47 protein-coding genes and 1 pseudogene (2 of these 48 cut by a window edge) are annotated in these 57,671 nt (G+C 50.7%); 29 read left to right on the plus strand and 19 right to left on the minus strand.

Annotated features, from left to right (window positions below; genetic code table 11):
* A protein-coding gene (locus AC27K1_RS17680) for a metalloregulator ArsR/SmtB family transcription factor (protein ID WP_487152119.1) crosses the window boundary here: on the minus strand, nucleotides 1-143 show its beginning. The gene continues 190 nt to the left of window position 1, outside the view; 143 of the gene's 333 nt are visible here — the first part of the coding sequence; it begins with the start codon at nucleotides 141-143; its stop codon lies off the left edge, out of view.
* A 164-nt stretch (nucleotides 144-307) separates the two neighbouring features.
* Between AC27K1_RS17680 and AC27K1_RS17685 the strand changes: the two genes are divergently transcribed.
* From AC27K1_RS17685 to radD, 3 genes are all read left to right on the plus strand, one after another.
* On the plus strand, nucleotides 308-625 hold the full coding sequence (locus AC27K1_RS17685) for an ArsR/SmtB family transcription factor (protein ID WP_487152120.1): 318 nt from the start codon (nucleotides 308-310) through the stop codon (nucleotides 623-625).
* A gap of 81 nt (nucleotides 626-706) precedes the next feature.
* Entirely contained in the window at nucleotides 707-1,738 is a 1,032-nt protein-coding gene (gene arsB, locus AC27K1_RS17690; RefSeq protein WP_487152121.1) for an ACR3 family arsenite efflux transporter, read from the plus strand.
* A gap of 233 nt (nucleotides 1,739-1,971) precedes the next feature.
* Nucleotides 1,972-3,831, plus strand: coding sequence for a DNA repair helicase RadD (radD, locus tag AC27K1_RS17695; protein ID WP_487152122.1), 1,860 nt, complete (start codon nucleotides 1,972-1,974; stop codon nucleotides 3,829-3,831).
* Nucleotides 3,832-3,841: 10 nt separating this feature from the next.
* Here the strand turns inward: radD and AC27K1_RS17700 are convergent, their stop codons facing one another.
* Together AC27K1_RS17700 and AC27K1_RS17705 are read right to left on the minus strand one after the other, a co-directional pair.
* The gene (locus tag AC27K1_RS17700) at nucleotides 3,842-5,026 is read right to left on the minus strand and encodes a protein kinase domain-containing protein (protein WP_487152123.1); all 1,185 of its coding nucleotides are present in this window, start codon (nucleotides 5,024-5,026) and stop codon (nucleotides 3,842-3,844) included.
* 137 nt (nucleotides 5,027-5,163) lie between these two features.
* Entirely contained in the window at nucleotides 5,164-5,742 is a 579-nt protein-coding gene (locus AC27K1_RS17705) for an arylesterase (protein WP_487152124.1), read from the minus strand.
* A gap of 64 nt (nucleotides 5,743-5,806) precedes the next feature.
* Here AC27K1_RS17705 and AC27K1_RS17710 point away from each other — a divergent pair, with 64 nt between their 5' ends.
* Nucleotides 5,807-6,505, plus strand: coding sequence for an ABC transporter ATP-binding protein (locus AC27K1_RS17710; protein ID WP_487152125.1), 699 nt, complete (start codon nucleotides 5,807-5,809; stop codon nucleotides 6,503-6,505).
* The gene (locus AC27K1_RS17715; protein WP_487152126.1) at nucleotides 6,502-9,003 is read left to right on the plus strand and encodes an ABC transporter permease; all 2,502 of its coding nucleotides are present in this window, start codon (nucleotides 6,502-6,504) and stop codon (nucleotides 9,001-9,003) included. The genes AC27K1_RS17710 and AC27K1_RS17715 overlap by 4 nt, the downstream gene beginning before the upstream one ends.
* Nucleotides 9,004-9,050: 47 nt before the next feature.
* On the opposite strand, the gene AC27K1_RS17720 is transcribed toward AC27K1_RS17715, so the two are convergent.
* Nucleotides 9,051-10,523, minus strand: a complete 1,473-nt coding sequence (locus AC27K1_RS17720) for a M20 family peptidase (protein WP_487152127.1) — start codon at nucleotides 10,521-10,523, stop codon at nucleotides 9,051-9,053.
* A 499-nt stretch (nucleotides 10,524-11,022) separates the two neighbouring features.
* On the opposite strand from AC27K1_RS17720, the gene AC27K1_RS17725 reads away from it, so the two are divergent.
* A complete protein-coding gene (locus AC27K1_RS17725) occupies nucleotides 11,023-11,703 on the plus strand; it encodes a zinc metallopeptidase (protein ID WP_487152128.1) in 681 nt (226 codons plus the stop codon).
* A gap of 15 nt (nucleotides 11,704-11,718) precedes the next feature.
* Here AC27K1_RS17725 and AC27K1_RS17730 read toward each other — a convergent pair.
* The 4 genes and pseudogenes from AC27K1_RS17730 to AC27K1_RS17745 all read right to left on the minus strand — a co-directional run.
* Nucleotides 11,719-11,853, minus strand: a pseudogene (locus AC27K1_RS17730) (branched-chain amino acid transport system II carrier protein); the annotation flags it as partial.
* A gap of 140 nt (nucleotides 11,854-11,993) precedes the next feature.
* Nucleotides 11,994-12,947, minus strand: coding sequence for a hypothetical protein (locus AC27K1_RS17735; RefSeq protein WP_487152129.1), 954 nt, complete (start codon nucleotides 12,945-12,947; stop codon nucleotides 11,994-11,996).
* A gap of 1,108 nt (nucleotides 12,948-14,055) precedes the next feature.
* Nucleotides 14,056-15,414 carry an MATE family efflux transporter gene (locus AC27K1_RS17740; protein ID WP_487152130.1) on the minus strand — a complete coding sequence of 453 codons (1,359 nt, stop codon included), beginning with the start codon at nucleotides 15,412-15,414 and terminating at the stop codon, nucleotides 14,056-14,058.
* A 129-nt stretch (nucleotides 15,415-15,543) separates the two neighbouring features.
* Nucleotides 15,544-16,248, minus strand: coding sequence for a helix-turn-helix domain-containing protein (locus AC27K1_RS17745; RefSeq protein WP_487152131.1), 705 nt, complete (start codon nucleotides 16,246-16,248; stop codon nucleotides 15,544-15,546).
* Nucleotides 16,249-16,529: 281 nt separating this feature from the next.
* Between AC27K1_RS17745 and AC27K1_RS17750 the strand changes: the two genes are divergently transcribed.
* The 4 genes from AC27K1_RS17750 (at nucleotide 16,530) to AC27K1_RS17765 (ending at nucleotide 19,485) form a co-directional block, all read left to right on the plus strand.
* Entirely contained in the window at nucleotides 16,530-16,907 is a 378-nt protein-coding gene (locus tag AC27K1_RS17750) for an MAPEG family protein (RefSeq protein ID WP_487152132.1), read from the plus strand.
* A 222-nt stretch (nucleotides 16,908-17,129) separates the two neighbouring features.
* Nucleotides 17,130-18,434 carry an OprD family outer membrane porin gene (locus tag AC27K1_RS17755; protein WP_487152133.1) on the plus strand — a complete coding sequence of 435 codons (1,305 nt, stop codon included), beginning with the start codon at nucleotides 17,130-17,132 and terminating at the stop codon, nucleotides 18,432-18,434.
* A 132-nt stretch (nucleotides 18,435-18,566) separates the two neighbouring features.
* Nucleotides 18,567-19,292: a DNA-3-methyladenine glycosylase I gene (locus tag AC27K1_RS17760; RefSeq protein ID WP_487152134.1), complete on the plus strand. Its 726-nt coding sequence runs from the start codon at nucleotides 18,567-18,569 to the stop codon at nucleotides 19,290-19,292.
* 10 nt (nucleotides 19,293-19,302) lie between these two features.
* Complete coding sequence (locus AC27K1_RS17765; RefSeq protein ID WP_487152135.1) at nucleotides 19,303-19,485, plus strand: hypothetical protein; 183 nt, start codon at nucleotides 19,303-19,305, stop codon at nucleotides 19,483-19,485.
* 21 nt (nucleotides 19,486-19,506) lie between these two features.
* On the opposite strand, the gene AC27K1_RS17770 is transcribed toward AC27K1_RS17765, so the two are convergent.
* The 6 genes from AC27K1_RS17770 to AC27K1_RS17795 all read right to left on the minus strand — a co-directional run bounded on the left by AC27K1_RS17770 (nucleotide 19,507) and on the right by AC27K1_RS17795 (nucleotide 26,044).
* Nucleotides 19,507-20,190: an NAD(P)H-binding protein gene (locus AC27K1_RS17770; protein WP_487152136.1), complete on the minus strand. Its 684-nt coding sequence runs from the start codon at nucleotides 20,188-20,190 to the stop codon at nucleotides 19,507-19,509.
* Nucleotides 20,191-20,302: 112 nt separating this feature from the next.
* Nucleotides 20,303-21,571 (minus strand): hypothetical protein, encoded by a 1,269-nt coding sequence (locus tag AC27K1_RS17775; protein ID WP_487152137.1) that lies wholly within the window; start codon nucleotides 21,569-21,571, stop codon nucleotides 20,303-20,305.
* An 87-nt stretch (nucleotides 21,572-21,658) separates the two neighbouring features.
* The gene (locus AC27K1_RS17780) at nucleotides 21,659-22,813 is read right to left on the minus strand and encodes a hypothetical protein (RefSeq protein WP_487152138.1); all 1,155 of its coding nucleotides are present in this window, start codon (nucleotides 22,811-22,813) and stop codon (nucleotides 21,659-21,661) included.
* Between the two features lie 72 nt (nucleotides 22,814-22,885).
* A complete protein-coding gene (locus AC27K1_RS17785) occupies nucleotides 22,886-24,397 on the minus strand; it encodes a hypothetical protein (protein WP_487152139.1) in 1,512 nt (503 codons plus the stop codon).
* A gap of 171 nt (nucleotides 24,398-24,568) precedes the next feature.
* Entirely contained in the window at nucleotides 24,569-24,997 is a 429-nt protein-coding gene (locus tag AC27K1_RS17790; protein WP_487152140.1) for a hypothetical protein, read from the minus strand.
* A 78-nt stretch (nucleotides 24,998-25,075) separates the two neighbouring features.
* Nucleotides 25,076-26,044 carry a LysR family transcriptional regulator gene (locus tag AC27K1_RS17795; RefSeq protein WP_487152141.1) on the minus strand — a complete coding sequence of 323 codons (969 nt, stop codon included), beginning with the start codon at nucleotides 26,042-26,044 and terminating at the stop codon, nucleotides 25,076-25,078.
* A gap of 118 nt (nucleotides 26,045-26,162) precedes the next feature.
* On the opposite strand from AC27K1_RS17795, the gene AC27K1_RS17800 reads away from it, so the two are divergent.
* From AC27K1_RS17800 to AC27K1_RS17820, 5 genes are all read left to right on the plus strand, one after another.
* Entirely contained in the window at nucleotides 26,163-27,362 is a 1,200-nt protein-coding gene (locus AC27K1_RS17800; RefSeq protein WP_487152142.1) for a multidrug effflux MFS transporter, read from the plus strand.
* A gap of 492 nt (nucleotides 27,363-27,854) precedes the next feature.
* Nucleotides 27,855-28,847 carry a TerC family protein gene (locus AC27K1_RS17805; RefSeq protein ID WP_487152143.1) on the plus strand — a complete coding sequence of 331 codons (993 nt, stop codon included), beginning with the start codon at nucleotides 27,855-27,857 and terminating at the stop codon, nucleotides 28,845-28,847.
* Nucleotides 28,848-29,077: 230 nt separating this feature from the next.
* Nucleotides 29,078-30,538, plus strand: coding sequence for an MATE family efflux transporter (locus AC27K1_RS17810; RefSeq protein ID WP_487152144.1), 1,461 nt, complete (start codon nucleotides 29,078-29,080; stop codon nucleotides 30,536-30,538).
* A gap of 58 nt (nucleotides 30,539-30,596) precedes the next feature.
* Nucleotides 30,597-31,430 (plus strand): small-conductance mechanosensitive channel MscS, encoded by an 834-nt coding sequence (gene mscS, locus AC27K1_RS17815; protein WP_487152145.1) that lies wholly within the window; start codon nucleotides 30,597-30,599, stop codon nucleotides 31,428-31,430.
* A 344-nt stretch (nucleotides 31,431-31,774) separates the two neighbouring features.
* Nucleotides 31,775-33,886 (plus strand): hypothetical protein, encoded by a 2,112-nt coding sequence (locus tag AC27K1_RS17820; protein WP_487152146.1) that lies wholly within the window; start codon nucleotides 31,775-31,777, stop codon nucleotides 33,884-33,886.
* Between the two features lie 50 nt (nucleotides 33,887-33,936).
* Here AC27K1_RS17820 and AC27K1_RS17825 read toward each other — a convergent pair whose 3' ends face one another.
* Entirely contained in the window at nucleotides 33,937-34,740 is an 804-nt protein-coding gene (locus AC27K1_RS17825; protein WP_487152147.1) for a DeoR/GlpR family DNA-binding transcription regulator, read from the minus strand.
* 208 nt (nucleotides 34,741-34,948) lie between these two features.
* On the opposite strand from AC27K1_RS17825, the gene AC27K1_RS17830 reads away from it, so the two are divergent.
* From AC27K1_RS17830 to AC27K1_RS17855, 6 genes are all read left to right on the plus strand, one after another.
* A complete protein-coding gene (locus AC27K1_RS17830; protein ID WP_487152148.1) occupies nucleotides 34,949-35,338 on the plus strand; it encodes a hypothetical protein in 390 nt (129 codons plus the stop codon).
* Between the two features lie 493 nt (nucleotides 35,339-35,831).
* Entirely contained in the window at nucleotides 35,832-38,144 is a 2,313-nt protein-coding gene (locus AC27K1_RS17835) for a collagenase (protein ID WP_487152149.1), read from the plus strand.
* A gap of 353 nt (nucleotides 38,145-38,497) precedes the next feature.
* Nucleotides 38,498-40,258, plus strand: coding sequence for an N-acyl-D-amino-acid deacylase family protein (locus AC27K1_RS17840; protein WP_487152150.1), 1,761 nt, complete (start codon nucleotides 38,498-38,500; stop codon nucleotides 40,256-40,258).
* Between the two features lie 93 nt (nucleotides 40,259-40,351).
* Nucleotides 40,352-41,848, plus strand: coding sequence for a sodium:proline symporter (locus AC27K1_RS17845; RefSeq protein WP_487152151.1), 1,497 nt, complete (start codon nucleotides 40,352-40,354; stop codon nucleotides 41,846-41,848).
* The gene (locus AC27K1_RS17850) at nucleotides 41,845-42,672 is read left to right on the plus strand and encodes a metallophosphoesterase family protein (RefSeq protein WP_487152152.1); all 828 of its coding nucleotides are present in this window, start codon (nucleotides 41,845-41,847) and stop codon (nucleotides 42,670-42,672) included. The genes AC27K1_RS17845 and AC27K1_RS17850 overlap by 4 nt, the downstream gene beginning before the upstream one ends.
* A gap of 423 nt (nucleotides 42,673-43,095) precedes the next feature.
* Nucleotides 43,096-43,590, plus strand: coding sequence for a hypothetical protein (locus tag AC27K1_RS17855; RefSeq protein ID WP_487152153.1), 495 nt, complete (start codon nucleotides 43,096-43,098; stop codon nucleotides 43,588-43,590).
* A 176-nt stretch (nucleotides 43,591-43,766) separates the two neighbouring features.
* Here AC27K1_RS17855 and AC27K1_RS17860 read toward each other — a convergent pair whose 3' ends face one another.
* Nucleotides 43,767-44,309 (minus strand): DUF1415 domain-containing protein, encoded by a 543-nt coding sequence (locus tag AC27K1_RS17860; RefSeq protein WP_487152154.1) that lies wholly within the window; start codon nucleotides 44,307-44,309, stop codon nucleotides 43,767-43,769.
* 235 nt (nucleotides 44,310-44,544) lie between these two features.
* Here AC27K1_RS17860 and AC27K1_RS17865 point away from each other — a divergent pair, with 235 nt between their 5' ends.
* From AC27K1_RS17865 to AC27K1_RS17875, 3 genes are all read left to right on the plus strand, one after another.
* On the plus strand, nucleotides 44,545-45,576 hold the full coding sequence (locus AC27K1_RS17865) for an OmpA family protein (protein ID WP_487152155.1): 1,032 nt from the start codon (nucleotides 44,545-44,547) through the stop codon (nucleotides 45,574-45,576).
* Nucleotides 45,577-45,739: 163 nt separating this feature from the next.
* Entirely contained in the window at nucleotides 45,740-46,108 is a 369-nt protein-coding gene (locus AC27K1_RS17870) for a cupin domain-containing protein (protein ID WP_487152156.1), read from the plus strand.
* Nucleotides 46,109-46,132: 24 nt separating this feature from the next.
* Nucleotides 46,133-46,519, plus strand: a complete 387-nt coding sequence (locus AC27K1_RS17875) for a hypothetical protein (protein ID WP_487152157.1) — start codon at nucleotides 46,133-46,135, stop codon at nucleotides 46,517-46,519.
* A gap of 94 nt (nucleotides 46,520-46,613) precedes the next feature.
* Here AC27K1_RS17875 and pcp read toward each other — a convergent pair whose 3' ends face one another.
* A complete protein-coding gene (gene pcp, locus AC27K1_RS17880; RefSeq protein WP_487152158.1) occupies nucleotides 46,614-47,222 on the minus strand; it encodes a pyroglutamyl-peptidase I in 609 nt (202 codons plus the stop codon).
* A gap of 305 nt (nucleotides 47,223-47,527) precedes the next feature.
* Between pcp and AC27K1_RS17885 the strand changes: the two genes are divergently transcribed.
* The gene (locus AC27K1_RS17885) at nucleotides 47,528-49,948 is read left to right on the plus strand and encodes a parallel beta-helix domain-containing protein (RefSeq protein WP_487152159.1); all 2,421 of its coding nucleotides are present in this window, start codon (nucleotides 47,528-47,530) and stop codon (nucleotides 49,946-49,948) included.
* A gap of 82 nt (nucleotides 49,949-50,030) precedes the next feature.
* On the opposite strand, the gene AC27K1_RS17890 is transcribed toward AC27K1_RS17885, so the two are convergent.
* A complete protein-coding gene (locus tag AC27K1_RS17890) occupies nucleotides 50,031-50,276 on the minus strand; it encodes a hypothetical protein (protein WP_487152160.1) in 246 nt (81 codons plus the stop codon).
* A gap of 69 nt (nucleotides 50,277-50,345) precedes the next feature.
* Here AC27K1_RS17890 and brnQ point away from each other — a divergent pair, with 69 nt between their 5' ends.
* The 4 genes from brnQ to mscK all read left to right on the plus strand — a co-directional run bounded on the left by brnQ (nucleotide 50,346) and on the right by mscK (nucleotide 57,581).
* Nucleotides 50,346-51,671 (plus strand): branched-chain amino acid transport system II carrier protein, encoded by a 1,326-nt coding sequence (brnQ, locus tag AC27K1_RS17895; protein WP_487152161.1) that lies wholly within the window; start codon nucleotides 50,346-50,348, stop codon nucleotides 51,669-51,671.
* A 212-nt stretch (nucleotides 51,672-51,883) separates the two neighbouring features.
* Entirely contained in the window at nucleotides 51,884-53,029 is a 1,146-nt protein-coding gene (gene cfa, locus AC27K1_RS17900) for a cyclopropane fatty acyl phospholipid synthase (RefSeq protein WP_487152162.1), read from the plus strand.
* 145 nt (nucleotides 53,030-53,174) lie between these two features.
* Nucleotides 53,175-54,146, plus strand: a complete 972-nt coding sequence (locus tag AC27K1_RS17905) for a hypothetical protein (protein WP_487152163.1) — start codon at nucleotides 53,175-53,177, stop codon at nucleotides 54,144-54,146.
* A gap of 66 nt (nucleotides 54,147-54,212) precedes the next feature.
* Nucleotides 54,213-57,581: a mechanosensitive channel MscK gene (gene mscK / locus AC27K1_RS17910; RefSeq protein ID WP_487152164.1), complete on the plus strand. Its 3,369-nt coding sequence runs from the start codon at nucleotides 54,213-54,215 to the stop codon at nucleotides 57,579-57,581.
* 71 nt (nucleotides 57,582-57,652) lie between these two features.
* Here the strand turns inward: mscK and AC27K1_RS17915 are convergent, their stop codons facing one another.
* Nucleotides 57,653-57,671: the end of a hypothetical protein gene (locus AC27K1_RS17915; protein ID WP_487152165.1), read on the minus strand. The gene runs 1,088 nt beyond the window's last position; the window shows 19 of its 1,107 coding nt (coding positions 1,089-1,107); its start codon lies beyond the right edge, outside the window; its stop codon occupies nucleotides 57,653-57,655.

Genomic DNA, 57,671 nt, shown 5'->3' on the forward strand with positions numbered 1-57,671 from the left:
AGGTGGCGGGAAATCTTGGGCTGGGATTCTTCCAGCGCGGACGTCAGGTCACACACCCGTTGCGGACCGTGGCGGGCAATCAACAGCAGGCAGCGCAGACGTGTTTCATCGGCGAGCAGCTTAAAAAACTGGTGTGGTTGCATAACGAATATATATGAATATACGAATTTCCATATATATTGAAATGATATTCCAGCACTGTCAACACACTGCCCCTTATAGATAGTCGCTGACGTTTAATTCGAGTATTGCCTTGTCTGATTAGCAGGTGTATCGTTCATCGCCTAAATACGATTATGGAACGACAATGGCTGAGTGTTTGAAAAGCCTGAACGACCTCGAATTCAATGAAGCCGAAGAGTTAGAGCTGGCGGCATTGGCCAAGGCGCTTGGGCATCCGGCGCGGGTGAGGCTGATCAAGATTCTGGCTGCTGGCGTTTGCCTCGGATCTGATCTCGTTGACCAGCTGAACCTGGCGCAATCGACAGTCTCAGAACATCTGCGCGTATTGCGTCAGGCTGGCCTGGTCCATGCGGAGGTTCAACATCCCCGCACCTGTTTCAGTCTCCGTCCGGAGGCTCTGGTACGGCTCCAGCAGCTGCTGAGTGAAATGAACGTCAAATAAGCAATGTATGCCCGGTTTTTCCGGGCTTTATAAAATTTTTAATCGTATTTCGTCGATGTTCGATACTTAGGAGTCACATTTATGGGTATTTTTGAACGATTCCTCAGCCTTTGGGTGGGGCTTGCCATGGTGGCAGGTCTGGCCGGTGGCAGCCTGTTCCCGGAACTATTTTCCCTGCTTGGCAGCTGGGAGTACGCCAGCATCAATTTTGTGATCGCGGTACTGATCTGGCTGATGATCTACCCGATGATGATGCAGATTGACTTTACAGCGGTAAAAAACATCCACCGTCGTCCGAAAGGATTGATTATCACGTTAACGGTCAACTGGCTGATCAAGCCTTTCACCATGGCGTTGCTGGCGATTGCCTTTATCCGCTATGTGTTTGGCAGTTTTACCGGCCTGATTTCTCCGGAACTGGGCGATGAGTATATTGCTGGCATGATCCTGCTGGGCGTAGCGCCCTGTACGGCCATGGTGTTTGTCTGGAGTCAGCTCACCAAGGGGGATCCGAACTATACCCTGGTGCAGGTAGCGGTGAATGATCTGGTTATGGTGGTGGCCTTTGCGCCAATCGCGGCCCTGTTGCTGGGTGTAACCGATGTGATCGTGCCCTGGAATACCCTGTTCCTGTCGGTTGTTCTGTTTATCGTTATCCCGTTGGTTGCCGGACTGCTGACGCGTAAAGTGCTGCACAACGAACAGGCGTTGCAGAACGTTGGCCAGAAAATTAAGCCACTCTCCATTCTGGGCCTGATTCTGACCGTGGTACTGCTGTTTGGCTTCCAGGCGCCACGCATTCTGGCCAACCCGGTGGATATTATCCTGATTGCCATTCCGCTGATTATCCAGACGGTTCTGATCTTCACCATTGCCTACTTCTGGATGTACAAGTGGAAGGAGCCCCATAGCATCGCTGCTCCCGGCGGTATGATCGGTGCTTCCAACTTCTTTGAGCTGGCAGTGGCTGTCGCCATCAGCCTGTTTGGCCTTCACTCGGGTGCGGCACTGGCGACAGTGGTCGGGGTACTGGTAGAGGTACCCGTGATGCTGGCGCTTGTCGCCTATGCCAACCGTACCCGTGACCGCTTCCCGGTAACGCACGCCCACTGATGCCTGATCAATAAGCGCTCCCGTTCCAGGGAGCGCCGGTTACGCAACACTCAAGGGCCCCAACCTGCAGAAAAAGAATCCGGATGCCGGTATGCAAGTTACGTCGTGCATACAGAGGTTTTACCGATGCCGATTTATCCGAAAAAATCACTTGTTAGTGGAAGCGCCATTGTTTTCCGTCCCCCAAAATATCGTCTGTTTATGAACATCATTTCAGTACGAAGGCGGAGAGTGTGGATGATAACGACGACATTCCCTGCATTTTACGGGAATACGGAAAATTATCAGAATTGCCGCTGCGTGGTTCCCTTCAGCTCCGGTATAATCCGGCCATGGCCTACCAACTTCGCCCTTACCAGCAAGACGCTGTCACCAGTACCCTCCAGCATTTCCGCAAGTCCTGCGCACCGGCCGTCATCGTGCTGCCAACCGGTGCCGGTAAAAGTCTTGTCATCAGCGAGCTTGGACGTATCGCCAGGGGGCGCGTACTGGTACTGGCCCACGTTCGCGAACTGGTTGAGCAGAACCATGCAAAGTACGAAAGTTACGGGCTGAAAGCCTCCATCTTCAGTGCCGGCCTTGGGCAAAAAGAGGCCATTGAACAGGTCGTGTTTGGCAGTGTGCAATCCGTTGTCAGGAACCTGGAGGCCTTTTCTGACAGCAACTTCACCCTGCTGATCATTGATGAGTGCCACCGGGTTTCCCTGGAAAAAGACAGCAGTTACCACAAGGTGATCCACCACCTGCAATCCCACAATCCGAATCTCCGCATTCTCGGCCTGACGGCAACCCCCTATCGCCTGGAACTGGGATGGCTGTATCAGTATCACTGCAAGGGCGCTGTCAGGACGGAAGAAGAGCGCCTGTTCCGGGACTGCATTTTTGAGCTGCCTTTATCCCATATGATTCGGGAGGGTTTTCTGACGCCGGCAACATTGCTGGATGCACCCATCGCATTTTACGACTTCAGCCGTCTTCCAAGGGATCCCTTCGGCCGATACCGGGAAACCGATCTCAATCAGCTCCTGCAGGGAAAAGGCCGCGCTACCGCGCAGATCATCAGGCAGGTCATCGCGGAAGCAGAAACACGACACGGCGTGATGATCTTCGCCGCCACCACGGATCATGCCAGGGAAATTATCAGTTACCTGCCACCCGATGAAGCGGCGCTGATACTCGGCGACACACCGGGCGCAGAACGCGAAAAACTGATCAGCGCATTCAAGGACAAACAGCTGAAATACCTGGTCAACGTCGCCGTGCTGACCACCGGCTTTGATGCACCCCATGTTGATCTCATTGCCATCCTCCGCCCAACGGAATCGGTCAGTCTCTACCAGCAGATTGTCGGTCGTGGACTACGCCTGTCACCCGGTAAGGAGGACTGTCTGGTCATGGATTTTGCCGGCAACCATTTTGATCTGTTCAGTCCGGAAATCGGCTCTGCCAGACCAGATTCCCGGGCAGTGCCAGTGACGATTCCCTGCCCGGCCTGTAGTTTCGATAATCAGTTCTGGGGACTGGTTGATAACGATGGAGATCTGGTTGAACACTATGGACGACGCTGTCAGGGTTTTGAGGAATACGACGGCAAACGAGTACGCTGCGACTTCCGCTACCGGTTCAAGGAGTGTGACCAGTGCCAGGCAGAAAATGATATCGCCGCCCGCAAATGCCATGACTGCAGCAAGGCGCTGGTTGATCCGGATAAAAAACTGCGGGAAGCACTGAACCTTCAGCGCTGCATGGTCATCCGTTGCGCCGGCATGACGATGCAGCCTTCCACTGACCGTCAGGGTAATGAACGGATTACCATTACCTATTACGACGAAGACGGTGCAGAACTACAGGAATACTTTCGACTGGACACCCCGGCCCAACAAGGGGCTTTCTACCATCACTTTGGTAAGCACGCATTGATCAACCGGGGAGAAGCGTTTCGTGCGTCATCAGTTCAGGCCGTGATTGATCAAAAGAAAAAATTCCGAAAACCGGATTTTGTGATTGCATCCAAAGAAAAGACCTTTTGGCGCATCCGCGACAAACTGTTTGATTACGAAGGACGTTTCCGACTCGCGGATAATGCAGGTTGAGTGTCCCGGGTTATGTCCATTCCGCCAATTTGCGATCCCATTGCTGAAATTTAGTCTGAATTTCAGCAATGCCAGGGCGATGGTCAGGATTAATAGCCATCATCCTTTTTAAAAAGGCTTTCATATCTTCTGACTTAATGGCGCACTTTTCAAGTTCACTTTCAATAACAGACTCCATAAGGCCTATATTAGAACGTGTAAATTTATGATACACCGTAGCATATTGACTGCTCTTCTGCTCATTGACAGAAAAATCTTTCCCATCAGAAATGATTTTACAAAACAAAATGCCCATTGAGAAAAAATCTATTGCCGCGCTTTTGCTGCTTTCATCCATTAGTTCAGGCGCTGAATATAGAAGCAATTCTGAAAAACCACCGCTATCATTCTCTTTATCTGTAGCCAGACCATAATCAAGAATTCTCATATCGATAGAATCATTACCAGCAACATTCACGATAATATTCTCAACTTTCAAATCCCGATGAAAAATGGATTTCTTATGAAGCATACTAACCATTTCTATTATTTTTAAAACTATTTTTTTTCTTAAATACTTGCCTATTCTGTTCTTACCTAAAAGTGATTTTCTCAGGTATTTCTTCAATGATACGCCTGTCACATGGTCCATAAAGATAATGCACTGGCACTCGTCATTCTTGTCAGTTGTTTTTGTCACTCCATACACAACTGGCGCTATCTCTGGACCTGCTTTTTCTTGCAACTGGCATTCACGTTGTACGTCGCTGAAAAAAGTTGATTCATTGTCCAAAAAGTGTTTTTTTATTTTTTTTGCAACACACAATTTAACTCCATCCGAATAAACATTTTGCATCAGGGAAAATTTGACGACACTATTGATACCTCTACCAGCCCAGCAATATCGATGCGTATGCTTACCTATCTTCTTTTTTTTGTACGGATAGCAGTCTATTATTCTTTCCTCCAACCCTAGATTTTTCAAATCTTTTTTTCGTATGGAGTTAAGCATTTTGAAAATATGTCGCGGCTTGCCTCCCGCAACCCTGCAATAGGTATAACCTTCCCCAGATATTTTTTTATGTAAACAATTATTCTTCCACTTTTGGTGCATTGCAATCCGCCTGATGTCATCAGGGCTATCCGCCAACTGTGACTGAACGCCTAATGGCTCCGTACGGATAGCTGAAGCAGTCGCACTTTTTTTTACCTCCATAACCACAACCTCTTAAGTCCAGAAAACAATAAAATTTACTGTTTATTGCACTACTGAATGTATAGACAAAAAGCGCCTGTGATTGTTTTATTTACAAACAACAATAACCTGACAACATGGTTATGACATGAGTGGTGTCATTGGCCCCTGGTCTTATTCAACATTAATTCTGACTCAAGCACGGTCCATACATTCGCTAATAACTCATGCTGTACTGATGCCTTTGGATGTATGCCATCCGATTGATTTTTTTCAATATGCCCCGCGACTCCCTCCAGGAAAAACGGCACTAACTCGACATCATGCTGTTCAACAAGCTCACTGAATACACCCTGGAAACGACGGCTGTATACCGGTCCGTAATTAGGCGGAATACGCATCTCGAATAAGAGAACGTCTGCATCCTGTTGCTGCGACAATGCAATCATCCGGGAAAGGTTGTTCTTCATGCCCTTAAGTGGCAAGCCCCGTAATCCATCATTGGCGCCGAGTTGAAGCAGCACCAGGTCAGGGGTATGCGTTGCCAATGCCTCAGGTAACCGGCTCAACCCTCCCGACGTGGTTTCACCACCGATACTGGCATTGACTATCAGCCACTCAGGATAACTGTCAGCCAGTTTTTCCTGTAGCAATGCGACCCATCCCTTGCGAGAATCAATGCCATAAGCTGCGCTCAGGCTGTCGCCAAAGACCAGTAGCGTTTTCTGGTCCGGCATCGAAGAGGCGTGAGCCTGAACAGCCATTACCAGACAACAGATCAATAACAATCCGGATCGGCGAATGCGTGATAACAAACAGGTCAGTGACATCATGGTTGGGGCCCAGTCCCTGTGCAAGCAGGTTGATAATCCGGGTGGCGGACATCTGGCTATCCTCTCCGAGGTGACCCTCGAAATCAAGACAGGCGAAACCGTTGCCATTGTCGGGACATCCGGTTCCGGTAAATCAACATTACTGGGATTGCTGGCAGGCCTTGACCAACCCAGTACCGGTACGGTCACTCTGGCAGGGCAATCACTCAGCAACCTGGATGAAGACCAGCGCGCTGTCCTGCGGGCAAAAACGACAGGATTCGTCTTTCAAAGTTTCCACCTCTTGCCTTCGCTGACAGCACTTGAGAATGTCATGCTGCCGCTGGAGCTGACCGGTCATGCCGATGCGCGGGCAGCCGCTGAACACTGGCTGGAACGGGTAGGGCTCGCGGATCGGATGACGCATTACCCGGCCAAACTGTCCGGCGGTGAACAGCAGCGCGTCGCCATTGCCAGGGCCTTTGTCGCCAGCCCGCAACTCCTGTTTGCAGATGAGCCCACCGGCAACCTGGATCAGAAAACGGGCGCCCGTATTTCAGACCTGCTCTTCAGCATGAACGAGGAACAGGGCACCACGCTGGTTCTGGTGACCCACGATCTCACCCTGGCGCAACGCTGCCAGCGGGTGCTGACGCTCAGCGGCGGCAGGATGGAGGACGCTGCATGACGTTTTCCTCATTGTTCAGCACCGCCTGGCGACAGACACACCGCGATCTGCGCAGTGGTGAGCTGAACCTGTTACTGGTTGCCCTGGTGCTGGCGGTGACCGTCAGTACGGCGATCGGTTTATTCGGCGACCGTCTGCAAAAGGGACTTGGACGACAGGTGGCGGCGGTTCTTGGTGCTGACCTGATTGTACAGGGTTCCCGTCCTGTTGATGCGGTAATTGACCAAAAGGCCTCTGAAACAGGGCTAAGGCACAGCCGGACCATTGAATTCCCAAGTGTCATCCTGGCCGGTGATGAGCTGCAGATGATCTCTGCCAAAGGTGTAGAAAACGGCTACCCCCTGCGGGGACAAGTGCGTATCGCCGACCAACCTTTCGGTCCGGACCAGGCCACCTATACAATTCCCGCACCGGGTGAAGCCTGGCTGGAACCGCGACTCTTCCCACTGCTGAATATTGCCATTGGAGATACCGTCACCCTCGGCGAAAAAGAGCTCCGCATCACCCGCGCCATCACACTGGAAAGTGACCGCGGCAAAGGCTTCTACAGTTTTTCACCCCGCTTACTGTTTAATCTCGCAGATCTCGACGACACCAACCTGATACAACCCGGCAGCCGGGTCGCCTGGCGCAACCTGTATGCCGGACCGGAAAGCGCGCTTGCCCCGTTCCGGGGCTGGCTGGCTGACAACCTGCCAAAGGACTACCGCCTGCTGGATTTAGAAGACAACAGCCGTGGGCTTAATCGGAGCCTGACCCGGGTGACCGGCTTTCTGGCCCTGGCCAGTCAGCTGGCCGTATTACTGGCCGGTATTGCCATCGCCATGGCGGCACGCCGTTTTTCAAGACGACGGTATGATACGGTCGCCGTACTGCGCTGCCTTGGCGCCCGTCGTTCCGATATCCTGACCATGGCGATTCTGCAGCTGCTGCTTATCCTCCCGGTGGCCATCCCACCAGCACTTTTGCTGGGGTGGTTACTGTCAGAAGGCACCGTACTACTATTGAAAGACCTGCTACCCGCCTGGCTACCAGCCGCCGGCATTACACCGATACTGATGGGTGCCGCCACCGGCATAATCGTACTGCTCGGTTTTGCCCTTGCCCCCCTGCTGCGGCTCGGTGGCATTACACCGTTACGCGTGCTGAAGCGTGAGCCAGCACCAGCACCCGCTTCTGCGTGGCTTGTCTACAGCTTGGCGCTGATCAGCCTGGTCAGCCTGTCCTGGTACATGACGGGTAATCTCTCGCTGACCCTGTCCCTGACATTAGGCGCCGCCGCGATATTGCCTCTGACAGGCTTACTCCTGTCGTTCATTCTTCGCCTGTTCAGCCGTAGCTTTAACCAACGTCAGGTTACACTGGTCTGGCGCATGGCCATGCGGCGCCTGACCCGACAGCAATCCCTGGCACTTGCACAACTGCTGGCGTTTTCCCTTACCCTGATGGTCATGGCTGTCGCGATGCAGGTGAGGACAGATCTGCTGAACCAGTGGCAGGATCAGCTGCCGGATGATGCGCCCAACTATTTCAGCCTGAATATCCAGACGACCGATGTCGATCCTTTGACTGCTTTCATGGAAGAAAGGGATATCAGCACCAGCGAGATGTATCCCATCATCCGGGGGCGTCTGACGGCGATTAACGGTCAGCCCCTGAATGAGATTCTGGATAAAGAGCAGCAACGCCACAATGCGGTCAATCGTGAACTGAATATCACCTGGTCTGATACGTTGCCGGAAACCAATACCTTGATCAGCGGCGACTGGTGGTCAGCCGGTGAGGAAGGCGAAGTCTCCGTCGAATCCCACCTTGCAGAACACCTGGATCTTTCCGTGGGAGACACGCTGAGTTTCAATTTCGCGGGTCGCCCGTTAACCGTTGATGTCACCAGCCTGCGCAAAGTGGAGTGGGAAAATTTCCGCCCCAACTTCTACATGGTCATGCCCAAAGCGACCCTGGAAGACTATCCCGCCACCTGGCTCAACAGCTTCCATCTGCCGCAGCAACAACGTCGCCAGTTGAACGACATGATTCGATCATTCCCCTCTCTCACGCTTATCGATATGGATACCGTGATCAACCAGGCAAGGCAGATGATCCAGCAGGGCATACTGGCGCTGGAAGCCATGCTGGTTGTCCTGTTCCTGGCCGGATTACTGGTGCTGTGGGCCAGCATAGAAACGACACTGGATGAACGTATCAAGGAAAGCGCCCTGCTCCGCGCCCTGGGAACCCGGGGACGACAGTTGCAGCATCTTCAGATGGGGGAATTCCTGTTGCTGGGCAGTTTGTCCGGCCTGCTGGCAGCCATCGGCGCAGAACTCTGCACATGGCTGGTGTTTACCCATGTACTGGAACTGTCATGGACGCCAACGCCATTGCTCTGGCTGTTGCTCCCACTGTCAGGAGCAATCCTGATAGGTACAGCCGGTTACCTGGGCACCTTACGCGTTGTGCGCACTTCACCACTGCGCCTGTTGCGCGAAGGGCTCTGATCGGTGTGAACGCCGGCAGTTTTAAACACTGCCGGCGTCGTTTTTACTCAGGATTGTCCGGTCGAATTCCGGATTAACTGGTAATAAATCTTCACGGCCTGCAGGTAGCTCTCTACCGATACCCGCTCATCCGTGCCATGAATACCCTTCAATTCCTTTGGCCCCAGCGTGACACCCAGAAAACGGTAACTGCTGTCCGTCAATGCATCAAAGTGTCGTGCATCCGTTGCCGCAATCACAATCCTGGGGGCAATACGCAGCGACGGATCTGTAATCACCTCGTGGATACTCCGCTCAAGCTGCTGGTAGCCAAAGCTGTCCGTCGGAGATACCCGGGATGGGTTACTGCCAAAGCCATAGTGCTCCAGCGTAATGCTGTCATCGTCAATGATCTCCCTGACCCTCCCTGTGACAGTCTCCACAGTTTCGCCTGGCAGAATTCTGAAATTCACCACAGCGCTGGGATTAAGCGGCAAAACATTATCCTTAACGCTGCCACTGAGCATGGTTGGCGCAGTCGTCGTGCGCATACCGGCCATCAGCGCCGGCACATCGGGTACCAGGTCATCAGCAAACGGTTCAAATAACCAGCGATTGGCAAACAGCATACGCTGGACAAAGGGAACTTCCGGCCCAAGCTGCTGAATGAAATCTGCCGTATATTGCAAATTGATGGGGAAAGGTTCCTCTTCCAGCCGGGACAGGGCTTTCGCCAACCGGCCAATCGCCGTTTCGGAAGGTGGCTGTGATGAGTGACCGCCGCCGCCTTTTGCTGTCAGCTTCAGAGACAGGTAGCCTTTTTCACCCGGCCCGATAACCGCCACCAGCCCTTCAATACCGGGCACAACACCTTTGGTGACGACACCGCCTTCGTCCAGAACATATTCAAAAAACAAACCCCGCTTTTGCAGCAGCGAGGCAATGGTCACGGCGCCTTTTTGCCCGCCTATTTCCTCGTCATGTCCAAAGGCGAGGAATACACTGCGCTCCGGTTGATAGCCTTCTGCCAGCAACTTTTCCGTCGCTTCCAGAATGCCCAGTACGCCGGATTTGTCATCCACCGTACCACGCCCCCAGATATAGCCATCCGCCACTTTTCCTTCAAAGGGTGGCCATGTCCATGAATCTTCCGTTCCGGGGATAACAGGCACCACATCCATATGCGACATCAGCAGAACAGGCTGAAGTTTGTCATCCTTTCCCTGCCATTCCATAAGCAGGCTGTAGTTATTGATCTGTTGAACCTTCAGCTGACTATAAACCCGGGGAAAGCTCTCACGCAGGAAGTGATTGAATGCGGCAAAAGCCCCGGCATCAAAAGCCTTACCCCCATGGGATATCGTCGGGAATTGAATCGCCTGCGACAACCGACTGACAACGGATGTCTCATCCAGTGCGACATCCACGGCTGGAATGTCGTCCTGTGACGTTTCGGAATCGGTATATAAAAAGGTTCTGACCACTATGACAGTGATCAGCAATGAAAACAGGACAGCCAAACCTGTAACGCTTTTTTTCATTATTATCATTCTCTGTCGTTATCATCCGTCTGCACTCTAACGGAAGAGCAACCATAATTTAAGCCGTTTTATGTAATACCCCGCACTCCCGCCTCTCGGATTATTCAACAGAGGAACCCGGCTTATGCGCTGCACCTTCCCAAGAGCGACACGCTCCCTACACCAACGTCTGTGCATTACAATAATGTCCCTTTTATTGCCTCTGTTGATGTTGGCTCCAGGGAACTCCCATGCATCAACTGCTGAACATTCAGACACAGCACCAGATACAGCTGGATGAAGTGGGGGCATTTTGGCTGGGTCGCCCAGAAGACCTCACCAAGGGGGTAAACTGAAATAGACCAAAAGACCTCCGCATCGGGACAGATCTATCTAACCGTTAGTCTCTGGCATGGCGTACTTCCGGCAGGCATAATCACACCCACTCCAATGATAAAGGCTGGCCGCCATTCACCTGGCCAGCGGATAACACATCGAAGCTGTATGGGAGAAACGCTTCATGATTGTTGCCATTATCGGTCTGCTCATTCTGGTGCTGGCCTGTCTGCCCCAATGGTGGGTCCGACGGACACTGCGACGTTATGGCGCCGAGCGAGCCGATATGCCCGGTACCGGTGGTGAACTGGCCGGGCATCTGACTGAACGATTTGGTCTGGACGTAACGGTCCAGCGTGGCGGCCCTCATGAAGATTATTATGATCCGGAAAAACGGCTTGTGTCGCTTTCACCCGATCACTACGACGGTCGATCGGTGACAGCAGTCGCCGTGGCCACCCACGAAGTCGGCCATGCACTGCAGCACCATCATCAGGATCCCCGTTTCATGAATCGCCAGAAACGTATCCGGACTGCTCAGCGGATTGAACGTTTCAGCACCATTGCCATCATGGCAACGCCACTGCTCCCCCTGTTAACGAAACTGCCTCACACCGCCCTGGTGACTGTACTGCTGGCTCTCGCCGGTATGCTGGCCGCTACTTGGGTGCAACTGATGACGCTGCCCGTTGAGCTGGATGCCAGCTTCAACCGGGCGTTGCCGATCCTTGAAGAAGGCTATCTCAGTCCGGACGATATGCCCGGCGCACGGCGTGTACTGCGTGCCGCGGCCTACACCTATGTGGCGGCAACCCTGGCCAGCCTGCTGAATGTAGGACGATGGATCGCCATACTGCGACGCTGACAACGCCACCACAGCAGACACCAGCATGATAACGGTGATAGCCGACGTATCAATCAAATGCGGACTCTGGTTACTGAAGAAATTTGCGCAGAAGACCCCAACACCGACCGCCGTCGTCAGACAAGCCAGCGTTATAACACTGGCCAGCACCGGGTAAACCTGACAAGGCTGCTACGTACAATGCCAATACCTTCCCCTGGTGTTAACAGGCTGGACCCACTCAGGTCTGTTTTTTTGCTTTATACGATTGAGCCCTGGACAAGGCGTCGAATATACCTTTGAGATAACGTCTAATTTTTGACGTCTCCAACACCCGATGGCGTTTCATCCTGCCCCATGCTTATTGAATGTTCTTGAGTGTTTACACAGCTACAGACAGGTATTGGCTTTCGGACCGTCGCATCTTTCTTTAGAAAAGGATCAATACAATCCTTTGGGCATTGTTTCGGTGCTTCAAGTGTTCCTTTTACTAATATGTGGCCATCTTTAGTGGATTGATGGCAATACGTGCAGATTTTGATGTTGCAGCATGTTGCCAACAATACACTGCACGTATTCTCGCCCTGGTCATTATCAACAACAACGAAATCTCCACAGCCGGGACAAATGGTATTCCAGTTGTAGAGAAAATCGCCCCACCAGTCTTTCCGGCTGTCCCAATAATCTTTTTGGTATTTATTGCATTTTTGACATACAAATTTTTTGATATTAGGTAATTTGTTATCCGGGTTTTTGATAGTTGATAGATTCTCATCGGTTATATTCAAGGATAACAGTCTGTCGAGGCGTTCTTCTACTGTGTTTTTCAACATGCCATGATTTATGTAACATGTGTGACGTGTGTTATCGCTGCAGACATGTTCATGTATGAGTTCTGTACATCCCATGGTTATCCAGTCGTTTACACAACCAGGACAAACCCCTTTAGCTTCATCAAATTCTTGATGCATTAATGATGTGAGCACTAATACATCGCCATCCATGCAGATCTGGCAATAACCTTTTTCTGCGCATAAATATTTGTAATATTCCAGTTCCCATGATTTTGTTAATTCCAAATGGTCAGTTGATGATATGGATCGCTTGTTAATGGGTTGATTTTGTTCAGTGTTGAGGCTGACTGAATCTGTCATTCTGGAATCGGTATGGGATAAATAAGAGTTTTGTAGTGTTTGTTGCGTTTTTTTTTCGTTGTGGAAGGAGGGATTACGAAATGTAGCTTGAATTAATGCTTTGCTTTCCATTTTACTATTTCTCTCATGCCAGGTTGTTAGTGTGGTAGTGTTATTGATATCAACAAAAAATGTGATGCTCTTAGAGTAAGAGCTTCTTATGAAGAAAAAGTTCATATGTGGATTTCTATTAATCGCTATGAATGTAATTTTTCGCATGGAAGGTTGGGGGGAAGAAGATAGCTTTTTTATACTTATGATTTATATGGACTTTCTATATTTTAGAAAGAGATTGCCTGATTAAGTAATCAGAAAAAATTAATCTCATGTTTAGTGCCGTAGTCATTCCGTACTCGCATCACTTCCTCTTCCTATAGAATCAAAGTCAACAGAGGCTGACAAATTGCCTTCAACATTAACCATCATCCGGTTCATTTGACGAGCACGAGCTATTGGGACAATCCGATTCATCATTAACCCGATCACCATCAATACGAGCACCATTTAAGGATGATGAAAGTCTATTCCCACTCCCCGACGATTTTGTTGTATCTGTTGATATGATATTATTTTGATCTGTCGGACTCCGCAGCTTCCGCCGCCTTCTCTGCCTCCTGACTTCAGAGCTACGATCATCAGATTCATCATCTGAGTCAGAATCTGGCCATCCTTTTATTTCTTCTTCCTTTCTTTTCATAGCTTCTCTTAATCTTTTTTTTGCACCTTTACCCATTGGTTTAGTTTTTGGTTCTTTCGGCGATTCGGGGGGAGGCGTATTTTGTTGTCGGCTTTGGCCAGATGCGTTAGCCCCACTGACTTTACGATTACATAAGCAACAACAAAATACCATTGAGCACAAAATTAAAAGGCATTCCCCTAAATAGTGACATGCTTCTACACACCATCTGGAAAAGCAGCATCGCTCATCATTACTCCCAGAATCATGAGAAGATTTTGTTTCTTGAGAAACTGCAGAATGGCCACTTACAGAATTCATTAGATAATAAGAAACCTCTGAAAATAATCAACAAAGAACAACCCTATAAATCAGACCCTTAAAAAGAGAAATGGTTTATATAAAAACGCAATTCATTAGATAGATTTATGCAAATAGCGATGCAATTACCCCATAAAAAGGGGTTAGCTCACTAACCCCATATATTTATTAAGAATAGAATGACTATATTCTAATGCTATCACTGGAATAAATAGCGCTATTGCTCACAGGTTTGAAACGAGCATAGAGGAAAAGACTACAAAACAGTGTCATCAACTCTGCAAACGGCACTGCCAGCCAGACACCGGCCTCCGGCAGCCATGACGGAAGCAGCATCAAGCCAGGCACGACAAAACCAAAGCCCCGCACAAGTGACAGCATCGTTGCAGTCATTGGGTGCTCAATGGCCTGGAACAATGACGCAATCAACAGGTTCACGGCCATGCAGGGGAATGCCAGAAAGTACAACGGCATGGCGAATCCTGCCAGCTCTGACAGCGCAGGATTGTCTGATACAAACAAGCCAACCAGCCAGTCTGACGCAAACGTCGCCAGCAACAGCGCAGAGGCACCGACGGCCACGGCCGTCTTGATTCCCAGCATCAAGGTTTGACGTACCCGCTCTGATGCATCAGCGCCATGATTAAAGCTGATAACAGGCTGACAGGCCTGGCCAATGCCCATCAGGACAAACAACACCAACACCGCAACGTTGATCACGATACTGTAGGCAGTGACATAAAGATCCCCACCTGTACGAATCAGGACCCAGTTGAACACCAACGTACTGACACCGACTGTCGACTCAATAAAAAACGTCGGCAATCCGGTGGTAATGATTTTCGATATAGAGTCAAAACGAAACTCCGGCATCTTCAAGCGCAGAACACCTTTCCCGCTAAAGAAGTGCAACAGCACACCACCGAAAAGTACCAGCTGGGAAATACCCGTTGCCAGTGCGGCACCCTGAACGCCCCAGTTGAAAACAAAGATGAAGACGTAGTCCAACACCAGGTTGGTTAACGCACTGGCCACCAGGGCAAACATCGCCAGCCGTGGATTGGTGTCATTACGAACAAAGCATGATATGACCCAGCCTAACGAGTAAACGACGAAAAACATCAACATGATGCCCAGGTAATCGCGGGTCATGTCGAACAATGCGCCACTGGCACCGGTTATTAACACCAGGTCATCCAGCCAATATAGCCCGACTGCAACCAATAGACTGCTGGCAATCAACGTCAACAGTATCGATTGCGAAAAGAGCGCCTGGCCTTCTTCATAGTCACCACGCCCGAACCGGATTGACATCAATGCAGAACCGCCGACACCAATCATCAGAGACAAGGCAAAAAACAGCGCGAAAAAAGGAATCGTCAAAGCGAGCGCTGCCAAAGCATCCGGCCCGACACCTCGACCGACCATGATCGTATCGACCATGACATACAGGGATTTCACCACCATGCCACTGACAGCCGGCAGCAGGTAGTGCACAAAACTTGAACCAACGGGGTCGGTTCTCAGGTTAATGGATGCCATCGTTGCTATTGAACCTCACGAAACGACGGGTGCCTGTTAACAGGCACCACGAAACGCATGGCATTATCCGGCACAGAAAATGAATCAGAAATGGATGCTTTGCCCATTTTATGGTGTTTTTAGAACATCTCAGGCAAATACCATCTTACGGAAACCCAGCGGTGAAACGCCGGTCTCCCGACGAAAAAAACGACAGAAATAGGCGACATCCTCAAAACCCAGCTCATAGGCAATGGTCTTGATTGTTTTTGGGGTAAAGGTCAGCTCCCTGCGCGCTTCAACAATCACACGTTCATGCAGCAACTGAGTCACCGTTTTACCCAGGTGCTGACGGGTGAGCTCATTGAGTCGCTTAGGCGTCAGACCAATCTGTTCAGCATAAAACGACGTATGTCGTTGCTGTCGGTAATGGGCTTCCAACAAATCGAACAGGTTCATGATGCGTGGATCAATGTAAACGGATTCTGGCGTGAAATCCGGCAGATAGCGCGTCAGGTAATGGAGAAATGCCGTCAGCAGTGACTCCAGCAGATCCCAGTCTGGCGTTTCACGATGGATTTCATCATCCATGATTTCACCCAGGTGATCGAGATGACGATATCCCGGTTGATCCAGCTCGATGCAGGCACGATCGATGCTGAACGTGGCAAACGCTTCCTGAAGCAACAGACGATTGCGGTAGCCTGATTCAATGAAGTCCGTCTGAAACGTCAGCACATACATCAGTTCCGGTGGCGTCACTATCTGATGCACCTGCCCCGGTGCAATCAGGTAAAGTGTGCGAGGTCTGAGAGGAAAAGCCGTGAAATCAATACTGTGCTCACCTTCACCCACTTCGGTCCAGACAACCTCGAAATAGTCATGCCGGTGCGGACGCCGCTGAAAGCGTTGCCGGTTCGATTCATCCACGCGAATGATCTGAAGGGGTTCTTCATCAGGAAGCTGGTAGTGCTCAATGTCGGTGCTGGCCATCATCGCCATGTATCATCCGGGAACAAACTCAGGCGTTGTGCACAGAGATGTGGCATTATGCGGCACGGGTTCGGTCTTGCCTATTCGCTGTGACCACCTCTCTTGAACCAGAAGATTTCAATAACAACGGACAGGAACGCATAATGACAACCGCTTACTGGTGTGTTCTGGCAGCCGCCATGATGCCATTCGTTTTCACCCTCATCTCCAAAAGCACGACACCGGGCTACAACAACCGTCGCCCACGGGATTTTTATGTCGGCCTGGAAGGTCTCAGCGCACGGGCCAACTGGGCACAACAGAACTGCTTTGAAGCACTCCCTATCTTTGCCGCAGCGGTGATCATTGCCCATCAGGCCGGCGTTGCAAGCCAGGCCTCCATCGACATGCTGGCACTGGCCTTTATCGGCCTGCGTGTCTTATACGGCATCTTTTACCTGGTGGATAAACACATGCTGCGTTCGCTGTCCTGGTTCGCGGCTTATGGCTGTGTCATTGCCCTGTTTGTTATCTCTGCCTGAACATCCAGACAGGTATTTCAACTGACACTCTGCACAATTTGATGACAAAACATGCACCTTTATGTGACACATTGTTGAATTTTTTCTACAACTGATTAACACTAGCGCTTCGTTATGTACGTATGCGCCTGACCTCGGGGAGGCATGCTGTTTGCATGTGGGTCAGCGCTTCTAAGCATAACTACCAACAAAAACAACATACCTTGGAGTGGGTACACCATAATGAAAATGCTGAAAAAGAGCGCATTAAGCGTTGCTGTCGCTGCAGCACTGGGGGCTACTGCTGCACAGGCTGATAACAGCTTTGTAGACGACAGCTCGCTGAGCGTTACCTATAAGAACTACTACTGGGAGTCTGACCAAGCAGATTCAAATGCTCGTGAAGACTGGGTGCACGCACTGGTAGCAGACTATCAGTCCGGCTATTACGCTGACATTATTGGTTTCGATATCCAGGCAGGCTTTGCCAATGATATCAATACCAAAACAGAAAACCTTGCTTGGGGTCCCAGCAACCTGCCCACCGGCGAGAGTGGTAAAACCAATGATATCGCCGGTTTCCAGCAGGCTTTCCTGAAAGCAAAATTCGGTGATGATGATCTGAACCTGCACGCTACCTATGGTGTAAAGAAGCGTGGCCTTGAAACATACGGTGATAGTGGTTCACGTATCCTGAACTCATCCACTTACGGTGCAGATCTTGCCGCCAGCGTTTATGGTGTGGATTTGTATGCAACCCGCATCACTGCAGCCAGTGCACGTAACGCATCTACCTTCAAGGATGATCTGGAAAATGCTGCAAATGAAGATATAGACAACATCACTATTCTGGGTGCAGCTTATGATATCAATGGTCTTGGTCTGGTCGTAGAACAGGCTAAATCCAAGGACTACCTGAAGAAATCATTTGCCAAGGTTTCCTACAGCCTCGACCTTGCCGATAACATGTCTCTGGATCTGGATGCTCGCTACGGAAAGGTTAAAGAAGATGGTGACCTGTATGTTTATAATGCAGGCACTAGCAGCAGCCCAAACTGGGTTCACGATGAAGGCTATAAATCTGCATACACCAACTTCAATGCCACACTCAACCTTGGTAATGCTTACGTCGGCCTGAGCTACAACAAGACCAAAGATGGTGACTATGACAACACCCTCTTTGACGGTGACCACGGCACCTATAACTCCTCACTGGATCAATGGGAAGGCTATAACCTGGAAGACACCAAGGCCTACATGCTCAGTGCTGGCTATGACTTCAGTGATCACCTGCCAGGTCTGAGCGTTGATGTGTGGTACGCCAACGGCGAAGATGCCAAAGACATTGACAACTTCAAGCAGAAAGAAATTGGCACCTACGTCAACTATGACTTCTCCGGCAATCTGGAAGGTCTGTCACTGGCCTGGTATCACGTTGGTTACCGCACCAGCGGTCAGGCAACCGGAGATCGTAGTTCCCTGCCAGGCGTTATGTATGATGCTGATGTAAACCGTGTCTACCTGACCTACACCTACGAAGTCTTCTAAGCACTTATTTGCTTACCGACTTCAACAACGCCACCTTCGGGTGGCGTTTCTGTTTGTATAGCGAAATTACGGTTAAGGCAGTAACCCGCCACGAAAGGATACGTTACACTGGTCGTCCGCGACATCAGGGTAATGAACGTGCAAGCAGAAAGTTACCAAACGATTTATGGACGCGCCTGCGAGCGCAAAGGTGGCGAACAGGCGCTTGAAGGTCTGTTATCCAAACCGCTTACTCATAAAGCGCTGGCACAGCTTGGCGATGATCGCTACCTGGCAGAATTCACCCGAAAGGTTTTCCAATCCGGGTTTGTCTGGCGTGTTGTGGATAACAAATGGTCCTCCTTCGAAGAGTTGTTCTGGCATTTCGATATCGAAAAGCTGCTGATGATGCCGGACGAGATGCTGGAGCGGAAAGCCGCTGACCCGCGCATCATCCGGCACTTGAAAAAAGTCTGGAGCATTCGCGACAACGCCCTGATGATCAGCGATGTGCAGCGCGAACACGGCAGCTTTGCCACGTTTATTGCTGACTGGCCAACCGATAACATCATCGGATTATGGCAATACCTGAAAAAGTACGGTTCAAGACTGGGCGGCAACACCGGCCCATACGCCCTGCGAGCACTGGGAAAGGACACCTTTCTTCTCAGTCGTGATGTGGAAGGCTACCTGCGCGCGCACAAAGTTATTGATGGCAGCACCAGCACAAAACGCTCCCGGCAACAAATCCAGGCATTCTTTAACAGGCTTCAAGAGGAAAGTGGCCGGTCATTGTCTGAACTCAGTCGTCTGGTTGCCTTAAGCGTCGGCGACAACCACATACAAGCCGCCCAAACCAAAGAGCTGGTACACCCATAAGGAATCCGCGATGACCAACCTGCTGACAATCCTGCTGATTCTCTTCGCCGTTCTGGGCGTACTGGTCATGGTACTGGAGAAGTATGCCAGGCCCGTATCAGCAGAAGCGCAAAGCAGGATGTCCAGCATTATCATTGTGCTGGTTTTCATCCTGCTTGTCGGGCGACTGTTAATGGAACTGTTTCAAGGCTGATTCCCTGAAAGCCATCGCAATTCAAGCCACTTGTTCAAAAGCGGCAATATCGTCCGGCTTCATGACCGTCAGAGGTTTTCGTTCAATCAATGACTGTTGAAACATGGCTTCTGCCAACGCACCGATACGTGTCGGACGATACCGGCGAATAGCAGGCAATGGAATGCAGGCAACCAGGGACAGGGCATAAAATCCGACTTTTTCTGCCGGCCGGAATTCATTCCGCTCACCATGCAACAGGGAAGGTTGATATATCACCAGAGAATCCAGCCCCATGGTTTTCAGGGTGTCTTCCACCTCCCCTTTCACCCGCATATAGAATGCATGGGATCTGGCATTCGCGCCATAAGCGCTGATCAGGTGCAGGCGAGGTTGAGGATTGGCAGACATCCACTGTGCGAGGGCAATCACATAATCATGATCGACTTTACGAAAGGCTTGCTTTGAACCTGCCTTCCGAATGGTCGTGCCAAGGCAACAGAAAACTTCATCAATGTGTGGAAGTCCCGAAAGCTGGCTCAATTCATCGGGTGTGACCTGGTATTCAGAGACTTTGGGGTGTGTTGCCCATTGGGTAGGGCGATAATGAACAATAACAATCTGTGAAAAGTGATCTGATGCCAATAAACGCTGCATCAACTGCGAGCCTGTTGCGCCGGTAGAACCTACAACTAACGCGATACGTGGGTTCAGTGTTGTCGTCATGGTCACGTTTTCTTTCACCGCATATAAACCGGAAGTGCATTTATAGTATTAGAGTCAATGCCAACATTATATATTTATGTGCATTTACAATGCATTCTATTGTGTCGTGATATTAGAGGTCAGTGACATCAACATCTTTTTCAGTTGCCAGTTCCCGAATCGCTTTTCTATAAGCGGCAACACTGTAAGGAAGATGTGATTTACGTGGATCCATACCTAAATATTTAACAATAAGTATACAATCCCCATTTGATTTATCCACCAGATAAGGATTCCCCATAACATTGGCTTCTTGATGAAATATTGTGTAAGTTTCCTTTATTCTTTCTTCAGAAAAATCAAGCTTGGCCATCGCGGTTTTCAATATAGAACTGTATACATCGTTCTCAATATCTCGCTGACTTCTTCCCTGTGCATCTTGGGCTAGAATAACAGTCTTCGCCTCATCTTTGGCATATTTATAAAGTTTCTCCTTTACACTATTTATTATCCTACTCACTTTTTCATTATTCATAGCGAGACCTCTAAAAAAGCCAACTTTAGAGTAATCGAAAAAGGCCCGATAATAGGCTCCAACAAGAGATAAAAATTTATTTGACTGCTCTTCAGTTTCTATTAATGCATCAAAAAATTCCTCACCATCTACTACTTCTACATTGGTATTACCTGAGTTATTCACCGCTGAAGGTTCGGCACCTTCCTCAACAGCCTCATTAAATTCGTCCGGACTGTCATCGTTACCAGCGCCACAACAGAAACACCGATATAAACATGACTTAACTTTCTCCCACAACATCACAATAGCGGTGTGGACTACCATGCAAAATGCCCTGAATTTTTCACAGCACGTCATTTCTGGATTATGATCTTCCGGTTCTACGGATTCTTCTGGTGTTGTGTATGCACTGGAAAGCTGTTGAAGTTCAGAAACTTGAATATCGTTACCCTGATCAACCTGTTCCGTTGTACCTGTATTGGTCTCAGATAGATCCTGATTCACAGCTGCATGCTCAGGATCAGGCATACTTTCTGTTGCTGCCAAGCCTTCACCCTCATTATCACACTGTGCATTAATTTCAGGGATTGATACTGGCTGTGCGCTTTCCCCATACCACCAGGTGTTGAATGCCTGCCTTGAATGGGTGATCCATGCCTTTAAATGGGTGGGGGAAGTTTCATTACAGCTGCGACTGCTGACAGACACGGGTACAGCAACATTACTATCGCCCCCGGCTGTATCAGTCAATCCCTGATGTGCTTCGACAGCCACAACCGACACAGTACCACCAGGGGTTACTGCGGTTGTTAGACCATTGTTGGGTTCGCTGCCATTTGATAGTGGTGTGGATGCTCTTTGACCATCCATAGCAGAGCTAAACATTGATAAAACCTTGTGTTACCTAACAGAGTCAGTATGGAATGCTGACAAGATGGAAGCACTAACATCCGTGTCAAGAATAAGTAACTACTAACCCCCCTGCATTATGTTTCTTTCAGCTAAGACCCTGTTGATAGCAGTTTTATAGGCACTGGTTTTATAAATCAATTCTCGTTTCCGAATTCCCCAAAAACAAATAACAATTTCACAGTATCCGTTATCCTTATCAACCAGTCGCGTCTTACCTTCCCTGTTTTCATAACAAAATTTTTGGATGCCTTGTAATTTTTCCTCATCCATTTTCAATCGGGTCACAACGTGATAAAGGATTTCTGAATACACATCATTTTCAACCTCCAGAATTGGAGTCGGTTGGCGGCCTTGCTCTATATCTTCCGTTACCCATCTGGCAGCTTCATCTATCACATAATCCTGCAATGTATTTTTAATCGTCAAGAGTGTTTTGCCAATTTTTCTTATATTCAAAAGAAGCCCTCGCTTAAACCCATATTTCACACAAGGATGAAAGGCATTCGCCAGTGTTTTTATCAATAATTCTTTTCTTGGATCATCACCCTGTTCACTCGCATTTAATTGATTCAGGCGTTTTGCCTCAGACCTTACTAATTCAACGCTCCGTTCAAGCTCAAGCAACTCCTTGTCATCTTTTGACGTTATACAGCAACAAAAACATCGAAACAGACAATAAAAAACCGTCTGACAAATAAAAGCAAAGATCACACATAAATTATCACACCAAATGCTACATCGCTCACAGCACGCATTAGATTCTTCTTTCGATAACAGGCTACATTCAGACAAGTCATTCAATCGATTATCTGTCGTCATTTGCAACTCCATTAATTCTTCACGTTGACTGACCTCCTCTTCATTCCGCCTCAAAGATTGTTCAACACTCGAATCATGTTTTTTTTTAAGAAGGATACGATTAAATTTCTCTTCAGCCTTATTTTTAATATCATTTGTGGCAGTATGAACCGCTGTTAACAGCTGATTTTTTATTCGTGTTCCAGGTTTCTCATTGCGAACGTGTCTTGTTTGTATGGGAATATCTGGCGTATTGCACCCCGTTTCTGTAGTAGATAAGCCAGTAGTTGCAGGTTGTTTTTCGTTATCAACAGGATATGAGTGGTTTTGAGCGTCTACTTTCTCGTTTCGCTCTGCATGGGAAGACTGTTGAGTTCCTCTACTTGAGCAGGTAGATGGTACAATCGTCTGGAGCATCCGCTATATAAACCCTTCATTTGCGTTAAACCTGGGACAGTAACCTCATACAAAACACCTGGAACCACGCCGCTAAAATCCCCATTCAACCTTTTGCTTAGAGAACGGCAATCCTCTTTCCTCGACGATAGTAGCCACTGCCTTTTCCATAACTTCAGCTCTACAAGGTAAATGGATTTGTTTCACGACTCCGAACCAACTATGAAACTCAAGCATGGATTTATCCCCAGCCTCTTTGAAGACTATCCCATCTTCCTTTTTATCTTTTCCCAGACGAAACAGGTTGTATGTTTCGATGACCCGTTCATCATCCATATTCAGCCCCCTTAATACAACCGTAAGAAAATCCGTGAGCACGTCATCTTTGATCGCGTCAAGCGACCTGTTGTCTTTAGCCTGTTTCTTTTGACTTACGATATCGAGATACTCATTTAATTCTTCGCTTAATTCTGCCGACCCCATAATTTTCTGAACCTGATCACGTTCAGGTTGAAGTCCTTTTTTAAAGCCTTTCTCAGCGTAGGACTTAAATGTGTGTACAAAGGTATTCAGCAGTGATTCTGCCAGGTCACGAGCACGCAGGGTGTCTTTATGCCGATTGATAGCCGCTTGTTCTTTAATCCTTTCACACTTTGTCCGATGAGTTGAATCAGTATTATTGCGGCTGTCATGCACTAACGTTGAGGTCTGAATATCCCCCTCAGAGAGCACGCCTGCTGTATTCACACACGCTGAATCGGCATCCGGATGCTCATCCCCATTTTCCTCATTATCACTCTCCGATATACCGAGAACATGCATTAACTGAGGATTCACTTGATACAGGTGTGGCTTTGCAGCCAACAATGAAAATCCTTTTTTATTGGCTAAGGTTTCACAGAACAAACCCTGCATAAACTTCCATGAAACCTTAATAAACAGGCCCACCTTATCGAAAATCGATACCACCCAGCACATTGACTCCAACGATGTTACGGGGCTGGCCATTCGCCTGTTTTTCAGATCAACCCTGAATGTTAGCTGTGCAGGTTCATGGACAGTCGACGATTTCTGCCGTGATGTTGCTGTGGATAACGGGTCTTGAGCTTTTACGGGATCTCTGCCTGCGGATTCAGCACCAGACTCATCATCATTTTGAACAGGCTGCGCAGTATGATGACCATTCGCGATACCTGGCAGTGAGTAATAATGACTGTCCCCACTGACAATGGAGGGAGCCACGGCTTCATCAGCATCGTCTGCCTGATCATTCTCATGAGTCTGTGGAATAGGCTGTGTCTGCGTATTATCGCCTTCCTGACCCAGCCAGTGTCTGATGCGCCCGGGCACCAGGTAACTGACGCCATGCCACCATCCTCTCCCAGCCTTCTGGTCACTGCCCCGGGTCTCAGGAGCACCAGGGGCTGCCCCCTGTGCGGCTGTTGAAGAACATCCCCGCTCATCGACAGGTACCGACGCAGCCCTGCTACCACAGGAATCCGCAAAATGCGGCGTCACATCAGCACCGGTTTCCGGGTCCGCTGAATCAACAGATGACCTTGCCGTTACAAAGGAAACAGTGGAACAAATAGAGTCAGCAGCCATGACATAACAACCTGATTGCACTTAAATTTATCCGGTTATTATGATTATCCCGTGTCAGCTTTCACTAACATCCCTGTCGTCAGGGCTAACATTCACCCAACAAATCAATAATTATTCATACACAAAGATGCCGGGCTTCAGATCAGGCTCACTGGCACCCAGCCTGCGTCGTTATCGCGCTTTGTCCAGGGCACACCGTAATCCTTCGCCGACCGCCTGCAGCGAACAGTCAATCCGGATTTCATGGCCCAAAACCGTCTTCTCAACCTTGCGGCTCATATCCTTGTTTTTATCCTCCGTCGCACCGAGGAACAGCTTCCGGATCGCCAGGATGCTCTTTCGATCCATGGATTTGGCCAGGATGGCCTGTGAAACCAGGTGCGCTGCCGCCGAATCCCGCTCGCTTTCAGCAAACTGCGCCAGCCAGTCCGCCAGTGGCTTCTGGCAGGCATTCATATCCTTCATCAGGCCAGGCCCATAGCGCAGCATATTGATCGGTCCACGGACAGCTTTCGGAATCAGTGCAAATACATTGCCCAGCTCATCAAGCAGGTCCGTGGGAATATCCCGGTAAATATCGTCCGTGCCATAGTCTGTCATGCGAAGGGAGTTATCCGTTTTTTAAATGAATCGTCACCGGCAAACAGGATAATGCCATCCCCCTGTGACAACAAGGCGCTACACCGGCGCATTCTCACAAGGCGCCATCCGGGCATGGACATGCTCAATAATGCGTTCCCGTAACCAGACATGGGCACTGTCATTGTCATACCGCTCATGCCAGACCAGCAGGTACGTGACCGGTTCCAGGGAAAAAGGCAGGGGACGACGAACCACCCCATGATGCTTCAGGGCTTCACGGGAGAACAGATCCAGTGCAGTAAAGACCAGATCACTGTGCTCACAAATGCTCAATGCGGCATAAAAGTCTGGCACCCGTACCGTGATATTACGGCGCAGGCTCATCTGGTCCAGACGATAATCAAGTAGCCAGTAGTCCCTTCCCTCGCAATACACCTGTACATGGGATTGCTTCAGATAAGTGTCCAGATCCCATTCAGGTTCAGACAAGACCGGGTGTCCCTTGCGCACCAGGCAGACATTTCGGTCTTCCGCCAGCTCGCGATAACGCAGAGACCGCGGTAAGCCCGACATGCCATAGGTCGGGTTGTCTGTCACTTCCCTGGCAATCACCGCCAGTTCAATCCGTCCCTGCTGGAGTTGGTTAATGGAGTCCGGCTGCCAGTCATAACAATTCATTGTCACCCCGGGCGCCAGCGTCTGGATGCGGCCAAACAGACCGGCCAGCAACACCGGGTAGGCGCTGCCAATGCACGCCAGCATGAAGTGCCGCTGGGAGTGTTCCGGTGAAAAGGTTTCCGGTTCAACGGCCGTCATCAGCTGCCGCAGCGCCAGCCTGACACCACCTTCCAATTGAATGGCCCGTGGCGTCGGCTCCAAACCGTGGGGGACGCGAACAAACAACGGATCATCGAACAACTCCCGCAGCCGGCCCAGCAGCTTGCTGATTGCCGACTGGCTCAGATGCAGGCGCAATGCCGCCCGGCTGGCGCTGCGTTCTTCCAGCAGCGCAATGAAGCCAACCAGTAATTTCAAATCAAGGCGAAACAGACGATCCAGGGACATGACAACTATTCCAAAATGGAAAACACGACGACAGGTAATTTCATTAGGATTCATATCATAGCGATCGTATCATTCCCGGCAATAAAAGACGTTCGCCTTATATTTCCTGGAGACTTCCTTGCCACAACGCAGTTTAATGGGCGTGCTGATTCTGCTCGTGCTGTTCAGCCCGCTGGGGGTGGATATTTACCTGCCTTCTTTCAACACCATCATTGAGTCTTTCAATACCACCGCTGACAAGGTTCAGTATACGCTCAGCCTGTTCATCCTGAGCATGGGTATTGGCCAGCTGGCCGCAGGCCCCCTGACCGATCGTTTTGGACGACGTCCTGTAGCCATCGCCGGCATCGTGATGTACATGATCAGCTCCCTGCTGATTATTCTCTGCCAGACGATCGACCAGCTGATCATCCTTCGCATGCTGCAGGGCGCCAGCGCCTGTTGTACGACCACCGTTGCGTTTGCCGTGGTACGCGACAGACTGCCTCCCCGTGAAGCAGCGCAGGCCTACAGCTACCTGAATGGCGCCCTCAATATCGCACCGGCGCTCGCCCCCAGCCTGGGTGGCGCACTGGCGGCTGCTTTCAGCTGGCAGGCGAATTTTGTGTTCCTGGCGCTTTTTGCGCTCGCCAGTCTGGCCCTGGTCACGATGAAACTGCCGGAAACCCGGCCGGATCAAACCAGTCAGCGTCCGTTCCGGTTAATGGCCAGTTATCGTGAACTGCTGGGACACCGTGCCTTCGTGCTGAACAGCCTCTGCTGCATGGGCGCCATGGCGGTGATTCTCAGCTATGTTTCGTTTGCCCCGCAGATCCTGATCAGCGCCATGGGCATTTCTACGACAACGTTCGCCCTGCTGTTCGGCGCCAACGCCCTGGTGATTATGGCGGGCAGCTTTGCCGCCGGACGCAGTATGTTCCTGCTGGGAGAATCCGGCTGCATGATCATCGGCAGCATGATGATGCTGACCGGCGCGACGTTAATGGCAGGGGGATACTGGCTGCATATTCACACCGCCTGGTCATTCATGGTACCGGTGATGATTGCCTGTTGCGGGTTCGCCTGGCTGCTGGGCGCCGCCACCAGCCGTGCGCTGGCTGATTTCCCCCATATCGCCGGCACAGCCTCAGCCCTGCTGGTCTGTATCCAGATGCTGGGGGCGGCGCTGATCAGCATTCTGGCCCAGGCCACGCCAATCGGACACCGGCTGATGCTTGCCATCCTGATGCTGGCGATGGCCGTCTTCGCCTGCCTGGTCACGGTCATGAGCAAAGAGTCAAAAAGCAGCACTGGCCATGTAGAACCCGTCACAGGTTAATCCCCCCTCAACCGCCATGGCCGCTATCTTTCAGCGGCCATGGCCACCCGTGAAAATCCATCGCTCTTCGACGACAAAATACGCATTGACTTCATCCACACCTTGCCCTTAGATTGCCAGTGTCTTATTGATACGAGCATTACCTGAGTGAACATCACGCTCAATCACGATTCACTGAAATACCGCACCGCAGGCCAACACCTGCCTGTTCGTATGTCGTGTCTGCCCCAGAACCCCATGGATAAGCAGTACGACACCATTATCAGGATCAGAAACCGCAGATAGCCTTAACCACAACCCAAACTGACCGCAGTCTTCGACTGTAACGCAACACGCGTCGTTGGGGAGTAGTCGCCCGCCTCAAGTGGGACCGTTGTCGTCAACACGGAGCAATCCCGGCAACGGTTGAGCCTCACAAGCTTTGACGAGACCAGCACCACACTAGCCATAGTGCGCGATTTCGTGCGCGCCAGATTTTGACGGAGCTATACCGTGCTGAACCATTCCTGGCCGATTATCGGCTTTAACGTGTTTGTCCTGGCCATGCTGGCCGTTGACCTGTACCTCCACCGTGACAACAAGGAAGTCTCCCTGCGTCATGCGCTGGGATGGAGTGCCGTCTGGGTCGCCCTGGCCGTCGCCTTCAACCTGATTATTTTCTTTTTCTGGGGAACGCTGGAACCGGGAAGTACACTGTCCAACCATGAAGCTGCACTGGCGTTTGCCACCGGCTACCTGATTGAGAAGTCCCTGAGCATCGACAACCTGTTTGTCTTCGCCATGATCTTCAGCGCCTTTGCCGTACCGCGCGCCTTCCAGCACAAGGTATTGTTCTACGGTGTCGTCGGTGCGCTGGTGATGCGGGGCATCATGATCCTGGCCGGTAGCGCCCTGATCGCCCGTTACCACTGGGTGCTGTACGTCTTCGGTGTCCTGTTGATCTTTACCGGCATCAAGATGGCCATGCACAAAAACGACGAAAACAACGACATCAGCAACAGCCGCTGGCTGAAGGCCCTGTCACGTCGTCTACCGATGACCGATGGTTTCCGTGGCGCCGCGTTCTGGGTACGGGAACATGGCCGCTGGATGGCAACACCGCTGCTACTGGTGGTCCTGGTCGTGGAACTCAGCGACCTGATGTTTGCCATTGACTCGATTCCGGCCATCTTCGCGGTAACCACCGATCCGTTCCTGGTCTACACCGCCAACGTGATGGCAATACTGGGTCTGCGTTCGCTGTTCTTCGTACTGGAAAGCCTGATGGATCGTTTCCATTACCTGAACTATGGCCTTGCGGTCATGCTGAGCTTTGTGGGTGTGAAGATGCTGCTGCTGGATACCGCGTGGGCGATTCCGACACCGGTATCCCTGCTGGTCATCGCCTCGGTATTGGGTGCTTCCATCAGTTTTTCGCTGCTCCGGAAACCAGCGGTTGTTCCGGCCATGACGCTGCCTCCGGTAAACGTCTCCATGCCTAAATAATCGCCGAGCGAATCACCAGCCCGATCCACAACCGCCAGCCACTTATGCTGGCGGTTGTTTCTCTTCCATCATCGCGGCGACCCGGCACTCCTTCCAGAGAATCTGCAGGGCTGTCCGGCGGCGCATTGTAAGTCGTCTTACCTGAACCATTCGTAACACGACAACAGGGCAGTTGCAGTTATTGCAGGAAAGGGCATGCTTAGGGCTTTGCCTCATGCCGGAAGTCTTTTATGTCTGACGCCCGATTCGTCCATGGCGGGCTTATGCGCCATATCGTTGTCATGTCGTCTACCAGTGCAATCGGGCTGATGGCCCTGTTCCTGGTCGACCTGCTGGATATGTACTTTATCAGCCTGCTGGGGCATGCCGAGCTGGCGGCAGCTGTCGGGTTTGCCGGCTCACTGGTATTTTTCAATACCTCGGTATCTATTGGCGCCTCGATTGCCATGGGTGCCCTGGTATCCCGTTCACTGGGTGCAAAGGATATGGCTGGCGCCCGTCGTTTTGGTGCCAGCGCCATGTTGTTTTCCCTGATCATCGGATCGCTGATCTCAATGCTCATGGTGTCCAATGTGGAGGCTCTGCTGGCCTTGGTAGGCGCCAAAGGGCTGGTCGCCGATAAAGCTGCCGATTACCTGTGTATCCTGATGCCCAGTGCCCCTGTTCTGGCCATGGCTATGGCTGCCAACGCAGCACTGCGCGCCATCGGTGACGCCAAACGCGCCATGCTGGCCACACTTGCCGGTGGTATCGTCAATGCCATCCTGGATCCCCTGTTTATATTTGGCCTTAATATGGGCATTGAAGGCGCAGCGGTCGCCTCAGTGGTGGCGCGTATCAGCATTTTTGTGATTGCGGCCTATGGCATGATTTACCACCACGGTTTGATGGCACGACCGCGTTGGCAGGATTTCCAGTGCAATCTGAAACCTATCGCCGTTATTGCCCTGCCCGCGATTCTTGCCAATATCGCCACGCCGTTCGGCAATGCCTTTGTCACCCGGTTTATCGCCGACTTTGGGACTGACTATGTGGCCGGTTTTGCGGTCATCGGTCGTATTATTCCTGTGGCATTCTGTCTGCTGTTTGCCATCTCCGGCGCTGTTGGCCCGATCATTGGTCAGAACTTCGGTGCCCAGCGTTTCGACCGGGTACACCGAACCCTGTTCGACGCCCTTACGTTTGCCGCCCTCTACAGCCTGGTTGTGTCCCTGATTCTCTGGCTGCTGCGCGACCCTCTTATCTATGTGTTTGGTTTACGTGGTGATTCCGCAGAACTGTTTGCCCTGTTCTGTCCCTGGATCGCCATGAGTTTTGCGTTTAATGGTGCGCTATTTATTGCCAATGCGTCGTTTAATAACCTGAATCGTAGTTATTGGGCGACATTATTGAATGCAGGGAAAGCGACCATTGGCACCATTCCGTTTGTGATCTTTGGTGGAAACACCTTCGGTGCCGAAGGTGTTTTGATCGGCCAGGCGGTTGGCAGCATTTTGTTTGGTATTGCGGGCTTCCTGTTGGCCGCCAGACGGGTGCATCAGCTGAAAGTCTGCCACGAACGGAAAGAGGAAGAAGCGGTGATCGAACCGGCCATGCCACTGACACCGTTCTGTTCATCCCGGGCTTACATGATGGAAGATGCCCAGCTTGAGGCAGAGGCTGCGGAAGATACTGACGCAAAGCAACTTTGAAGAAATAATATCAAAACTATACTACCGCAAACGTCTATTTAACCAATGAGGTTTGCGAATGAACGCGGATATTGTTAATCAGGCCAGTGACTGGGTCGCCCGCAACGACGCGATAATACTGCAGTACATTATTAACCTGGCGGCTGCGCTGCTGATTCTTCTGGTGGGTTATATCGCTGCCAAAATGATCAGCAGCACCATGGTTCGTGTCATGGAAAAGCGCCGGGTGGATGTCACCATTACCCGTTTCTGCGGCAATATCACCCATTACGCCATCCTGACCTTTGTGGGTATTGCCGCACTGGGTCGTATTGGTGTTCAGACTGCGTCTTTCGTCGCCATCATCGGTGCCGCCGGCCTCGCCATTGGCCTGGCGCTGCAGGGTTCCCTGTCCAACTTTGCTTCCGGCGTCCTGCTGATCCTGTTCCGCCCACTCAAGACCGGCGAATACGTGGAAGCAGCGGGCACTTCCGGTACCGTGGAATCCGTCCAGATCTTCACCACCGTGCTGATGACACCGGATAACAAAATGGTGGTTATCCCCAATGCCAATATTCTCAATGGCAACATCATCAACTATTCCCGTACCGGCACCCGCCGGGTCGATCTCGTCATTGGTGTCAGCTATAAGGCCGATCTCGCGCAAACCCGGACTGTGCTGCAAAGCGTTCTGGAAAAAGAGAGTCGTCTACTGAAAGAGCCTGCAGCCACCATTGGCGTCAGCGCACTGGCAGACTCTTCTGTGAATTTCGTTGTACGTCCCTGGGTTAAAACTGAAGACTACTGGGATGTCTACTTTGACCTGCACGAGAACATCAAGATTGCCCTGGATGAAGCCGGTATAGAAATTCCTTTCCCGCAGATGGATGTTCATCTGGAGAAAGTAGCGTAAAAACGCTAAGAAATATTCCCCTTTGCGATAGCAAGGGGGAATGACTGACACAGACAAGTATTTATCAAACAGAATAATTACAGATCTAATTATTACGAAACAGCATTTGTTATAGTAAAAACGCATTACCCCTCTCTTATCTAAAGAGAAAATAATCGATTTCCACAGTTAGCATTCAATTTTATTTAATCTCGACAATAGACACAGAAAAATTGAAATATCATAAATACTATATACAGAAATAAGATCTCTGCCTGATAAACAAACAATCTTATAATAAGAAACCTCAAATAAAAAAACTGTAGATCAGCAGGATATGACAACATACAAAATGAGGGTTACCCATGGATTTTCGCTCAACACAACCATTAAAGCCGGTGCTTAATGAAACCGAACGCAGTGAATTTAAATACCATGAAAATGAGGTCATAACCTCTAAGGGAAAATGGAAAGCCGCTGAAGGCAAGGATCGTGAAATCAGCACATCAGAAGAGACGCATACCATCAAACCAAGCCACAGGGAACAAATCCAGGCCACTAAAAGAACATTGCGCCAGCGTTTTGCAATAGCGGTAAGAGATGTTGCCTCACCAGGAAAGCCTGATGAGCTTGCAAAAAGTCTTGATGAGCAAGCAACATTAAGCAGCAATGGCACATTCACGTTTGAAAAGGGCAAAAATCCAATTCATGAATTACTGATTGCCCCCTGCAAGCAGCTTGATGAAAAATTACAGAATTCCATTAATGAATTAAAAGAATTCAAAAGCAAGCACATTGTCCTCAAGGATGATCAACTCGTCGATGACATAACATTCAACGACGACATTCAAAGAGATCTGCACTTTAAGGTTCTCGAAGCGACCATTTCGCGTGTTACCAATATCAAAAGCCTGAAATTGATTCAGGATGAAATGGGCAGCCGTTCAATGGCGCATCGGCTGAGTAAAACGCATCGTACTGCACTCAACAAGGCTTTACGGTCAAGAATGGCAGAGTTGTACCAACCAACCCTTGATGCACTGAAACAGCAACAGAAACTTATCTCGGGAAACAACCAGGAACGAATCGAAGGCTATCAGCAGTTGATGGCTTCCATCCACGATGTCACTGTCGCAGTCAAGGCAATCAACGGCAAGCTGCTCAACCAGAAAAACCTGTCCACTAAACGGGAAGACCGAAGCCAGTTGCGGCATATGATGGAAGATGCCATGCAACAGGTTCTTCACAATGTCGACACGATGAAAGACTGTACGGTTGAGCAAAATCAGCAGTGGCTTCTCCATGCTAACTGGTTAACGAACCACCTGCTTCGTCCTGTCGTAAACCTGACCTCCAAACGTCCCACGCAACGAATGAAATCAGTCAGGGCTGGCCTTAAAAGCGGTTTCGATGTACTTGAAAAGAAGGCAACGGTTGTCAGGCGATGCCATCACATCTGTGAATACATTCTTGAGCGCATGAGCACTGCCGCAGAACAGCTTGATTCTCTTCAGGCAATACATAAAAAACTCGATTCTTTAACAGCCAGTAACAAAAGAGAAAGAAAGAAACAGGATAAAGAGGCAGAAAGACTGAGCCAAAAAAGACAAGAGTCCATCAAGCTAGTACATGAATTACTCCTATCGCTTGAAAAATCCCCTGATCAAAAACAAAGCGCTTTGATCAAGGAGATGCAACGACTGGATATCACTTCAATGCCTTCTGACAAGATTCGAGAACTCGTACAGAACTTTACCCAGTCACTCAACACATTGAAGGCTGGCCATTTGTCACATCATATGACGTTTGACAGCTTAAAGTCTGAACTAATAGGCAGCGTACCTCCTCCTCAGCCTTCCAGGGAAAGGAGGCCCGTGCTCCCTCCACCACCAGTTGCTGCTGCAATTAACAGTGACACCACTACACCTTCAACTCACAAAGAGAGCCGTGCTGCATCGACTGATTTGATAACTACGGATGAAATAAGCGCGGTGAATAATACCTCCACATCTAATCCAGCTTCGAATTCAGAATTACAACTACGACAGAACCTCTTTCAGTCCGTACGGGAATTTCACAAACAGAAAAAGCAAAAAAACGTCAATGAACATGTTTCAGGAGAGACCTCAAAGCCAAAATCCAGGAAAAAAGGCAATACTAGCGCCAAAGGTCCTACTGATCAGCCTGAGAATATGATAGATCAAGCACATACGAAAATTACAACACGAAGAACTCGTCTTGAAACATTGTTGCGCGAAAAACTCGCAGATCTTGACTGGGATGACCCTAAAGATACGATTGTCGCCGATATTGAGGATGAAATACGGGACTATCACAAGCAAGCAGGAACCTACATGAAAGTAAGAACCACCGCTATTGAAGATTGCGCAAATCAGATCTATGCGCTTGGTGAATTTGCTCAAGAGGATGAAATTAAAGACATCCTGAAGACACTTATCGCAGCACCGCCAGCGTAAGTACCGCAGCACTGGTATAGCCCTCACTATACCAGTGCTTTGTTCTCTATTTATAACGACACACGGTGTAAATTGATTTCTGCCCTGGTTAGCGTTTCGTAACAGGGTTCTGGTAAGTGGGCATCTGTGACAACAAGATCAAATTTGTCCAGGCCCATAATCCGATGGAATGAATAGCGTCCGTACTTCTCGCTGTCAGCCACCAGAATTCGCGTTCCCGCCCGTTCGAACATCTTGCGCTTAAGTTCTGCCCGGTTCTCTGTCGGTGTCGTTACCCCACGTTGCAGGTCCCATGACGTACAGCCAATAAACGACAATTCAACATTTAAATCATCAAGGAAGTGCTGAACATTGCCTCCCAGGCTGGACTGGGTTCTCTCATCCACCTGTCCACCCGCGATATGCACTTCAATGTTCCGGTAACGGCACAGGAACAGCGCCTGGGCAAGGTCAGTCGTCACGACCCGGATACGACGATCCACCAGCTGGCGTGCAATTTCCATGCAGGTTGTCCCGGCATCCAGCAGAATGGACTGGCCATCCGATACCAGCGAGGCCGCATAGCTGGCAATGGCGTGTTTTTCTTCCGGACAGCGGCTCTTGCTTTCTTCGCTGTGCGGCTGCGTATTGATGAACTGACCGATCGTCGCCCCGCCATGGGTACGACGGATCATTCCCTGTTCTTCCAGCTTGGTCAGGTCCCGTCGGATGGTCATGCTGGATACATCAAGAATCTCTGCCAGCGTTTCCACATTGGCATATTCATGCTGACGGAGATAACTGAGAATGCGCTCGCGTCGTTCAATCGCTAACAATGGACTACCTATTCGTTTGTCTTCAGGCTCAGGTAACAAGACCGATCATGCCGGCTAAAACGCTTAAGTTTACTCGCAATGTGCAGACTTTCCTGTCCGTGAATGCCGAGCATTTACACAAATTCAAACCGGGAGATGTTCGAAATACGACAATGGTATCTACCATGGTTCTCGCAACCACTGCCTGTATGGCAATGCTGTAAACCGTTATTATCACGCCACTCCCTGATTGAAATGCATCAACCTCATGAAACTTTACCGCCCTCTCGCCTTTCTGCTCATCATCAATCTGCTTTGCAACTACTGGTTGTTTGTCTTTGCCATTCGCTGGCAGCCACTCACAAGACTGTTTACTGAAGGGCATTGGGACGGCGAAAGTGCGGGCGTCACCATTGGATTGACGGCGCTGGTCTGGTGGTTGATAACGATTGTCGGCCTGTGGCGTCAGCAATACTGGGCCTTGCCGAATTTTGCCGTGTTTTCTTCTGCCCTTGTCGTTGTCCTGTCTGTTTCTGTGGTTCCGTTCATACCCTCGCTGTTTTCCGCCACAGCGGCCAGTTTCGTCGCCATGACACTGAACTTTGGCCTGGCCTGCCTTGCCCTGGCCGTCTGGTGGAATGAAAAAACAGACGCTTAACCCTGAACACGGGTCATGCTGACGCCGGTGATCATCGAATCCTCAGACGTATCGCAGGTTTTAAGAAACGTTCAATGAACTGAGGCAGCCCACAAGCAAATGACCTGTCAACCGTTCTGCCTTCCGGCCTGAATGAAACAGGTCATCATCCTTGACCTGTCAGATGGATGGTCTATTTTTTTCCTACGGTTTTTTTATAGGGGGTTAGTTTCATGGCGAAGATTTGAAAAGCCTGATATGGCTGAAAAAAAGCGAATGTAATCCTCATGTTTTACCTTGATACTGTCGCATAGAGAACCATCGAAAATCAGAGAGTAATCTCAAGCCTTTTCCAATGTCCTGTACAACAGGATTGCCTACTCCACATCCAAAACCACACATCCACAATGCTCAACGGCTCTAAAAAAAGCCGTTTTGCTGGTCGTTTTTAGCGTTACATCCATGGCCTGAAAGAGATTGCCGAGAACCTGCCACAACTGCAAAGGTTAGTCGCATGAAGTCTCCCGTTCTACCTTTTGTCCCCCTTGTTGCAGCCATCAACCTGCTGTCATTGCCTATTCATTCCGAAGCGTCTTCGGTGGATATAGAAACCAGCCTGATTCATGGCCGTCAAGCCGAAGAAATCCTTGATGGCAGTCCCCTGCCGCCCAGTGATCCCCACAGGAAACTGAAACATCTTGAGCTGGAAGACCAGCTGGAAAACCAGAGAGCCACAACGCTTTCAACGATGGCAGGTGCTGCTGGAGCCACCTGTTCAACTACAGAGATTGCCCGCCTGGATGGACAGCGACTCACAGATACGATTCGGAAAGCCGACCTGCAATGCATTAATGGACTGTTCAGCGCAACAGGCTCAACCAGCAGGGAATTGTTTAACCAGAACAAAATGATCACTGTCGCCAATACGGTCTACAGTTATGCTCCAGACTATCCGGGTGATAATTCGCAGGGTATGGCGCAGCTGATTCTGTACCTGAGAGCCGGCTATTACGTGCAGTTTTATCAGAAAGAGACTGTCGGAGAATACGATACCCGGCTGGATAACGTCATCCAGTCGGCACTGGATGCGTTTTTCAACAACAGCAAAGCCTTTACCGTATCCGATGAAAACGGCAGCGCACTGGGTGAAGCCGTCACACTCATTGACAGTTCCCTGCAGAATGCCCGTTATATTTCCATCGTTAAACGCCTGGTATCGTCCTACGACCAGCGCTATGAAGCCAGTCGATATATGACGATTGCCGTCAATAACGGCATGACGGTACTGTTCCGCGGGCATTACCTGAAGGAATTCGTTGAAGCAGTGGAACAGGACAGCTCCCTGCTGGATGAACTCTACAACTTCTACAATACCAAACAGCATCTGCTGGATACCGATAACGAATACCTGTTGACCAATGTCGTTCGCGAAATGGGACGTTTCCTGCAGCACCCATCACTGCAACCCAAGGTCAGCGAACAGTTAAAAGGCGTTCTGACGCAACAGAAAGGATCGGAAAAAGGTCAGCCACTCTGGCTCGTGGCAGCGGAAACGGCGTCCTATTACGACAATCAACACTGTGACTACTATGACATCTGCACCTTTAAAGAGGATATTGAACGTTCAGTACTTCCCTTCAAACACACCTGCAGCCCGACGCTGAAAATTCGGGCGCAAAATATGTCGGTTCCACAAGCCATGTGGACGTGTGAACAGCTGACTGAACAGGAAGACTTTTTCCATCGCAAACTCACCACCAATAATCAGCCTGTGCCAAATGACCAGAACAGCGACCTGGAACTGGTCATCTTTGACAGCACCCAGGATTACAAGATGTATGCGGGGCTGCTATTCAACATCAGTACCGATAACGGCGGCATGTATCTTGAGGGCGATCCGGCAAGGGCGGGTAGCCAGGCACGCTTTGTCGCTTATGAGGCAGACTGGCAACGGCCTGAATTCCACATCTGGAACCTGCGCCATGAGTATGTGCATTACCTGGATGGTCGGTTTAACATGGCCGGCGGCTTTGGCCGGTCAACGTCTGCTGATACGGTCTGGTGGATCGAAGGACTCGGGGAATATATCTCACACCGGGACGAATACCCTGAAGCCATTAGTTATGCCCGGGAAAAAACCTACCCCCTGAGCACCATTTTCCGCAATACCTACAGCAGTGGCCAAACCCGCGTCTACCGCTGGGGATACCTGGCGGTGCGTTACATGTTCGAACGTCATGCGTCAGATGTTACCCATATGTTGTCCCTTGTTCGCAACGATCGTTACGATGACTACCAGTCCTGGTTGAATCAGATTGGTCTTCAGTATGACGACGATTGGTATCACTGGCTGGGGACAGTGGAAAATAAAAAAAACGACCTGCCAGACCATGGACCGGCTGATGATGACGCCACCATTGGCAACGGGGATGTGACCATCCCTGAAACACCAGAGCCCGATGAAACAACCCCTCCGGATACCGCCATACCCGGCGTTGACAAGGATGTTAAAAATCCGGTTTTAAAGAATGGCGTTACAAAGGTCGGCCTGCATTCAGACAAAAACAGGTATTTCTACATTCTCGTACCGCAAGACGCCAAAAATCTCACGTTTACCGTGGATGGCAGAACCGGAACGGGAGATCTGGAGGTTTTTGTCCAGTCTCAGAAATGGCCGACAGAAAGCGTCTATGAATATCACGAACACTGTGGGCGGGATAAGAAAACCATCACCGTGAGCCCGCTGAAAACCAATACCTATTATCACGTGATGATCAAAACCATAACGCCGTTCAGCGGCATACAGCTGACGGCCACTTATCAGTAGATTCCCAGAAAGGACTGAAGAAACGGCAAGCGTGTTTGCCGTTTCTTCCTTTTAACGGCTGCATGCTCACACCAGTCATTTAATTCAATGTATGACAATGGAATGAAACCCGGACAGTGATGACAATGCGTCTGTCGCACCACTTAAATAAACGACAAATTAATTATAGTGATGTCAGGTATGGCTTGTGATAAGGCGACGCCGCAGGGTCCGGCTGTTCATGTGCATCTGTCCCACAATATACTCTGGGGAGATATCCTTCACGCCCGGCGTCTAACGGCGCAAGTCGCGGTGTGGGATTGTCGTTAATCTGAAGTACCTGAAAATAACAACAATGAACAACAGGATAGGCCATGACAACCTGCCAGTATGACGTGCTGATCTCCGGCGGCCGCTACTTTGATGGTACCGGCGCACCTTCCAGCATCCAGAATGTTGCCATCAAGGACGGTCGCATCGCGAAGGTGTCAACGGATCCCATTGACCCGACCCAGGCTACCAGCGTCGTTAATGCCGAAGGTTTGTGGGTGACGCCCGGATTCCTGGATACCCATACCCACTACGACGCAGAGTTGCTGGCCAGTCCCTCGCTGTCTGAGTCGGTGCGCCATGGGGTCACCACTGTTCTGGTGGGCAGCTGTTCACTGAGTATGGTCTGCAGTGAATATGAAGATGCATCGGATATCTTCACCCGTGTCGAAACCGTTCCCCGGGAAAAGGTTTTGCCTTTGCTTAAGGCGCACAAAACCTGGTCCACACCCGGCCAGTGGATTGATCACGTGTCCACCCTGCCACTGGGTCCCAACGTGATCAGCCTGCTGGGACACAGTGACCTGCGAGTCAGTGTCATGGGGCTCAATCGCGCCACCGACGCCAATGAGATTCCGTCAGAACAGGAAATGCAGGCCATGGAAACCTTGCTGACGGAAGCCATGGATGCCGGTTTCCTGGGTTTATCCACCATGCGCCTGACATGGGACAAGGTCGATGGCGACCGCGAATGGTCCAAGAGCCTGCCCAGCACCTACGCACAGTGGCGGGAAATTGCCCGCCTGAACCGGCTCGTACGCAAGCGCGGCGGAGTACACCAGGGAGCCCCCAACGCTGCCACGCCCCTGCAGATTTTCCAGTATATCCGCGAAAGCCTTGGCCTGTTCCGGCGTCCACTCAAAACGACACTGATCAGCCAGATGGATCTGAAAGGCAGCGTTTACCTCTCTCGCCTGACAGGGCTGGCATCGCGGATAGCCAACGCGTTACGCGGCAACTTTCGCTGGCAGGTGCTGCCAACGCCATTCACGGTATACGCCGACGGTATTGACGTCGTGTTCTTTGAGGAATTTGGCGCGGGTGAAATGGCGCTGGATTTGAAAGACGCGGTAGAGCGCAATCACCTGCTGAAAGACGAACAGTACCGTCGGGAATTCCGCCGGTTCTACGGCGAAAAGCTCAGTCCCCGGGTTTGGCAGCGAGACTTTGGTGACGCCATGATCATTGACTGCCCTGATACCTCGCTGATTGGAAAAAACTTTGAGGAAGTCGCCCGACAGCGCGGCATTCATGTCGTCGACCTGTTTCTCGACCTGGTGGTGGAATATGGCAACAGGATTCGCTGGTATACGACAGTTGCAAACCATCGCAAACCGGTATTGAAAAAGCTGGTCAAGAATAAACGTTCGCTGATTACATTCAGTGATGCCGGCGCCCATATTCGCAATATGGCGTTCTACAATTTGCCGCTACGATTGCTCAAACTGGTGAAAGAATCTATCGCTGAAGGCCAACCCATCATGTCCATGGAACAGGCCGTCTGGCGCATGACGGGGGACCAGGCCGACTGGTTTGGTGTTGATGCAGGTAAAATCCGCGAGGGTGACCGGGCAGATGTCGTCGTACTGGATCCGGCAGCGTTTGATCAGAACCTTGAGCAGGTACACTGGGCCGAGATGGAAAACTTCGGTTTGCAACGGCTGGTGAATCGAAACCCCGGGCTAGTGAAACATGTCTTTATTAATGGGCGGCAGGCTGTCAACAATGAAACCCTGTCGACAGCGCTGGGCCACGAAAAAGGGTTTGGCAGGTTCACGCCCGCCCTGCCGGTATCATCGCGTTAAAACCGGCATTCAGTCTCCGGACCAGGCATACAGACACGTCACCCGGCAGCAGGGAAGCTGCCAATCCTGAAATACGGTTTTTCGGATAAATAAATGTCCGACAACATTACGCTGAACCGGCTGAATCCTTACAATGGCATTCGACGTATAGATTGGAATCAACATCAGCCCAAGGGATTGCCCATGCCTTATGTCTTACCTGCAGCTGTATTGGCTGTCGCCCTGATATCACTGGCCTTATCCCCCAACGCCGGAAAAAACGACAGTTTCTTTCGGGGACACAACATTAACGGTCAGGCACCGGGCTTGTTGATGCTGGTTTTTTCCCAGGTCACCACCTGGATTTTTGCCCGGTCGCTGATGAATGCCGCGATCCTGGGTTATTACTATGGTGTCTGGGGCACACTGGCGTATGCGACATATTACCTCTCGTTCCTGACCGGTGGCCTGATCATTGACAGTCTGCGGTTTCGTCACAACTGCAACAGTGTTCAGGATTTCCTGAGACAACGTTTTGGTTCGGTCGGAACCTACTGTTACAACCTGGTGATTGGTATACGACTGATCAGCGAAGTTTTCGCCAACCTGCTGGTATTCGGCCTGCTGTTTGGTGCGGCAGGAAGCCTGCAGTACATTGGCGCCATTGCAGTTTTCTCGCTGTTAACACTGTTCTACGCAGGACGAGGGGGATTACACGCCTCCCTTCGTACCGATGTGTTCCAGATGGGGCTTTTCCTGGCGGTACTACTGACACTGGTCGCCATGATGCTGGGACACAGTGAGTTCTCAACGACAGATTTTCTGTTCAAGCCCTTCGAACTCTCTGACCCGGGTGTTGCACTGATTGCCGTTGCCCTGCTTCAGGTCATCAGTTATCCCATGCATGATCCCGTGATGATGGATCGCGGATTTATTGCTGATCGACAAACGACACGGCGTAGTTTTCTCCATGCCTGCTGGATTGGTGTGCTTTGCATTATCCTGTTTGGTCTGCTGGGTGTATTTGCCGGCGCACATGCCCAGACCGGCGAAGCCATGAATACTGTATTAACCCGGCTGCTGGGTGAAGTTCCGATGCTGCTGTTCAGTTTTGCCCTGGTCATCTCTGCCATGTCCACACTGGACTCGACGCTTTCCAGCGCAGCAAAACTGATTGTCAGTGACATGAAGCTGAGCGTGGAGAACGTGGCTAATGGTCGCAAGGTCATGGTGCTGTTCATGCTGGCAGGTCTGGTCATGATCTACCTGGGTCCAAAGGATTTGTTCAGTGCTGTCGCTGTCAGCGGTACCGCCTCCATGTACCTGACACCTGTCATCTTGTTCTCGCTTTGGGGTGGACGCATTGATATACCGGTATGGAGTTACCTGGTCGCATTTATCGTGGCATTGGCCGGCGCCGGGATCTATTTCGCAGAAACCGCCGGCTACGTGCAAATAATGGAACCGCTGTTTGGCACCGTGCATAAATACAACAAGCTATTGATTATCTGTCTGGTGGTACTAACGGTTGGCTGCAGTGCTTTTGCTCTGGGTATGCTGTTGTCACGTAAGAAGCTGGCAAACGTTACGTATTCAACAGGTGATGCATGATTCGTGATCTCGGTGAATTGAAAGGGCCCGTTCTGCTCTTCGGAGGCCCCTACAGCAATTTGCAGGCAACCTGTGCAATGCGTCATGAAGCGGAGCGCCTGCGCATTTCCCCGGAACGAACCATCTGTACCGGGGACGTTGTCGCTTACTTTGCAGATGTCGAAGCCACCATAGAGGTTATTCGCACCTGGGGCATCCATGTGCTGATGGGTAACTGTGAAGAATCTTTGGGGTTTTCTGCGAACGACTGTGGCTGCGGATTTGATGAGGGCACAGCCTGCGATTTACTGTCCCGGCAGTGGTATTCCCATGCAGACAGCCAGATCAGTGAACCCAACCGGCTCTGGATGCAAACACTCCCCCGCACCCTGCGTTTCACCTGGTGCGACCTTACTTTCACGGTTGTTCACGGCACCTTGTCGTCCATTAACCAGTTCGTCTTCCCCTCAACACCGGATACCGTAAAACAAACGGAAATCAGGCAGGCAGAAACAGACTGCATTATTGCCGGCCATAGCGGCTTGCCCTTCTGCCAACCGGTGGATCATGGTTTCTGGCTGAATGCGGGTGTCATCGGGATGCCTGCCAATGATGGCACCCGGGATGGCTGGTATGCACTGCTGGACAGCAGCAACAATCAACCGACTGCAAAAATTAAACGATTGTCGTACAACTGGCGTGAAGCGATGCAGTCTATGCGCAGTCATGGGATGAGTAATGGATATACCCAAGCCCTGAAAACCGGGCTTTGGCCCAATCAAGATATTCTTCCGTCTGCAGAACGGGATCTACAGGGTGTTCCCTTGGTCGAGCAAACCTTATAGACGGCACTTAATCATTTATAGCCCTTTGGCAAGCATGAAAATCAGCAATCCAAAGGGCATATAATCACTGATACAACCTCTCCTTAAAATTGCTTTCGTTATTATGCTCGGCATATGACGCGCACTTTATAAAAAAGGTCGCTTCAAAAAACGGCAAAGTAGCACATTGTTCACTCTGACTGTCCGGCATTTATAAATCACATAAAGACACATATCTCACAGAACAACTCTCATCCAGCCTACCTATATTGTTAGAACTATTAACAAACATTTAAAGCAGCAATGAACTTTAAACCAGCAATCACTTCAAACACATTAAATAACAAAAGATAAATTAGCATCAGGAATATATTTCAACCTGTTTTTCACGAATAACGCTTTCAAAATTACAGCCGAAAGCAACCATTTAAAAAGGAGACGCTTATGCAACCACATCGAATTTTATTTCTTCTTCTGGCCATCAATACAATGGTTACACATGCTGACGAAATTGGCAGAGTTTCAGCTAACATTTCTGAAAATACATTAAACGCCTATGAGCTATCCGGCGTCTTCACAGGCGAGCCTGTTTACCATCCGAAATATGGTCATGACTGGGCTTATAACTCCTGGCGCTTGACCAAGAGAGGCGCTCAAATCAATTTTCCGGTAAACCTCGCCGCGCATGACAACGTTTATGCCAAATTCACCTGGGCAGGCTGGGGTAAAGATACACGCGTCAATATTCTTTATAATGACCAAGTGATCGCATCCAATCATGAGGTTCATGGTCACGCATGGAATTCGCCCACAACGGATACTTTCGAAATCAAACCGGATGATTGCATAAAAGACTGCTTTATCACACTGGAATTGTCTAAAGATTCCCCTATGGTTTTATTCTTCAAGCATTTGACTATCAGCGATAGTATTGATTGATTAATACTCTCTTTAAAAATTTACATCGCTTAACTCAATAAGGCGCATAGAATGGCGCCTTGTTTTTTATAGACCTGAGATCTACCGAAGGTATTAAATGAATAGTGATCATCTACCATCCATACGTTCCCGCACCAGGAGATTAATGGGACGACAATGTGCTTTTATGAAAAACCTCATTTACCATAGATAAATGGAAATAGCTGACGCCTGTCATCTTCACTGAGTGCCTCTACCTTTGCAATGTTCTTTTCCGGAATACTCTCTGGATCTGGATATCGCGCTATCACCCGCTCCAACTGATCCTCCCGGATAATATGCACTAACGGATATGGCGACCGGTTGGTCAGATTCTCATCATCATCCGGATCGGTACCGGCAAAACAATAGTCCGGATGGAAACTGGCCAGCTGGTACTGACCTTCCCAGCCACTCCGTTGAAGTTGAAAATTGGCAAGATCCAGAAACAGGGTATAGTCCGTGAAATCGGACAGGATGTTTGGAATGACCAGTAACGTCGTTTCAATTTCATTGGCCGGTGCTTTATCAATCAGCAACAGCTCCTGCTGTAATTCCTCCAGCAATGCATCTTCATTATCCGCCTGGCTGACGGTAATGCGTATCCGCTGCTGGCGACGGGGTCTTGCAGCAAAAGGACACAGGTTCAGGCCAATCACCACATCATCCAGCCACTGCTGAACCGTTTCAACTTCCTTCACCCTGTTCTCCTCCTGCACATGAATACGCCTGAAAAACAGTGAGGCTGGCAGCACATCAAACCCAGCGCCTACCATGTCTGCCCCGAGCTTACATTAAAATTCTACTGTCGTACGTATAATTCTGTAGTAAAAAGCCTTCAGAACCCGTCGTTCATACCGTATCCTTGCCGCGATTACGGACAGTTATACGACCCTGCCCGCAAGAACATCAAAAAGACTGACCAAGGAGTACACCATGACTGTGCGCACTTTCGCACGTTCCGTGATTGGCCTCGCCGTTGCGGCGGCAATCAGTGGTACAGCGGTCGCTGAAGGCGTTGTTGATAATGGCGTCACCTTTACCATCGGCGGCGCATATACCGATTTCGACAGCTACCGTGGCCTGGATAACAAGTGGGCACCAGAGCTGGGTATCGGCTACCGTTACAACGACCGTTTCAGCGTCGAAGGTATTTATTCCGAATTCAAGACTGACCAGAAAGGTGGCAACGATGCCCGTCTGAGAAATTTCCGTCTTGATGCATTCTACGATCTTCAGCCTTTCTCTGGCGGTGTGACACCTTACGTCGTCGCCGGTATCGGTGAACTGCACGAAAACCTGCAGCACGCCAGCGACCGTGAAGACACCCGCATGAACATGGGTGTGGGTCTGCGCAAGGCGCTGACACCGAACCTGTCTGTCCGTGGTGACCTGCGTGCCATCCGCAGCCTGGACTACAACCAGACCGAAGGCATGATGAATGTCGCCCTGACCTGGACCTTTGGTGAGCCGGCAGCACAACCGGTTGAAGCCGTGGTTGAAGAAACCATCGTTGAAGAAACCGTTATCGCACCGCTGGACAGCGACAATGACGGCGTACTGGATGCCGACGACCTGTGCCCGGGTACTCCGGCAGGCGCCACCGTTGACGCCACTGGCTGTATCCCCCAGGAAGAAATTGACCTGCTGGTTGAGTTCGATTTCGATTCCGCCAACATCACCGATGGCGCCATGACCCGTATCGCTGAAATGGGTGAATTCATGCAGCGTTATCCGGAAGTCAGCATCCGTGTTGAAGGTCACACTGACGACAGCGGCCCTGCCGTCTACAACAAGTCCCTGTCTCAGCGTCGTGCCGATGCGGTGCGTGCCGTGCTGATCGAGCAGTACGACATTGACGGCAGCCGTATTGAAGCCGTTGGTGTGGGTGAGGAAGATCCCATTGCGGATAACAGCACTCTGGCTGGTCGTAAGCAGAACCGTCGCGTAGTCGCAGAAGTTCTCTAAACGGCACAGGCTGTTCATCACGAAAAGGCTGGTTAAACACCAGCCTTTTTTATGGGCGCAAGTCATTCCATCAGCACCAAAACTGTTCAATATATTCGACAAACGCTATGCTCATGACGTCCAGACACTGAGCCCAATGATAATAACCACAGGACGTTTCAGTATGAGCACTTCCATCAGCGACATTGTTTTCTTTGATCACTCAACGGCTGAAAAAGAAACCTATCAGGCATCCGAAGACAAACGGATAAACGGTAATCCGCTTCAAGCTGTCGTCAACCATTACTCGGATAGCAGCAAGCAGTTTCACGCGGGTATCTGGGAATCAGAAACCGGGTGTTGGCATGTACAGTATACCGAACACGAGTTCTGCCAGATTCTGGAAGGTGTCTCCATTGTTCGTGATAAAAACGGCAGTGAACGTACATTGAAAGCAGGCGATAACTTTGTGATTCCTGCAGGCTTTGAAGGTGAATGGGAAGTGGTGGAATCCTGCAAGAAAATCTATGTTATTTTTGAGCCTGTCAGTTGAAAGGATCCTACAGGCTGACCTGATGTGATTAAGCTACGTGAACATTATCGTTTTAATCTGGCAGCCCTGGTGAAAAACAGACTTTTATACAGTATCGCTCTTGTTGCAGTGACAGCCTCCGCCAGCCCTTCTGACTGGGAGGGCCTGTATACCTATGGCCATGAAGTTAATGGCTTTAAGCCCTGCGGTAGTCGCCTGGAGTATTGGGTCAGCAGTTCGGCCGCGATGGATCATCAACTACAGGATTTTGTCAGGCAACATACCCTGGATATTTACCAGCCTGTTTATTTGCGCTTTCGTGGATTGCTCAGTTTGGAAAAAGGTGATGGTTTTGCTGCTGACTACGATGGGTTAATTCATATTCAGGCACTCCAGATTCTCACGGAATATGCTCCTGTCCATTGCCAATGAATACATCATGACGAAAGGTGCTCATTCGCTTTAAACACCTGACCAGGTTTATAAGCGAAGCATTCATGTTTTTTTGGCATTGCATCGTCTTTTCTTACAGAGCAGAAAGTGCTGTGGCAGCACAAACCGTTAATCCCCTGGTCATCTGATCCAGTGACAGGGAAGGCTCATCACCCTGCAGGGCCTGCTCAGGGAGCAGGGGCAAATGTATAAAACCCGCCCTGACTGCACTATCGCGAAGCCTATGCATTACGCCGTAGAACAGGTGGTTACAAACAAATGTCCCCGCACTGTTTGAAACCGAGGCCGGAATACACGCCTTCCTCATTTCCGCCACCATTTCCTTAACAGGCAACGTACTGAAATAAGCAGCAGGGCCATCGTTGACTACGGGAGAATCAATCACCTGGTTTCCCTCATTATCCACACAGCGAAAATCATCAATATTAATGGCCACCCGCTCCGGCATGATGCTAGTTCGTCCCGGCGCCAGACCCACCATCAGTATGACGGATGGCTGATAGCTGGAGATGGCCGTCACAACGGCATCTATCGATTTTCTGTATACGACCGGAACAGTAACCGTTTGCACGACACCACCTTGCGGTAATTCAATCCCATCAAGAACCCTGATGACCTCCTGCGCCGGGTTTACTGACATACCACCAAATGGATCAAAGCCACTGATTAAGACTGTTTTCATAAATGTCATTCCACCCAAACAGACGGTTGCCAGATAATCTGTAAACAATTTATGAGCAAAGTAGTACTCGCAATAATTAATAGCAGAGGTTATCGGTCACAGACCGATTCCCGGCAAATCAGCGCTTGATAAACAGGAATGGCATGTCTTTAGTGTGAAAATGGTCAATATCCAATTAGTCATTATTTGGTACATTAATCCTTAACTAAAACGCTGTGCACACAGGGTTTTAGCAAACTACGAACTACCGTGATTACACGCTGAGACAATAAAAACAAAAATTGTCAAAAAAGGAGTTTGATACCATGCACAACCCAGGACGTATGAGCAGGGGACGATTATGGCTGTTAGCCATCGTCGTTTTACTGCAAGCCTCCCTCGCCCGAAGTTATGAACACATCATCCGTCTCGAAGCCTCCGATGACCTGCAATATCAACTGCAGAACGCCTTCATAGGCGCCAAGCCTGACACACTGATTGAGCTTCCGGCAGGTACCTTCAAATTTGACGATGAAGTGGTACTGGACGTCTCTCACGTCACCGTACGTGGTCAGGGGATGGACAAGACCGTCCTCAGTTTCAAGGACCAACCGGCCGGCGCCCAGGGGATGCTGGTTCTGGCTGACGCCTTTACCATTGAAGACCTGGCCATTGAAGACACCGCGGGCGATGGCCTGCGGATGGAAGGCGCCAACGGTATCACTGTTCGCCGTGTCCGGGTTGAATGGACCAACGGACCGGATGAAGAAAACGGCGCCTATGGTCTTTATCCCGTACTCAGCCAGAATGTGCTGATTGAAGACAGCGTGGTGAAAGGCGCATCCGACGCCGGTATCTACGTTGGCCAGTCCCGTAACATCATCGTGCGTCGCAATGTCGCTGAATACAACGTCGCAGGTATCGAAATTGAAAACAGCCTGTATGCTGACGTTTATCAGAACGTGGCCAGGCATAATACCGGCGGCATCCTGATTTTTGACCTGCCGGGACTCTCCCAGGCTGGCGCTTACAGCCGGGTCTACGATAACGACATCTACGAAAACAATACGGGTAACTTTGCCCCTGCCGGCAATATTGTTGGCAGTGTACCGGCGGGCACCGGTGTGATGGTCATGGCGACTGATCACGTTGAAATATTCAATAACCGGATCACCAATAACCGTACGACAGGTGTCATCATTACCAGTTACGTGGCGATCTCCGTGATCAACAACCTGCCGATACCGGACGGTTATGATCCCTTCCCGGAATTTATCAATATCCATGACAACCGGATCAACCGTCCCAAGGTGCCTTATTACGACGGCAGTGACGTAAACCTGCTGATCAACATCCTGCACATGAACAGCTTCAAAGTCGTGGGTGATGCCATTATTGATGGTTTGTTTGCCACCAGCCGTGAAACGGCCGGTATCTGCTACCGGAAAAACTACCGGGACAAACTGAAAATCATTCCGTCTGATTTCAGTAACATGCAGTTGGCTAACAACAATAACTGGTATAACGATGCGCTTGGTATCCCGGGAGGCCCGGTCGACAAAAACCAAAAGCCATTTAACTGCCGACAGCCGGCACTGGCTGAAGTGACCCTGCAACCCTGGCCGCCAGTACCGGCACCGGGTGAGGATGGTTACACGGAAGAGGAAATTGCTGCACTTTGCTCCGCTACAGGAACAGGGGTTAACTGGGCAGCCGCAGTCGTTGATTGTCCGAACCTGTCTGACTACCGACTGTTTGCAGACGCCAGCGATCCCACAGCCAACAGCAACGGTGGTTTCCCCTACGATCTGACAACCCCCCTGTTCTCGGATTACGCTACCAAGTATCGTTTTATCTTCCTGCCGCCCGGTACCCAGGCACAATATGCCGAGACCGGTCCGTTGACCTTCCCGTTGGGTACGATTATCACCAAAACCTTCGCCATTCCGGCCAACGCCGCACAGCCCGGTGTTAACGAGAATGTGATCGAAACCCGTCTGCTGATTCGTCGTGAAGACGGCTGGGAACGTCTGCCTTATATCTGGGAAAAAGACATGAGTAACGCCTACCTTGCCCTGGGCGGTGGTCGTGAAATGGTTACGTTCGTGGACATGGAAGGTGAAACCGTCACTACGTCGTACGGTGTGCCGAATGCCAACCAATGCTCCAGTTGTCATGGCAACAAGGGGCAGGATCTGCCTGTTGGCCCCAAAGCCACGTTGTTGAACAAAGCCTATACCTATGCTGAACAACTGGGACTTGATGGCAGTATGAACCAGCTGGATGCGATGGCTTCACTGGGTCTGCTGGCAGGTTCACCGGGCTCGGCAGCGGCACCGAAGACACCGGTGTGGAATGATCCCACCACCGGCAGCCTGGAAGCACGGGCCAAGGCTTACCTGGATGTGAACTGTGCCCACTGCCACGGAGGCGGCGGACGCGCCTTCGGTACCGGCCTGCTGCTGAACGAGTTCCTGCCCGTGGATCGCACCTATGGTCTGTGCAAAAGTCCGGTGGCTGCAGGGCGTGGCTCCGGCGGCCTGAGCTACGATATCGCACCGGGTGATCCCGATAATTCCATCCTGGTTTACCGGATGGCCTCTAACGATCCGGCAATCCGTATGCCGGAACTGGGTCGAAGCACCGTCCACAAGGAAGGTCTGGCGCTGGTGCGCGAGTGGGTCAGCAGTCTGGATGGCGCCTGCGAGGCACCACAGCCCCAGGCGATGCTGACCGGCAACCTGTAAGCCTTTTCACCTACCCTTCACACGACAGTGACAATACACATGGTTTGTCACTGTCATCATGCCTGTTTTGTTCGGTCATTACCTAGTGCGCTGGAACCATCGTCTTTGCTAAGTTGTAGACACTTGGGAATAACTGTGACCAAGAGGTAAAGTACTGATTATGACCCTGCAGACGGACAAACAACGTCGTATAGAAGCTGTGAAAGCGGCCTGCATGGTTATATCCGGACTTTTCTTTACCATCGCTATCTGTGGCTTTTTCTTTTTTAGCCAGATCAGGCTGATGGTCTAAAACAACGACTGCCGGCCTGATCTGAAGCGCCGGCATGCTGAACTCCCACCAGAATTCTCTCACCCGGCCTCCAGACAGTCCGCCAGTCCCGAAAGGGGGTGTACTGTGAAACGCAATGATCTGCTCGCTATCTGCCTGGCGATATTCTCCATGTTCCTTGGAGCAGGCAATATTATTTTCCCACCGATCGTCGGCCAGCAGGCGGGCGAGTTTATCCTGCAGGGCGGATTGGGCTTCATGGCAGGCGATATCGGCCTGACCCTGTTGACGCTGGTCGGTGTTGCCATGGCTGGCGGCCCTGACAAAATAACCCGTGATCTGCCAGGCTGGGCCAGCAAGGCGTTCTGGATAGCCCTTTTCGCGGTTATGGGACCGGCCTTTGTCGTGCCCAGAAGTGCCCACGTTGCCTACGAGATCGGACTGCTGCCTTTTATTGATAACCCGGGCTCATTGACGCTAAACCTGTACGTTGTCGTATTCCTTGCCATCGCTGGCTGGTTTGCGATTAACCCCAGTCGTTTGATTGTCTCTGTTGGCAAGCAGATGGCGCCTCTGCTGCTGTTGATGTTAACCGTCATTGCCGTTGCCACTCTCTGGCAGCCCCAGGGCGGCATTGAAGCGGCGACCGGCGCTTATGCCAGCAACGCATTCTCGGAAGGGATGGTTCAGGGTTATCTGACCATGGATGCCTTAGGGCCACTTTGTCTGGGCTGGATGATTGCGCAACTGCTGAGAAATCATGGCGTGCGCAGTGATCGGGATATTGTTCGCTATAGCGCCATGGTAGGCCTGTTCGCGGCGCTTGGCATGGCGCTGGTCTACAGCGCGCTGTTATACCTTGGCGCCACCAGCCATGGCGTTGCACCGGAAGCGACGAATGGCGCCCATATCCTGACCGCTTACATTACCGCACTGTTCGGCACATCCGGTACGCTGATCATGGGTATTATCATTACCCTGGCCTGTCTGACCACCGCTATCGGTACGCCCAGCGCCTGCGCCGAATACTTCCATACTATTGGCCCACGCTTCAGCTATCGCCAGTACATCATTGGTATCTACCTGGTTGCCGCCCTGGTCGCCACCCTTGGACTGGAGCAACTGATTGCTGTTTCCATTCCGGTTATGGTGATCATCTATCCGCTGGCGATTACCCTGACTATCGTCGGGATGTTACGCCGTTGGCTCAAGAATCCCGTGCTGGTTACACGTCTGGTTGCTACTACCACGCTGGTGTTCGCAGCCCTGGACGGGTGGCAGGCATCCGGCTTAATGCCGACCATGCTCAATACCTGGCTGACCGATAACCTGCCATTGTTTGCCCAGCACATGACCTGGCTGGTTGCTGCAGGTATCGCTTTGATTGCCAGCGTACTTTACGGACGCATGAAAGCACCCCAAAGCAATAGCAGCATCGCGGCAGAGATCTGATCTGCTGAATCACATGATAAGCCGGGGAAAGTGACTCCTCGGCTTTCAAGCATCAACCAATAGCGCTTCACAATAACGTCTAAACGATAAATGACGTTTAAACGACAAACTGATCAGCACCTTTCAACCGGCATTATCTGGCCCAGGATCGCTTCACTGCACACTGCGAAATAGGCGCTAAACTAGCTATTTTATTTTTTGGTCTCTGTGCCATGGGCACCATTGCAAGTCATCCCGTTCGTGCCGGTTACGCACGCCGGGCGCTTGAGTACCTGCTGTCAGGCAGCGGCATACAGTTTGATGGCACGAATCCCTGGGATATTCACGTCCATGACCCCCGCTTTTATTCCCGCGTTCTCAGGCAACGGTCTCTGGGACTGGGAGAATCCTACATGGATAGCTGGTGGGACTGCGATCAACTGGATGCCCTGTTCCACAAGATGCTGCTGCATCGCACCAACCGGCTGTCACATCGCAAACTTGGCTTTATTCTCGACTCGCTGAAAACTCGCCTGTTTAATTTCCAAAGCCGTCGTCGTGCATTTGATGTCGGCGAACAGCATTACAACCTGGGCAACGACCTGTTCTCTGTCATGCTTGATCCCAGCATGAGTTACAGCTGTGGTTACTGGAAAACCGCTACGACGCTCGCAGAAGCCCAGCAAGCCAAACTCCGGCTTATCTGTGAAAAGCTGCAACTCGCGCCTGGCATGACCCTTCTGGATATTGGCTGTGGGTGGGGCGGGCTTGCCGAATTTGCCGCCACCCATTACGGGGTAGAAGTCACAGGTATCACTATCTCCGATGAACAGATGACACTGGCCTGTAAGCGAACAAGACATCTGCCGGTCAGCATCATTCTGAAGGATTACCGGGAAATGGACGGCCAGTTTGATCGCGCGGTTTCGGTGGGCATGTTTGAGCATGTGGGTGAAAAAAACTACCGGTTATACATGGAGACCGTTCACCGGCTATTGAAATCTGGTGGTTATTTTCTGCTCCACACCATTGGCAACAACACCACGACCCACGGTCGTGATCCGTGGATTCACAAATATATCTTTCCTAACGGCGAAATCCCCTCACCAATACAACTGACCCGCAGCATTGAGCCATTGTTTGTTCTGGAGGACTGGCAAAACTTTGGCCCCGACTACGACCGGACGCTTCTGGCCTGGCATGAGAATTTCAAACATCACTGGCCTGAACTGAAGCCTGCCTACAACCAACGTTTTTACCGGATGTGGACCTATTACCTGCTGTGCTTTGCTGGTGCTTTCCGTGCCAGGGAATTGCAGTTATGGCAGCTGGTTCTGTCCCACGGAAAACGGCCCAATCGTTACGACGCCGCCCGCTAGTAAACACTGCCCGTTGTTCAAAAATACTGTCACGATCTGCAACTGCCGTGCAGAATAAACACTGCGGTTGCCCTGCATCACGGTGTTTGTCCGTCGTATCGTGATAATAGGGATATTTCCAGTACAACAATCAGAATCCTTCACCATGCAACGCCTGTACACCCATGGCCGGGAGATCGTCATTGATACGGTCAAGGTCAGCCTGACGCTGTTCCGTATCATGATTCCGGCGCTTATTGTCGTCAAACTGCTGGAATCAGTGGGCTTTATCGAGATGCTTGCGATATGGATAAGCCCCCTGATGCAACTCATGGGTTTACCGGATGCCGCCGGACTGATCTGGGCCACCACCATGCTGGCCAATATTTACACTGGCATGGTCGTATTTTTCACCTTACCGGGAGACATTGGCTGGACACAGGCACAGGCCACCATTCTGGGTACACTGATGCTGTTGGCCCATAGCCTGCCGGTTGAACTCAGGATTGCCCAGAGAGCAGGCTGTCGTCTGCTGATACAACTGGTACTGCGCATTGGTGGCGCCATTGTACTCGCAATACTGTTAAACCAGATTTACCGTTACGGTGGCTGGTTAGAACAACCGGTTACCCGTATCTGGCAACCCGATGTCGTCGATAACAGCCTCAGCACCTGGGCGCTCACGCAACTGGAAAGCTGCTTCTGGATCACCGTGACCATCATGGTTTTGCTGACACTACTGAAAATTCTCCGCGCAATCGGAATTGAGCAGGCCATCAGTTATCTCCTACAACCGGTTCTAAAGGTGTTGGGCATCAGTCCCAAGGCAACCACCATTACCATTATCGGCATTACACTCGGCCTATCCTACGGCGGCGGCCTGTTAATTCGTGAAGCAGAAAGCGGGGAAGTGGATGCTGCGGATATCTTTGCGGCAGTCAGCCTCCTTGGGCTTTGCCATAGCCTGATTGAAGATACGCTGCTGATTATTCTGATGGGGGCTGACCTTTCCGGCATTCTCTGGGCAAGGTTGTTCTTTGCCGTCATTGTTGTGGCCATCCTTGCCCGCTATCAGCAAAAGCGCAGCAAGGGGTTCAGTCAACGCTTTCTGGTGAACCCGCCCAAAGCAGGTTTCTAACGTGTCCATTGGCAGGTTCAATGAACCTGTCATAGGCTGACATAGTCTTTTATCAAGGTATTGGCAATGGCAGTTAAGCAGTATAGCCGCCTTCTCCTTGGTCTCCTGGCAGTGCTTATAACCATGCAGGTCATGGCAGCACCAGCCGAGACTCCCACCAACGGCATCATGAACCTGGCCCCTCCCAGTGTACGGATGATCAGAGACTCCATGGAGCGGGTTCAGAAAGACCCTAACCGTTCGGAAGAGAGCCGGACACAGCTCACAGAGTTATACCAGCAAACCCTGCAATATCTCCAGGAAAGTGAAGAGAACAGTGCAGCACTCGCGTCGCTTCAAAAACGCTTGCTGCAGGCGCCTGCTGAACTCAGCAAGCTGAAGCAGCAACAGAAAGCACTGAAAACACCCACAGACGCTGAATTACAGGATGACTACAGCCGCCTGTCTCTGACAGCACTTGAACGACAACTGCAGACTGGTCAGGATCAACAGCGAACGCTGCAACAACAATTAAGCCAGCTCAATGAACAGATCACCAATGAGCAGGCGCGCCCCGATACCTCACAAACCCAGATCGATGCCATTGGTACACAACTGGTATTAATGTCCGATGAACTGGCAACACTGCTGAATAATCAGGATCAGCAACCCTTTCCCAAAACACGACAGCAGATGTTATTGGCCAAACAGGCAGCACTGCAAAGCAAAAGCCAGTTACTGCGCCAGGAGATACTGGCCAGCAGTACCATGCTCGACCTGATCACTCACCGTCGTGACCTGGTACGTAAACAACTGCAGATTCTCAATAACCAGATTGCGCTGATGCAATCTGAAGTCAACCGCAAGCGCCGCCTGGTCACTGAAGAAACCATCGCCCATATCAGCAAAGTGACCGGACAGGACAATCCACTGCTGGCAGAGCAGTTACGGCTGAATGCAGGGCTTGGACAGGAACTCCTGCAACTGAATGATCAGCAGTCCGAGCTTCAACAGGAAGATAATCGCATCAAGGACCTGCAACGGCGGATGCAGGATCTGCAACAGACGATCGAACAACAAACTGCCGTTCTGGAGAACAATCCACTGTTGGGCAAGATTCTCAGGGAACAGCAACAGACGTTGCCCAAGCTGCGACTGTACGACGATATCGATGCCACCATCAGTGATATACGTCTTAAGCAGTTCAGTTACGGCGAGCAGAGACAGCGACTCAGCGATCCGCAGGCCGTCATTACCGCGCTCTTTCTGGAACATCAGATTCCAGCCGATCAACAGGCCAGCCTGCGCAGGGCTATCGCTGATCAACTCCAGACCCGGCGGGATCTGCTGGATCGAATCCAGCGGGAACTGGGCACCCTGCTTTCCATCGCCATAGACCTGAAGCTGAACCAGAAGCAGCTCCAGCAGAGCAGCCTGAAACTGGTCAAGTCACTGGACGACCAGTTGTTCTGGATTCCAACCAATCCCCCACTGGATACGGATTGGCTACAAACCATACCCGCCGATATCCATGAACAGATTATGGCGTTGAATACTGGCAATATTCTCCCGGCGCTCTTCCAGGGCACCCACAAGCGTATCCCACAAACCATCATCGTCCTGGCGATAGTGATGGTTCTGGTGATCCGACGGAATACCATTCAACAGGCACTGACCGGTTTATCCGGCAAAGTCGGTGATGTTCGCCATGACAGCATCTGGGTCACGCCACAGGCCCTGTTTCTTGATGCGCTGCAGAGCGCAATCCCGCCGCTATTGATCGCGCTGTGTGGCTACCTGATCAGCCGGGCTGGCGGAACTTACGACAGTCTTCGTGAAATGGGAAAACTGCTTCAGATTACCGGTGGATTCTGGTGGGTGATGGCCTTTGCCACACGTCTGCACCTGCCGGGTGGGATTGCAGAAACCCACTTCCGCTTGCCTGCCGCATTTAACCAAAAACTCTACCAGGTGCTGAACCTGACCCGCTGGGTCATGGCGCCACTGATCCTGCTGGTTCCCATGCGGGAAATAAATGATGTGATCAGCCAGCTGCTGACCATGCTTGGCTGTGGATCACTTGGCATTCTGTTATACCGGTTATATCAGCAGGTGCCCAGCCTGTTTGGTTTCCGCTTTCTGGATAGTCTTATCTGGCTGTTTTTGATTGCCACCCCGCTGGGACTGATCATTCTGATTTTGACAGGGTACTATTACACGACACTTGTCATACTCGGACATCTTGTCATCAGTCTGTTTGTGATCGGCGTCTGGGCGCTGCTACGGGCGGTGATCAAACGCGGCATTTATGTCGCCAGTCGTCGTCTGGCCTTCAGTCGTGCGTTAAGTCGACGTGAAGCCATGCGGGAAGACCGCGAGGTAGAGATTCCTAACCTGGATCTCGAAACGATCAACCGGCAGACCATCCGACTGCTCAATGCCTTCATGATTGCCCTGCTGGTATTGCTGCTCTACTGGGTCTGGCAGGACATGATCACTATTTTTTCTCGCATTGATGCCATTACCATTACCACCACCGGTACCAAAAGCGACACCTGGCAGTTAGGCGATATCATGACGGCATTGCTGCTGGTACTGGTGACCATGGTGCTGTCGCGAAACCTGCCGGGTTTGCTTGAAATTGCCGTACTGTCTCGCCTGCAGTTATCCCAGGGCTCAGGATACGCGATCAGTACGCTTCTCAGTTACTCAATTACGGCTATCGGTGTTCTCAGTGTTCTGTCCACGTTAGGCGTCAGCTGGGACAAGCTGCAGTGGCTGGTTGCGGCTGTCGGTGTCGGGTTGGGATTTGGCCTGCAGGAAATTTTTGCCAACTTTATATCCGGCATCATTATCCTGTTCGAACGACCGATTCGTATTGGCGACACGGTCACCATTGGTTCACTCAGCGGTACCGTGTCACGCATCCGGATTCGGGCGACTACGATTACGGACTGGGATAACAAAGAGATTGTCATCCCCAACAAAGTATTCATTACCGACCAGCTCATTAACTGGACGCTCAGTGATCCGGAAACCCGCGTCGTTATCATGGTAGGCGTCGCCTATGGTTCCGATCTTGCCAAAACCCGCGAGCTGTTACTGCAGGCGGCCCATGAAGAACCCCGGGTATTGAAAGAGCCGGCGCCCTCTGTCTTTTTCCTGAGCTTTGGCGACAGTACGCTGAATCATGAGTTGCGCGTCCACGTAAAAGAGATGGGAGATCGCCTGATCACACTGAATGACCTGAATACCCGCATCGATACCCTGTTCCGCGAACACAATATCGAGATCGCGTTCCCGCAACGGGATATCCATATTCGCACCACCAATACACCACCGTTCCATCAGGAAAAAGTGGTCAGACCACATAAACGTCCACAAACGACGGGCAAATCGGCAGATGACGATCCGGGGCTGGATATTGGTTTCAGCGATGATGCAGAAACAACATAGTGACGGGTACAACAAGCCGCTTCTCTAACAGAAGCGGCCGTTAAACAGGACAGGGGTGGAATCGGTTGAAATCAGGGTTGAGCAACCGGC

The sequence above is a fragment of the Kistimonas ophiarachnellae genome, from assembly GCF_057552235.1.

What these genes read in the sequence shown, in the direction of transcription:
- AC27K1_RS17685 (WP_487152120.1), top strand. Translation starts at nt 308, where the DNA reads ATGGCTGAGTGTTTGAAAAGCCTGAACGACCTCGAATTCAATGAAGCC.
- arsB (WP_487152121.1), top strand. Translation starts at nt 707, where the DNA reads ATGGGTATTTTTGAACGATTCCTCAGCCTTTGGGTGGGGCTTGCCATG.
- AC27K1_RS17700 (WP_487152123.1), bottom strand. Translation starts at nt 5,026, where the DNA reads ATGGAGGTAAAAAAAAGTGCGACTGCTTCAGCTATCCGTACGGAGCCA.
- AC27K1_RS17705 (WP_487152124.1), bottom strand. Translation starts at nt 5,742, where the DNA reads ATGCCGGACCAGAAAACGCTACTGGTCTTTGGCGACAGCCTGAGCGCA.
- AC27K1_RS17710 (WP_487152125.1), top strand. Translation starts at nt 5,807, where the DNA reads ATGCGTGATAACAAACAGGTCAGTGACATCATGGTTGGGGCCCAGTCC.
- AC27K1_RS17715 (WP_487152126.1), top strand. Translation starts at nt 6,502, where the DNA reads ATGACGTTTTCCTCATTGTTCAGCACCGCCTGGCGACAGACACACCGC.
- AC27K1_RS17720 (WP_487152127.1), bottom strand. Translation starts at nt 10,523, where the DNA reads ATGAAAAAAAGCGTTACAGGTTTGGCTGTCCTGTTTTCATTGCTGATC.
- AC27K1_RS17725 (WP_487152128.1), top strand. Translation starts at nt 11,023, where the DNA reads ATGATTGTTGCCATTATCGGTCTGCTCATTCTGGTGCTGGCCTGTCTG.
- AC27K1_RS17735 (WP_487152129.1), bottom strand. Translation starts at nt 12,947, where the DNA reads ATGGAAAGCAAAGCATTAATTCAAGCTACATTTCGTAATCCCTCCTTC.
- AC27K1_RS17740 (WP_487152130.1), bottom strand. Translation starts at nt 15,414, where the DNA reads ATGGCATCCATTAACCTGAGAACCGACCCCGTTGGTTCAAGTTTTGTG.
- AC27K1_RS17750 (WP_487152132.1), top strand. Translation starts at nt 16,530, where the DNA reads ATGACAACCGCTTACTGGTGTGTTCTGGCAGCCGCCATGATGCCATTC.
- AC27K1_RS17755 (WP_487152133.1), top strand. Translation starts at nt 17,130, where the DNA reads ATGAAAATGCTGAAAAAGAGCGCATTAAGCGTTGCTGTCGCTGCAGCA.
- AC27K1_RS17760 (WP_487152134.1), top strand. Translation starts at nt 18,567, where the DNA reads ATGAACGTGCAAGCAGAAAGTTACCAAACGATTTATGGACGCGCCTGC.
- AC27K1_RS17765 (WP_487152135.1), top strand. Translation starts at nt 19,303, where the DNA reads ATGACCAACCTGCTGACAATCCTGCTGATTCTCTTCGCCGTTCTGGGC.
- AC27K1_RS17770 (WP_487152136.1), bottom strand. Translation starts at nt 20,190, where the DNA reads ATGACGACAACACTGAACCCACGTATCGCGTTAGTTGTAGGTTCTACC.
- AC27K1_RS17775 (WP_487152137.1), bottom strand. Translation starts at nt 21,571, where the DNA reads ATGTTTAGCTCTGCTATGGATGGTCAAAGAGCATCCACACCACTATCA.
- AC27K1_RS17780 (WP_487152138.1), bottom strand. Translation starts at nt 22,813, where the DNA reads ATGCTCCAGACGATTGTACCATCTACCTGCTCAAGTAGAGGAACTCAA.
- AC27K1_RS17785 (WP_487152139.1), bottom strand. Translation starts at nt 24,397, where the DNA reads ATGGCTGCTGACTCTATTTGTTCCACTGTTTCCTTTGTAACGGCAAGG.
- AC27K1_RS17790 (WP_487152140.1), bottom strand. Translation starts at nt 24,997, where the DNA reads ATGACAGACTATGGCACGGACGATATTTACCGGGATATTCCCACGGAC.
- AC27K1_RS17795 (WP_487152141.1), bottom strand. Translation starts at nt 26,044, where the DNA reads ATGTCCCTGGATCGTCTGTTTCGCCTTGATTTGAAATTACTGGTTGGC.
- AC27K1_RS17810 (WP_487152144.1), top strand. Translation starts at nt 29,078, where the DNA reads ATGTCTGACGCCCGATTCGTCCATGGCGGGCTTATGCGCCATATCGTT.
- mscS (WP_487152145.1), top strand. Translation starts at nt 30,597, where the DNA reads ATGAACGCGGATATTGTTAATCAGGCCAGTGACTGGGTCGCCCGCAAC.
- AC27K1_RS17820 (WP_487152146.1), top strand. Translation starts at nt 31,775, where the DNA reads ATGGATTTTCGCTCAACACAACCATTAAAGCCGGTGCTTAATGAAACC.
- AC27K1_RS17830 (WP_487152148.1), top strand. Translation starts at nt 34,949, where the DNA reads ATGAAACTTTACCGCCCTCTCGCCTTTCTGCTCATCATCAATCTGCTT.
- AC27K1_RS17835 (WP_487152149.1), top strand. Translation starts at nt 35,832, where the DNA reads ATGAAGTCTCCCGTTCTACCTTTTGTCCCCCTTGTTGCAGCCATCAAC.
- AC27K1_RS17840 (WP_487152150.1), top strand. Translation starts at nt 38,498, where the DNA reads ATGACAACCTGCCAGTATGACGTGCTGATCTCCGGCGGCCGCTACTTT.
- AC27K1_RS17845 (WP_487152151.1), top strand. Translation starts at nt 40,352, where the DNA reads ATGTCCGACAACATTACGCTGAACCGGCTGAATCCTTACAATGGCATT.
- AC27K1_RS17850 (WP_487152152.1), top strand. Translation starts at nt 41,845, where the DNA reads ATGATTCGTGATCTCGGTGAATTGAAAGGGCCCGTTCTGCTCTTCGGA.
- AC27K1_RS17855 (WP_487152153.1), top strand. Translation starts at nt 43,096, where the DNA reads ATGCAACCACATCGAATTTTATTTCTTCTTCTGGCCATCAATACAATG.
- AC27K1_RS17865 (WP_487152155.1), top strand. Translation starts at nt 44,545, where the DNA reads ATGACTGTGCGCACTTTCGCACGTTCCGTGATTGGCCTCGCCGTTGCG.
- AC27K1_RS17870 (WP_487152156.1), top strand. Translation starts at nt 45,740, where the DNA reads ATGAGCACTTCCATCAGCGACATTGTTTTCTTTGATCACTCAACGGCT.
- pcp (WP_487152158.1), bottom strand. Translation starts at nt 47,222, where the DNA reads ATGAAAACAGTCTTAATCAGTGGCTTTGATCCATTTGGTGGTATGTCA.
- AC27K1_RS17885 (WP_487152159.1), top strand. Translation starts at nt 47,528, where the DNA reads ATGCACAACCCAGGACGTATGAGCAGGGGACGATTATGGCTGTTAGCC.
- AC27K1_RS17890 (WP_487152160.1), bottom strand. Translation starts at nt 50,276, where the DNA reads ATGCCGGCGCTTCAGATCAGGCCGGCAGTCGTTGTTTTAGACCATCAG.
- cfa (WP_487152162.1), top strand. Translation starts at nt 51,884, where the DNA reads ATGGGCACCATTGCAAGTCATCCCGTTCGTGCCGGTTACGCACGCCGG.
- AC27K1_RS17905 (WP_487152163.1), top strand. Translation starts at nt 53,175, where the DNA reads ATGCAACGCCTGTACACCCATGGCCGGGAGATCGTCATTGATACGGTC.
- mscK (WP_487152164.1), top strand. Translation starts at nt 54,213, where the DNA reads ATGGCAGTTAAGCAGTATAGCCGCCTTCTCCTTGGTCTCCTGGCAGTG.